This window comes from Candidatus Planktophila sp., from assembly GCF_044348745.1.
Lineage (GTDB): Bacteria > Actinomycetota > Actinomycetes > Nanopelagicales > Nanopelagicaceae > Planktophila.
In genome coordinates this window covers 57,672-99,668 of the sequence record NZ_JBIKSG010000001.1, presented here as the reverse complement: position 1 = coordinate 99,668, position 41,997 = coordinate 57,672, and the positions used below count along the sequence as shown (strand labels likewise).

At 46.1% G+C, this 41,997-nt stretch carries 42 protein-coding genes (1 of these 42 cut by a window edge); 17 read left to right on the top strand and 25 right to left on the bottom strand.

Annotated elements, in window-relative coordinates:
• Positions 1-42 precede the first annotated feature (42 nt).
• A complete protein-coding gene (locus AC9UH7_RS00470) occupies positions 43-1,767 on the top strand; it encodes an RNA polymerase sigma factor (RefSeq protein ID WP_509593616.1) in 1,725 nt (574 codons plus the stop codon).
• Positions 1,768-1,824: 57 nt separating this feature from the next.
• On the opposite strand, the gene AC9UH7_RS00465 is transcribed toward AC9UH7_RS00470, so the two are convergent.
• Positions 1,825-2,037 (bottom strand): DUF7455 domain-containing protein, encoded by a 213-nt coding sequence (locus AC9UH7_RS00465; protein WP_509593614.1) that lies wholly within the window; start codon positions 2,035-2,037, stop codon positions 1,825-1,827.
• A 190-nt stretch (positions 2,038-2,227) separates the two neighbouring features.
• Here AC9UH7_RS00465 and AC9UH7_RS00460 point away from each other — a divergent pair, with 190 nt between their 5' ends.
• Complete coding sequence (locus tag AC9UH7_RS00460) at positions 2,228-4,309, top strand: DNA gyrase/topoisomerase IV subunit B (RefSeq protein ID WP_509593611.1); 2,082 nt, start codon at positions 2,228-2,230, stop codon at positions 4,307-4,309.
• Here the strand turns inward: AC9UH7_RS00460 and AC9UH7_RS00455 are convergent.
• Complete coding sequence (locus AC9UH7_RS00455) at positions 4,306-4,833, bottom strand: hypothetical protein (RefSeq protein WP_509593609.1); 528 nt, start codon at positions 4,831-4,833, stop codon at positions 4,306-4,308. The genes AC9UH7_RS00460 and AC9UH7_RS00455 overlap by 4 nt on opposite strands.
• Before the next feature lie 193 nt (positions 4,834-5,026).
• On the opposite strand from AC9UH7_RS00455, the gene AC9UH7_RS00450 reads away from it, so the two are divergent.
• Positions 5,027-6,883 carry a metallopeptidase domain-containing protein gene (locus AC9UH7_RS00450; RefSeq protein WP_509593606.1) on the top strand — a complete coding sequence of 619 codons (1,857 nt, stop codon included), beginning with the start codon at positions 5,027-5,029 and terminating at the stop codon, positions 6,881-6,883.
• Here the strand turns inward: AC9UH7_RS00450 and AC9UH7_RS00445 are convergent.
• The 4 genes from AC9UH7_RS00445 to AC9UH7_RS00430 are packed head-to-tail and all read right to left on the bottom strand — an operon-like array spanning position 6,880 to position 11,838.
• Positions 6,880-8,478: an ABC-F family ATP-binding cassette domain-containing protein gene (locus AC9UH7_RS00445; RefSeq protein WP_509593602.1), complete on the bottom strand. Its 1,599-nt coding sequence runs from the start codon at positions 8,476-8,478 to the stop codon at positions 6,880-6,882. The genes AC9UH7_RS00450 and AC9UH7_RS00445 overlap by 4 nt on opposite strands.
• A 21-nt stretch (positions 8,479-8,499) precedes the next feature.
• Positions 8,500-10,032, bottom strand: a complete 1,533-nt coding sequence (locus AC9UH7_RS00440; protein WP_509593599.1) for a DNA gyrase/topoisomerase IV subunit A — start codon at positions 10,030-10,032, stop codon at positions 8,500-8,502.
• A 25-nt stretch (positions 10,033-10,057) separates the two neighbouring features.
• Positions 10,058-10,939 (bottom strand): carbohydrate kinase family protein, encoded by an 882-nt coding sequence (locus AC9UH7_RS00435; protein WP_509593596.1) that lies wholly within the window; start codon positions 10,937-10,939, stop codon positions 10,058-10,060.
• Positions 10,936-11,838: a pseudouridine-5'-phosphate glycosidase gene (locus AC9UH7_RS00430; RefSeq protein WP_509593593.1), complete on the bottom strand. Its 903-nt coding sequence runs from the start codon at positions 11,836-11,838 to the stop codon at positions 10,936-10,938. The genes AC9UH7_RS00435 and AC9UH7_RS00430 overlap by 4 nt, the downstream gene beginning before the upstream one ends.
• Positions 11,839-11,876: 38 nt before the next feature.
• Between AC9UH7_RS00430 and AC9UH7_RS00425 the strand changes: the two genes are divergently transcribed.
• Positions 11,877-12,977 (top strand): alkaline phosphatase family protein, encoded by a 1,101-nt coding sequence (locus AC9UH7_RS00425; RefSeq protein ID WP_509593590.1) that lies wholly within the window; start codon positions 11,877-11,879, stop codon positions 12,975-12,977.
• Between the two features lie 11 nt (positions 12,978-12,988).
• On the opposite strand, the gene sepH is transcribed toward AC9UH7_RS00425, so the two are convergent.
• Positions 12,989-13,828, bottom strand: coding sequence for a septation protein SepH (gene sepH / locus AC9UH7_RS00420; RefSeq protein ID WP_509593587.1), 840 nt, complete (start codon positions 13,826-13,828; stop codon positions 12,989-12,991).
• Complete coding sequence (locus tag AC9UH7_RS00415; protein WP_509593584.1) at positions 13,821-15,062, bottom strand: MFS transporter; 1,242 nt, start codon at positions 15,060-15,062, stop codon at positions 13,821-13,823. Before AC9UH7_RS00415 ends, sepH begins: the two co-directional genes overlap by 8 nt.
• A 34-nt stretch (positions 15,063-15,096) precedes the next feature.
• Between AC9UH7_RS00415 and AC9UH7_RS00410 the strand changes: the two genes are divergently transcribed.
• The 6 genes from AC9UH7_RS00410 (at position 15,097) to era (ending at position 19,651) form a co-directional block, all read left to right on the top strand.
• Positions 15,097-15,861, top strand: coding sequence for an inositol monophosphatase family protein (locus AC9UH7_RS00410; protein WP_509593581.1), 765 nt, complete (start codon positions 15,097-15,099; stop codon positions 15,859-15,861).
• Between the two features lie 106 nt (positions 15,862-15,967).
• Entirely contained in the window at positions 15,968-16,510 is a 543-nt protein-coding gene (rplS, locus tag AC9UH7_RS00405) for a 50S ribosomal protein L19 (protein ID WP_509593578.1), read from the top strand.
• A gap of 7 nt (positions 16,511-16,517) precedes the next feature.
• The gene (gene lepB, locus AC9UH7_RS00400) at positions 16,518-17,174 is read left to right on the top strand and encodes a signal peptidase I (protein ID WP_509593575.1); all 657 of its coding nucleotides are present in this window, start codon (positions 16,518-16,520) and stop codon (positions 17,172-17,174) included.
• A 4-nt stretch (positions 17,175-17,178) separates the two neighbouring features.
• Positions 17,179-17,787 (top strand): ribonuclease HII, encoded by a 609-nt coding sequence (gene rnhB / locus AC9UH7_RS00395; protein ID WP_509593572.1) that lies wholly within the window; start codon positions 17,179-17,181, stop codon positions 17,785-17,787.
• A gap of 46 nt (positions 17,788-17,833) precedes the next feature.
• Positions 17,834-18,718: a DNA-processing protein DprA gene (dprA, locus tag AC9UH7_RS00390; RefSeq protein ID WP_509593569.1), complete on the top strand. Its 885-nt coding sequence runs from the start codon at positions 17,834-17,836 to the stop codon at positions 18,716-18,718.
• A gap of 12 nt (positions 18,719-18,730) precedes the next feature.
• Positions 18,731-19,651, top strand: coding sequence for a GTPase Era (gene era / locus AC9UH7_RS00385; RefSeq protein WP_509593567.1), 921 nt, complete (start codon positions 18,731-18,733; stop codon positions 19,649-19,651).
• On the opposite strand, the gene AC9UH7_RS00380 is transcribed toward era, so the two are convergent.
• Together AC9UH7_RS00380 and glgA are read right to left on the bottom strand one after the other, a co-directional pair.
• Entirely contained in the window at positions 19,648-20,505 is an 858-nt protein-coding gene (locus tag AC9UH7_RS00380; protein WP_509593564.1) for a DMT family transporter, read from the bottom strand. The two genes, era and AC9UH7_RS00380, sit on opposite strands and share 4 nt — an antisense overlap.
• Entirely contained in the window at positions 20,506-21,666 is a 1,161-nt protein-coding gene (gene glgA, locus AC9UH7_RS00375) for a glycogen synthase (RefSeq protein ID WP_509593563.1), read from the bottom strand. It abuts the gene before it with no gap.
• 50 nt (positions 21,667-21,716) lie between these two features.
• On the opposite strand from glgA, the gene glgC reads away from it, so the two are divergent.
• The 4 genes from glgC to AC9UH7_RS00355 all read left to right on the top strand — a co-directional run bounded on the left by glgC (position 21,717) and on the right by AC9UH7_RS00355 (position 25,989).
• Positions 21,717-22,940, top strand: coding sequence for a glucose-1-phosphate adenylyltransferase (gene glgC, locus AC9UH7_RS00370; RefSeq protein ID WP_509593561.1), 1,224 nt, complete (start codon positions 21,717-21,719; stop codon positions 22,938-22,940).
• A 152-nt stretch (positions 22,941-23,092) separates the two neighbouring features.
• Positions 23,093-24,118 carry a 6-phosphofructokinase gene (locus AC9UH7_RS00365; protein WP_509593558.1) on the top strand — a complete coding sequence of 342 codons (1,026 nt, stop codon included), beginning with the start codon at positions 23,093-23,095 and terminating at the stop codon, positions 24,116-24,118.
• Positions 24,119-24,159: 41 nt separating this feature from the next.
• Positions 24,160-25,506 (top strand): class II 3-deoxy-7-phosphoheptulonate synthase, encoded by a 1,347-nt coding sequence (locus AC9UH7_RS00360; protein ID WP_509593555.1) that lies wholly within the window; start codon positions 24,160-24,162, stop codon positions 25,504-25,506.
• Between the two features lie 9 nt (positions 25,507-25,515).
• On the top strand, positions 25,516-25,989 hold the full coding sequence (locus AC9UH7_RS00355) for a methylated-DNA--[protein]-cysteine S-methyltransferase (protein WP_509593552.1): 474 nt from the start codon (positions 25,516-25,518) through the stop codon (positions 25,987-25,989).
• Here the strand turns inward: AC9UH7_RS00355 and AC9UH7_RS00350 are convergent.
• The 9 genes from AC9UH7_RS00350 to AC9UH7_RS00310 form a co-directional block, all read right to left on the bottom strand.
• Entirely contained in the window at positions 25,966-27,000 is a 1,035-nt protein-coding gene (locus AC9UH7_RS00350) for a threonine aldolase family protein (protein WP_509593550.1), read from the bottom strand. The genes AC9UH7_RS00355 and AC9UH7_RS00350 overlap by 24 nt on opposite strands.
• Before the next feature lie 9 nt (positions 27,001-27,009).
• The gene (locus tag AC9UH7_RS00345; RefSeq protein ID WP_509593547.1) at positions 27,010-27,873 is read right to left on the bottom strand and encodes a DMT family transporter; all 864 of its coding nucleotides are present in this window, start codon (positions 27,871-27,873) and stop codon (positions 27,010-27,012) included.
• On the bottom strand, positions 27,873-28,736 hold the full coding sequence (locus tag AC9UH7_RS00340; protein WP_509593544.1) for a deoxyribonuclease IV: 864 nt from the start codon (positions 28,734-28,736) through the stop codon (positions 27,873-27,875). The genes AC9UH7_RS00345 and AC9UH7_RS00340 overlap by 1 nt, the downstream gene beginning before the upstream one ends.
• 4 nt (positions 28,737-28,740) lie before the next feature.
• Positions 28,741-30,639: a Stk1 family PASTA domain-containing Ser/Thr kinase gene (gene pknB / locus AC9UH7_RS00335; RefSeq protein ID WP_509593541.1), complete on the bottom strand. Its 1,899-nt coding sequence runs from the start codon at positions 30,637-30,639 to the stop codon at positions 28,741-28,743.
• A gap of 55 nt (positions 30,640-30,694) precedes the next feature.
• On the bottom strand, positions 30,695-31,186 hold the full coding sequence (locus tag AC9UH7_RS00330; protein ID WP_509593538.1) for a uridine kinase family protein: 492 nt from the start codon (positions 31,184-31,186) through the stop codon (positions 30,695-30,697).
• On the bottom strand, positions 31,167-31,742 hold the full coding sequence (gene pnuC / locus AC9UH7_RS00325; protein WP_509593535.1) for a nicotinamide riboside transporter PnuC: 576 nt from the start codon (positions 31,740-31,742) through the stop codon (positions 31,167-31,169). Before pnuC ends, AC9UH7_RS00330 begins: the two co-directional genes overlap by 20 nt.
• 96 nt (positions 31,743-31,838) lie before the next feature.
• Positions 31,839-32,741, bottom strand: coding sequence for a phytoene/squalene synthase family protein (locus AC9UH7_RS00320; protein ID WP_509593532.1), 903 nt, complete (start codon positions 32,739-32,741; stop codon positions 31,839-31,841).
• Entirely contained in the window at positions 32,742-34,226 is a 1,485-nt protein-coding gene (gene crtI, locus AC9UH7_RS00315; protein WP_509593530.1) for a phytoene desaturase family protein, read from the bottom strand.
• Positions 34,226-35,299, bottom strand: a complete 1,074-nt coding sequence (locus AC9UH7_RS00310) for a polyprenyl synthetase family protein (RefSeq protein ID WP_509593527.1) — start codon at positions 35,297-35,299, stop codon at positions 34,226-34,228. Before AC9UH7_RS00310 ends, crtI begins: the two co-directional genes overlap by 1 nt.
• A 22-nt stretch (positions 35,300-35,321) precedes the next feature.
• On the opposite strand from AC9UH7_RS00310, the gene metF reads away from it, so the two are divergent.
• Both metF and AC9UH7_RS00300 read left to right on the top strand, forming a co-directional pair.
• Positions 35,322-36,170, top strand: a complete 849-nt coding sequence (gene metF / locus AC9UH7_RS00305; protein WP_509593524.1) for a methylenetetrahydrofolate reductase [NAD(P)H] — start codon at positions 35,322-35,324, stop codon at positions 36,168-36,170.
• Positions 36,163-36,786: a CDP-alcohol phosphatidyltransferase family protein gene (locus tag AC9UH7_RS00300; protein ID WP_509593521.1), complete on the top strand. Its 624-nt coding sequence runs from the start codon at positions 36,163-36,165 to the stop codon at positions 36,784-36,786. Before metF ends, AC9UH7_RS00300 begins: the two co-directional genes overlap by 8 nt.
• Here the strand turns inward: AC9UH7_RS00300 and AC9UH7_RS00295 are convergent.
• The 6 genes from AC9UH7_RS00295 to AC9UH7_RS00270 are packed head-to-tail and all read right to left on the bottom strand — an operon-like array spanning position 36,746 to position 41,679.
• On the bottom strand, positions 36,746-38,242 hold the full coding sequence (locus AC9UH7_RS00295; protein ID WP_509593518.1) for a phytoene desaturase family protein: 1,497 nt from the start codon (positions 38,240-38,242) through the stop codon (positions 36,746-36,748). The genes AC9UH7_RS00300 and AC9UH7_RS00295 overlap by 41 nt on opposite strands.
• The gene (locus AC9UH7_RS00290; protein WP_509593516.1) at positions 38,239-39,303 is read right to left on the bottom strand and encodes a glycosyltransferase family 2 protein; all 1,065 of its coding nucleotides are present in this window, start codon (positions 39,301-39,303) and stop codon (positions 38,239-38,241) included. The genes AC9UH7_RS00295 and AC9UH7_RS00290 overlap by 4 nt, the downstream gene beginning before the upstream one ends.
• Before the next feature lie 7 nt (positions 39,304-39,310).
• Positions 39,311-40,114, bottom strand: a complete 804-nt coding sequence (locus AC9UH7_RS00285) for a carotenoid biosynthesis protein (RefSeq protein WP_509593514.1) — start codon at positions 40,112-40,114, stop codon at positions 39,311-39,313.
• Positions 40,115-40,142: 28 nt separating this feature from the next.
• On the bottom strand, positions 40,143-40,805 hold the full coding sequence (locus AC9UH7_RS00280) for a spheroidene monooxygenase (protein WP_509593512.1): 663 nt from the start codon (positions 40,803-40,805) through the stop codon (positions 40,143-40,145).
• On the bottom strand, positions 40,802-41,191 hold the full coding sequence (locus AC9UH7_RS00275) for a VOC family protein (protein WP_509593509.1): 390 nt from the start codon (positions 41,189-41,191) through the stop codon (positions 40,802-40,804). Before AC9UH7_RS00275 ends, AC9UH7_RS00280 begins: the two co-directional genes overlap by 4 nt.
• Before the next feature lie 2 nt (positions 41,192-41,193).
• The gene (locus AC9UH7_RS00270) at positions 41,194-41,679 is read right to left on the bottom strand and encodes a YbaK/EbsC family protein (RefSeq protein ID WP_509593507.1); all 486 of its coding nucleotides are present in this window, start codon (positions 41,677-41,679) and stop codon (positions 41,194-41,196) included.
• Positions 41,680-41,720: 41 nt separating this feature from the next.
• On the opposite strand from AC9UH7_RS00270, the gene AC9UH7_RS00265 reads away from it, so the two are divergent.
• On the top strand, positions 41,721-41,997 hold the 5' end (the start) of the coding sequence (locus AC9UH7_RS00265) for an MFS transporter (RefSeq protein WP_509593504.1). It continues 938 nt past the right edge of the window; 277 of the gene's 1,215 nt are visible here — the first part of the coding sequence; its start codon is at positions 41,721-41,723; the stop codon falls past the right edge of the window.

Here is a 41,997-nt window from a genome sequence, read left to right as displayed (position 1 = left end):
CTATCACTTCAGCGGACTCGCTGAAAAAATCAAAGGACAATTGTGGCTGTATTTAGTGCGCTCAAAAACAAGGTGAAGGCAAAAACTTCTGCGAAGAAGGAAGCCGCACCAGCGAAAAAGGCTGTTGCAAAGAAAGCCGTGCCAGCGAAAAAGGCTGTTGTTAAAAAAGCAGTAGCGCCAGTAAAAAAGGCCGCTGCTAAAAAAGCCGCACCTGTTAAGAAAGCGGTAGCCAAGAAGGCCGCACCTGCCAAGAAAGCAGCGCCAGTTAAAAAGGCCGCACCTGTAAAGAAGATTGAACTTAAAAAAGATTTAACGGCAAAAGATGTTCAGCAAATTGTTGATGCAAAGAACGCAGTTCTTCGTCAAAACGAAGTCCTAGCTGAACTTGATGCTCGCGGTGTTACGTCAATTAATAGAATTCCTAAGAAGGTCGATAAAGATTTAGTTGATGAGGCACGCGCGCTCGCAGCAGAAGTTCCAGTGATGATTGAAAAACTTCGCAAGAGCGGACTTGGATCTCCTTCTCGCATTCTAAAGAAGTCTGATTATGAGTTAATCGCACCTAAGCCAGAGCCAGTAAAAGAAGTTGCAGCACCAAAGGTTGATGCAAAGACTGGTAAGTCAGTAATTACTAAGATTGATGGCGAAGAAGTTGAGTTAGAAGAAGTTGAACTAGAAGATGTTGAGACTCTCATTAAGGAAGTTGTCGAAATCATCGACAGCGAAGAAGAAAAGGGTGCCCAACCTCGTGTTGTGGACTTGGCTGATGAAGCAACACAGGGCAAGGAAGAAGATGCCTTTACATTAAAGGCATCTGAAGAAGATGATGCTCCTGCTCAGACTGTTATGACAGCTGGTGCAACAGCAGACCCAGTTAAGGATTATTTAAAGCAGATTGGCCGTGTTGCGTTGCTAAACGCAGAGCTTGAAGTTGAGCTTGCTACACGCGTAGAAGTTGGTCTTTTTGCAGAAGAAAAATTGAAGCATGAGAAGAAGCTTGATAAGAAGTACAAGCGCGAACTGGAATGGCTAGTAGAAGATGGAAAGCGTGCAAAGAACCACTTACTAGAGGCGAACCTACGTCTGGTTGTCTCTCTTGCAAAGCGCTATACCGGCCGTGGAATGCTCTTCTTGGACTTGATCCAGGAAGGTAACTTGGGCCTTATTCGCGCCGTTGAGAAGTTTGACTACACAAAGGGTTACAAGTTCTCAACCTATGCAACATGGTGGATCCGTCAGGCAATTACTCGCGCGATGGCAGATCAGGCTCGCACAATCCGTATTCCTGTTCACATGGTTGAAGTTATTAATAAGTTGGCACGTGTTCAGCGCCAGATGCTTCAAGATCTTGGTCGTGAACCGACTCCAGAAGAGTTAGCAAAAGAACTTGATATGACACCTGAAAAGGTTGTTGAAGTTCAAAAGTACGGTCGCGAACCAATTTCACTTCACACACCACTAGGTGAAGAAGGAGATTCAGAGTTTGGCGATTTAATTGAAGACTCAGAAGCTGTTGTTCCAGCTGATGCTGTCTCATTCACTTTGCTACAAGAGCAGTTGCACTCAGTTCTAGATACATTGTCAGAGCGTGAAGCAGGCGTGGTTGCAATGCGATTTGGTTTAACAGATGGTCAGCCAAAGACACTTGATGAGATCGGTAAAGTTTACGGAGTTACTCGTGAACGTATTCGCCAGATTGAATCAAAGACAATGTCAAAGCTTCGTCACCCATCACGCAGCCAGGTTCTACGCGACTACCTAGATTAAGAGTTAAAACAAAAAAGCCCTTATGCGAGTGTTCGCATAAGGGCTTTTTTAATAAATCTAGTTTTTAGATTCAATCAGCTTTTCTGTTTCATCTTGAATCTTTGCGGTAATTGGCTTTAGCTTTTCAGCGTATTCCTTGCCGTGGTGGGCACAGAACATGAGTTCTCCGCCGTTGAGAAGCACTGCGCGGACATAAGCCTGAGCGCCGCAACGATCGCATCGATCTAGGGCGTTAAGAGGTACTGATTCAAGCAACATCTGTTCTGTCATATCTCTCTCCGTTTCCGTGTACTTCCTATGGAACAGGAAACCACATTTATTTATTCCCCGCTCGTTATATTTATTCTTTTTTCCCTAAAGAACACTGATTTAACGCTGAGAGTCGACAATTTCCACTATCTGAGATGTATACGGCGCGCTTAAGGGTAAAAATGGGGTGAGGAAGATAATCTTTCGCCCCATGGCCGAGAAAGATGTAATTGCGACCCCTTCGCAAGATAGTTATACCGCAAAAGATTTAGCGGTCCTTGAAGGCCTAGATGCAGTTCGCAAGCGCCCAGGAATGTATATCGGTTCTACCGACTCACGTGGCCTCATGCATTGCTTGTGGGAGATTATTGATAACTCTGTTGATGAGGCGCTAGCTGGACATTGCAAGAAAATTGAAATCAATCTTGAGTCTGATGGCTCTGTAGAGGTCCATGATGATGGTCGCGGTATTCCGGTGGATAAGGAACAAAAGACTGGACTCACGGGAGTTGAAGTAGTTCTCACAAAATTGCACGCTGGTGGAAAATTTGGTGGCGGCTCATATGCAGCATCTGGCGGTTTGCACGGTGTTGGTGCATCTGTTGTAAACGCTCTTGCTTCACGCCTTGATGCTGAAGTTGATCGTGATGGCAAAATTTATTGGATGTCATTCCAGCGCGGAACAGCAGGAATTTTTGATGGTGATGGACCAAAGGCTCCTTTTGAACCAAAATCAGGATTACGTGTAATTGGAAAGATTTCTTCTAAGGTAACCGGCACTCGTATTAAGTGGTGGAGTGATCGCCAGATCTTTTTGAAGGAAGCCGAACTTGAACTAGAAGAGATCTATGCACGTGCTCGCCAAACTTCTTACTTAGTGCCTGGACTAACGCTGATTGTTAATGACAATCGCACTAAGACAAAGACAAGTGAAACTTTCTTCCACAAGAGCGGCATCACCGAGTACTGTAATTATCTACAGCCAGATGAAGCTGTTGGCGATGTCATTCGTATCTACGGCACCGGTCACTACCAAGAGACTGTTCCAGTATTGGACGACAAGGGCCATATGGTTTCAACTGAGGTTGAGCGCGATATGGAGGTTGATATCGCGATGAAGTGGGGCAATGGCTTTGAGACTACCCAGCGCTCCTTTGTAAACATCATTGCAACACCTAAAGGTGGAACCCACGTAGTTGGTTTTGAAAAGGCGCTAGTTAAGGTTGTTAATGATGCGCTACGTTCAACCAAGACTCTGTCAAATAAAGAAATTGATGTAATCAAGGACGATGTGCTTGAGGGCTTAACAGCCGTTGTGACAGTTCGTATGTCCGAGCCACAGTTTGAAGGACAGACAAAAGAAGTTCTAGGAACTGCAGCGGCTACAAGAATTGTTTCTGCTGTGGTCGCAGAAAAGATGAAGGAATACTTCAACACAACAAAGCGTATTGATAAGGCAAATGGACGACTTGTTCTTGAAAAGATTGCAGCAGCATCACGTACCCGTATTAGTGCACGTGCCCACAAGGATCTGCAACGTCGCAAGAACGCACTTGAATCTTCATCACTGCCTACCAAGCTTTCAGATTGTCGCTCCGAGGATGTAACGCGCACAGAATTGTTTATCGTGGAAGGTGACTCGGCCCTTGGAACAACAAAGGCTGCTCGCAATAGTGAGTTCCAAGCTATTCTTCCAATTCGAGGAAAGATTCTGAATGTCCAGAAAGCATCATTGTCACAAATGCTCGAAGACAAAGAGTGTGGCTCGATTATTCAGGTAATCGGTGCGGGCTCTGGCAAGTCTTTTGAATTAGATGAAGCACGCTATGGCCGCATTATCTTGATGTCAGATGCTGACGTTGACGGAGCCCACATTCGTTGCTTGCTATTGACTTTGATGTATCGCTACATGCGCCCACTGATTGATTCAGGCCGTGTATTTGCTGCCATCCCACCTCTGCACCGCATCGAAGTTGTGGGCGGAGGAGGCAAGAAGGGTAATTACATCTACACCTACAGTGATGATGAGATGAAGAAAGTTACTGCAGAATTAAAGAAGGAAGGAAAGCGCTGGAAGGAACCAATTCAGCGTTACAAAGGCCTGGGTGAAATGGACGCGGATCAGCTTCGCGAAACCACTATGGATCCAGATGCCCGCACCTTGCGCCGCATTACCGTCTCAGATGCAGCAGCCTCTGAGGCGATGTTTGAACTATTGATGGGTAGCGATGTTGCGCCACGTAAAGAATTTATAGCTAACGCTGAAATCGATCGCGAGCACATCGACGCTTAGTCAGTAACTTCCTTACTTTGTAAGTATGTGTCAAGGCTGCTTTCGCTATATTCACTTGGCCGAATGTCACCAATTCCGCCATAGCCTCCCCAGCCGCCACAGAAAGTCCATGCCTCGCTAACGCGCGCACTGTTCAATGCGCTGCGGCTTGAGTTTGTCCAAAGTTCGCCACTTAGAGGGTCAGGAATTGTCAATACTTTTGAATAACGTAGAAACTCCTCACTACGTTCTACATCTAACTTACTCAGTTCTAAAAATGCTTCTCCTGCTAATGCATACTTAGCTTTATCTTCAGGAATATCAAATGTTGCGGCGATCTGATCGTGCACTGAACTGAAATCAGTTTTTGATTCATAGACTTCGTCAATGTATGAGCATGCAGTGATTGCCAACTTCTTCATAGCTTCCATATCTAGAGCTAACTGCGCCTTTTCTTCCTTACTCTCTCCGGAGCATGCTGATAAAACTAGTCCGAGAGAAACAAGTAAAACTATTCTGGATGCTGCTTTTGATAATCGTCTCATGCTGAAATAATACGATTTTTCGCCAACCCCGTAAATACCAAATTCAAACTTATTGGCAGGCTAAGCCATTAAGTGACTAGTCAATAGCAAGTAAGTCATCAGGCTTCACATCCTTCTAATTCGCCCCAGGCTTTTTAGTCATTGGCCAAGGATTTACCAACCTTTCTCCCGTAAATCTAACTATCATTTGAGCATGCGCCAAAGAGCCTACCTAGCAATTCTTGTCTTAAGCGCAAGCTTTCTTTTTGTTCCAACAAGTAATGCTGCAGCACCTGTTACAGGTAAATCCTGCACCAAGCTTGGGCAACAGCAAACCTATAAATCACAGAAGTTCACTTGTGTTAAATCCGGTAAAAAACTGGTGTGGAGTAAACCCGTTGCTGTTAAACCCAAGGTAACTCCAACTGCTACTCCCACTCCAACGCCAACTCCGACACCGACACCGACTCCAACACCGACACCGACTCCAACACCGACACCAACCCCAACACCGACTGCTACTCCAACTCCAACAGTCAGTGGCGCGATTCCACCTCCGGTTAAAGGTATTACCGTTTACACAGGCGGTCCTGGTGGAAACCCAAAAAATGTTGAACAAAGTTTTGATCTTCCTGTTTCAGTTCAAGCAGCACCAGGTGGAACAAATGTGAAGCTCTGGATTTATAACCCAAGTGATAAGAAAGTTAAAGCTGGATCACCTGGCGTTTGGCTTCAACCCTCTGGCGGGGAGTGGAAGTTCTATCCTGGAAATTCCGATGGCAGTTTTTATGCAAACCTAGTTCCAGGCTCTTATCTCTTTGACATTGTCGAACCAAATACAGCGCAGTATCTTCGAAAGCGCTATTCGGCCGTTATTAATAGTTCTGGAGTACTTTCGATTCCAGGGATGTCAGCAAATGCTGCTGGCTTCTTTACAGTGACAGTAGATTTAATCCAGACGACCCCTGCCAACAAATTTGTACCAACTACTCAATGTCAGGTCTTAGATCAAACCGGTAACCGACAAATGCAGGTGGGATTTCCTAAAGCACCAGGACGCTTGCCGAGTTTTGGCACTATTAAGGCTCTAATCGTCCCTGTTGATTTTGCAGATGTTGTTGGACAGAGGCCACCTGCTGAAGAGTTCACACCGATGACTGATGGCCAGAATGATTTCTACTACAAGATGTCTGGAAACAAAGTTAAATTCGATTATCAAGTTCTTAAAAACTGGGTTCGCATGCCTGTGAGTTCAACCTTCCATAAAATGGGGACATGGAATCAAGGTGACCCTTACTCCTACTGGAAGTTGGCTATTGAGACCGCTGATCCTCTAGTTGATTACTCACAGTTTGATGTTGTTTATGTTTTAAGCCCACGTGAAATTCCTTGGACATCCATCGCCTATGGTCCTGCTGGCCCTCTTAACGCTGCAGGCATCGCCACAGATGATGGACCAGTAACGAATATAACTTTGTCTGGGGCAGATGCGTGGAGCAGCATCGCTCGCGGCACACCGTGGCGTTGGATTTCACATGAAACTGGCCACCTCTTTGGTTTGCATGATTTGTATGTAAATCCAGGTGATGCTGTTTATGGCACATGGGATTTGATGTCAAACAACTGGGCTATTGGTGCAACTGAGTTGAACTCGTGGAACCGTTATTTGCTGGGATGGTTAACTGATTCTCAAATCAATTGTCTAAATGTTGTCGATATAACCTCAACTGGGGTGACACAGCTAATCAATCCCATTGAGAGAATAAATGATCTAACCAAGGCGATAGTTGTAAGACTTTCTAGTTCAAAGATTTTGGTAATTGAGTCACGTCGAAACGAGGGTTTTGATGTTTTGACCCCATCGCAAGAGGGAACCCTTGTTTACACAGTTGATATGACAATTCAATCAATTAAGGGTGGCTGGAAAGTCCAACGTCGTCCTGGTTCAACAGACTCACAATTTACTGATGCCGCACTTCGGGTCGGTGATGTCATCACAGTTGATGGGGTGCGAATTGAAGTTATATCTCGTGATCAAAATGGAGACACAGTAAAAGTAAGTAAGCCTTAGTCAATAGAGACTAAGTCGAAGTACTCCTCTTTCCATAAGTCTTCATCGCCATCTGGCAGCAAGATAACGCGCTCTGGCTTTAGAGCCTGCACCGCACCTTCATCGTGGGAAACCATTATGACTGAACCTTGATATTCAGCTAATGCTCCGAGAATCTCTGCTCGAGAAGCTGGATCTAAGTTGTTTGTTGGTTCATCTAGAAGTAGCACATTTGCTGCAGACACAACTAGTACAGCTAAGGCTAAACGTGTTCGTTCACCACCAGATAACACCTTGACTGGCTTATGAACATCATCGCCAACAAATAAGAATGAACCCAAGGTATTACGGGCTTCTGGTTCACGAATATCTGGGGTTGCAGACATCATGTTTTCTAAGATTGTGCGCTCGAAATCAAGTGATTCATGTTCCTGGGCGTAGTAGCCGATCTTTAAGCCATGGCCGTGTTCAACTTTGCCGGTATCTGATTCCAGTTCACCAGCCAAGATGCGTAGGAGCGTTGTCTTTCCGGCACCGTTAAGTCCAAGGATTACAACACGTGAACCCTTATCGATAACGCATGAAACATCGGTAAAGATTTCAAGGGATCCATAATTCTTTGAAAGCTCTTCACCAGAAAGCGGAGTCTTGCCACATGGGGCAGGGGTAGGGAAGCGAAGTTTTGCAACCTTGTCTGCGACTCGCACATCTTCTAGTCCACTACGAAGTTTTTCAGCACGACGTAACATGCCTTGGGCAGCAGTTGCCTTCGATGCCTTTGCGCGCATCTTCTCACCCTGCTTCTGCAAAATCTCTGCCCGTTTTTCAGCATTTGCGCGTTCCTTCTTACGGCGATGCTCATCTTGCTCACGCTGTAGCAGGTATGCCTTCCAGCCCAAGTTATAGACATCGATGCAGTTACGGTTGGCATCTAAGTAGAACACTTTGTTTACTACTGTTTCGATCAAGTTAACATCGTGGGAGATAATCACTAGCCCACCTGAATACTTTGAAAGAAACTCGCGCAGCCACACAATGGAATCAGCATCTAAGTGGTTAGTGGGCTCATCTAGGAGCAATGTTTCTGCGCCACTAAAGAGAATGCGAGCTAGTTCAATACGGCGACGTTGACCACCAGAAAGAGTTGAAAGTTCATTGCCGAAAACAGCCTCTGACACACCAAGAGATGTTGCAATTGCTTCAGCCTCTGCAGTTGCGGCATAACCACCTGCGGCTGAAAACTCTGATTCAACTCGTCCGTAACGCTCCATAGCCTTTTCGAGTGCTTCATCTTGGGCTGTTGCCATTTCCTCTTCAACAGAGCGCATACGTGCTGCAATCTGATCAAGGTCACGTGCAGAGAGAATTCGATCAATCACCGTGCCAGGTTCATCACCAGTGCGTGGATCTTGGGGGAGGTAACCAATTTTTCCTGTGCGATTTACCGCACCTCCTGCCGGCATAGTTTCACCTGCTAAAACCTTGGCAAGAGTTGATTTACCAGCACCGTTTCGACCCACAAAACCAATGCGGTCGCCGCTATTAATGCGCACAGTTACGCCTTTAACTAAAAGACGTGCACCTGCGCGTAGTTCGAGGGCTTGGGTTGAAATCACACCGAACTCTATCGGTAGAGGTTAAGCAGCACCAATTCGAGTACGTCGAGGAGTAGCAAATGACTTACCAACAGCGGTTAACTCAGCAGAAACTTGAGCTTTGATTGCCTCTTCGCTTTTTAGCAATTTTGTGAGCTCTGCAATAACTGCCTTTAACTCCTTTTGTTCAGTCTCAAGTTCGATTTTGCTCATCTTTGTTAGACGACGAAGCGGCATATCTAAGATGTATGTTGCTTGCTCTTCATTTAACTTGAAGTCCTTGATCAACTTATCTTTTGCTTGACCAGCATCATCGCTACTGCGAATGATCTTGATGACCTTATCGATGTCGATAATTGCTTTCAGTAATCCATCAACTAGACCAAGTCTGCCTTCAGCTTTTGCCTTGCGGTACTCAGAACGTCGACGAACTACCTCGATGCGGTGATCGATAAATACACGGAGTAGCTCTTTCAAACCAAGAGTTTGTGGCTTGCCCTTAACAAGTGCAACTGCGTTGATAGCAAAAGCATCTTCCATTGGGGTCAGCGCATAGAGCTTTTCCAAAACCTCTTCAGGCTCAAATCCGTTCTTGATTTCAATAACCACGTTAGTGCCTGTCTGACCATCAGAAAGATCAATAATGTCGCTGATTCCCTGAATCTTTTTGGCTTTAACAAGGGCGGCAATACGCTCAACAACCTTTTCAGGTCCGATTGTGTATGGCAACTCTTTGATGACAATACCCATCTTGCGAGATGTCACCTTTTCAATTTCAACAGATGCGCGAACTTTGAATGAACCCTTGCCCGTTGCATATGCCTCGCGCACTCCATCTAGACCGACAATTTCTCCGCCAGTTGGAAAATCTGGACCTGGCACAAACTTCATTAACTGCTTAACTGTTGCGGTTGGATTCTCAATTAAAAACTTAGTTGCTGCGATAACTTCGCCCAAGTTATGTGGCGCCATATTTGTGGCCATACCAACCGCGATACCGGAACCACCATTTACTAGGAGGTTTGGATATGCAGCTGGCAAAACAACTGGCTCTGAAAGCTGACCATCATAATTTGGACCAAAATCAACTGTGTCTTCATCTGCTTCTGCAACCATGGACATCGCAGCAGGTGCCAAGCGTGCTTCGGTATAACGCATCGCTGCTGGGCCAGCATCTAGGGAACCAAAGTTTCCGTGACCATCAATCAATGGCAATCCCATTGAAAAACTCTGTGCCATGCGAACAAGTGCGTCATAGATTGCACCATCTCCGTGTGGGTGCAACTTACCCATCACTTCACCAACAACACGCGCGCTCTTTACATGCCCACGTTCTGGACGTAGTCCCATATCTGCCATCTGATGCAAGATGCGACGATGGACAGGTTTCAATCCATCTCGTGCATCAGGAAGTGCGCGTGAGTAAATTACTGAGTACGCATATTCAAGAAAGGAATCAGAAACTTCCTTAGAAACATCGATATCGACGATCTTTCCTGGATATTCACCGGGCTTTGGTCCAGCGGGTTTCTTACCTTTAGCCGCTGATTTCGCGGGAGTCTTTGCAGTTGCCATTGGGGCATTCTGCCAAGAGTCAGCGTTAATTTAGGGGAGGGCGCGCCCCAACAGATGAAACACACTTAGCAGCAAGGGCTGCACCTGCTGTGAGGGCTTGAGTTAAGTCACTAGTTTCTAGCCACTTGGGAATAAAGCCTGCAGCAAATGAATCACCGGCACCTGTTGTGTCGACAACATTAGTAGTAACCGCCTTGACCTTTGCGCTTTCATCTCCATTGACCGCAATAGCTCCCTTAGAGCCAAGTTTGATGACAACTAGCGGCGTGTATTTCTGAAGATTCTTTTCAGCGGTTTCAACATCTGTCGAATCTCCTAGGTAGAGAGCCTCTTCACTGTTGAGCAGAATTCCATCCATTTGTGAGACCCAGGACAAAACTTCTTCTCGGGAAACTATCTTCATTGCACCAGTTGTTGTTGGATCAAAGAAGATTGGTTTTCCCGTGGCTTTAATCTTCTTAATCATCGCAAGAACAGCTTCGCGACTACGGAAATCTAGAAGTGCATAGCCTGAAAGATAAACGCCATCAACATCATCTAATGGTGGAAGATCTGAAACCTCTAAGTCTGCATTTGCCCCATTGTCAGGAAACATTGTTCGTTCGCCATTGGCATCGACCAAGATCACTACAACTCCTGTTGGCCGCCCGCTATGCATCAAATTAAGGTGTTCCACACCGTATTTATCTAGGTCTGAAATTAAAGCAAAACCAACAGGATCATTGCCTGTTCGAGCAACTAAATGAGATTTAGAGTTTGTGCGAGTAATCCACGTTGCTACATTTGCGGCTTGTCCACCAGGGTGGCTAGAGATCTTGCTAGCGGTGTCATTGCCGTAATTAATCGGCTCCTTTAGCTGTGAAATAACATCTAAGGCTAAATCGCCAATGCACAAAATCTTTTTCATTGCAGTGCCACAGCTATCTGCGCGGCCAATAAACAATTGGATTTAATAATTTCAGTGTTGATTGCAAGAGACTCACCTTGTGATGCGGTATGAAAGTGTTCAAGCAAGAAGGGAGTGACTAACTTTCCATCAATACCCTGACTCTTCGCCTTTGCTAATCCACTTTCCAAGATTTCATCATGGCGCTGCTTAGGCATTTCTTTCACAACAGGATTTGCAACAACTAGAGCCTTGAATTGAGTTGAAACTGCTTTTCTAGCCTTAATGATCGCAGCAATTTCGGCTGGAGAATCAACTCGATGTTCTAAGGTGTAACCAGAGTCAGTCAGATAGAAACCGGGAAAGGAGTTGGTCTTATAGCCAACAAGGCCGATAGCAAGTGTTTCTAGTCGTTCTAAAGTCGCATGAACATCAAGAATAGATTTCACTCCTGCGCAGACGATTGTCATATCCAATTGAGATAGAGCGGTTAAGTCTGCCGATTCATCAAATGATTCATTAGCACCACGATGGACGCCGCCTAGGCCGCCGGTAGCGAAAACATTGATACCTGAAATTGCTGCGATGTGAGCAGTTGCTGCAACTGTAGTTGCAGCTGATTTACCTTGGGCAACAATGATTGCTAGATCACGAATAGAGGCCTTGGAAATGTCATCATGATTTGCAATAGCTTCTAGCTCTGAGCGCTCTAGGCCAACCAAGACTTTTCCATCTAGTAACGCGATTGTTGCAGGAACGGCCCCAGCGTCACGGACAATTCGCTCACATTCAAGGGCAACTTCTAGGTTAGAAGGTCGTGGCAAGCCATGGCTGATAATTGTTGATTCAAGAGCAACTATTGGCTTTCCAGCCTTGATTGCATCAGCAACTTCTGTTGAGAATTTAATCGCCTGGTCCATAGCCAAACTGTAGTGCACAGTCGTGGGAAGATATGCCCGTGCATTTGTCCCAGATAACGCCATCGATCTTTTCTTCTCTTGGCCTAGACAGTGCAGTTGATCACTTGTCTGTTGGGCAGTCTCCGATGGGCCGCGAGCTACTGTTTTTAATTGATGGCTTTGGGTATGACGCACTAGCCACCTATGCAGAAGCAATGCCAACCATGTCACGTATGTTTAATCATGGAGTTATCCAAACTTCATTTCCATCCACAACAGCAACATCGCTAGCAACATTAACTACTGGTCAATTACCCGGTGCTCACGGGATGTTGGGATACACAGTCCAAGTTCCGCGAAGTGGTGGACGTTTACTCAATGCACTCAAGTGGGATGAAAGGGTTGATCCTGAGCATTGGCAACCTGTTGAAACATTATTTCAGAGAGCAACTGCTGCTGGCATAAATGTGACTCATGTTGCGGCTAAGCGATATGAAAACTCTGGCTTTACGCGCGCCGTCTTTCGTGGAGCGCAGTACAAAGGTGCAAATGTTATAACAGACTTGATATCTGAAACGAAGAGCGCATTACAAAAGTCACCCTCATTTGTTTACTTGTATGTTAATGATTTGGATACTGCTGGCCATTCTGATGGCGTGGGAAGTGACAAGTGGATTGGCGCATTAACCATGATTGACCAGATGGTTTCACAGTTAATGAAAGAGGTCCCACAAGGAACACGAATCTGGATTACATCAGATCATGGAATGGTAAATGTGGATGAAAAAATTGTGATCGGACAAGACAATCCACTCATGCAAGGCGTCAGTATTGTTGGCGGGGAGCCTCGTGCTCGTCATATTTATCTAAACTCTGATTCACCCGCTGCTCGCACAGAAGCAGCATCTTTATGGCAGGAATACTTGAAAGACAAAGCGATGGTGCTCACTAGAGAACAAGCGATAGCAAGCAATTTATTTGGCTCAGAAGTCAGTGCAGATGCCTTTGATCGAATGGGTGAAATCATTGCCATCGCACGTGGGGGAGTTGTTTTACTAGATGCAGAGCGTGCTGAAAAAGAAGGCGCAATGGTGGGACATCATGGCTCTGACAGTGAAGTTGAGTCACAAGTTGGTTTACTTACAACTACCTTGAGTTAAGCAAGGGAAGCTTAAGGCTGCTTATCCTCAGGCTTAATGCCAAACATAATTTCATCCCAGCTTGGAACTTTGGCACGCGCAGTAATTCCATCGCGTGCTGCTTCATCATCTGGCTCTTCACGAATAACAGCCAAGCGTGGAACTTCTCGGATTGGTTCAAGCTCTTCTTCAATTTCTTCGGTAAGAATTTCTTTGCGGTACTCGCTGTAGACATCGATCACGCGACGCTCAGAGGGGTGAGAGGCTTCAGTCGGAACTAACCCCGGTGTTGGAAGCTGTCGAGGCGTAGGTTCATCACCCATCATCCATCGTGCATTCTCATCCATAGAAATGACTGTGCGTAGGGTTGCATCAAAACTCCACTGAGCAATTCCAACACCCGTGTTATTTGGGTAGTGAAGTTCAATTGTCCAGGTGCCATCTTCCAAGCGCCATGTGTCCCAAGACAGCTCTGATGAATCAATATTGCGTGGTGCTAGTCGAGAAATCACAACACCTAGAAGTGTTACAGCATCGCGTCCGCCTTCTTTGCGAATCACGATCTGCTGTGCTTGATCAATGATGTAAATACGCTCTGAAAGAATTGGTCCAGCGAATCGTTCCACTTTCTCAATTGAAATTTCATGTTCACGAGCGATTTGTTCAGCTGTTTGTCCTGCACGAAGCAGTCGCTGAATTTCCTTAATTGAAACGGATGGTTCAGGGTTTGTAGGAACTGCCATCAATCGTTGCTGATTTACAGTTGCACGCAATGTGTCGCTCACACGGATGGTGAATTCATTCCCGTCATTGTCATGCAATGAAAGATACAGACCGTCTTCGGTCTTCCCATTAAGTCGTAGCTCAGTCACGAGCACGAGGGTAGTCGATGAGGGCCTTATAAGTACTGAAATACGGCAGCGTGGCTACACATGCCGCGATCATGAATCCCAGCGGAACCCAAAAAGCTATATCCGCACCAAAGCGGTCAATAATCTGTCCAGAAAGCGCACTGGAAATAGCACCACCCATAGGCATGCCAGCTACAACCCATGTCAAAGTTTCGGTGATCTGGTCGGCAGGTACAGCACCTTCTGCAACTCCGTATGCATTAATTACTAGGGGCGCAATTGCAAACCCATTGAAAAACAGTGCAACAGCTAGCCATGTCATTGAGTGCGTGAAGAGCATGGGCACTGACAAAAGGGTTAAGGCGAAAAGGAAAATTAGAAATCTGGATGCACTTGAGATTTTCCACTTGATTGCGCCGTTGATGATGGCCGCAATTCCACTGCCAAAGGCCCAGATCGCCAAGAGCAGACCTGATTTACTCTCTTGGCCTCTAGCTTCTGCAAATGCAACGGTGACTATTGCAATTGAGCCAAAGAATCCACCCAATAAAGTTGTGGCAAGCACAACGGCTTGGACACGCTTATTGCGAATCACGGCAGGATGTGGATCCACAATGCGCTTAGGCGCAGCTGGCGGCTCAGTAGATTTTTGCAGAACAAAGAGTGGAACACCGATGAGAACAAAGACAATTCCAGAGATTATTCCGGCAGCAGGTGCAATTGTTGTGGCACATGCGGTGACAATGATGGGCCCAAGAATAAAAACGATTTCATCCATAATCGCTTCGAATGAGTATGCAGTATTAACTAAGTGACGATCTTGCTCATCTTCGGCGGTACTTGTTTTATCTGGGCTGAGAATATGTAGCCATCTGCGGCGAACTAATCCACCTGTGTTAACGGACATGGACTCGGCCAAAATGATTGTTAGAAACCAACTCCAAACTGGTGCTCGATTTAAGACTAAAATAGTAAAGAGAGACAACCCAATAACTTTTATCGGAATAACACGTATCAGCATTGCGCTTTGGCCTATTCGATCTGCAACCCGCGACCAATGCGGTGTTGCAAAAGCCATTACTACCGAGGCTGTTGCGCTGAGCGCGCCAGCAAGTGCATATGAATCACTGACTGCTACCACAATAAAGATCAGTGCAAGTGAATCCATAGAGATGGGCATACGTGCGATTACGCCAGGAATGGAAAATCTCAGGGCCCCAGGTGTGCTAATTAAGGTTTTATATCCTGAGAACATAGGAAAGAGTCTATCTCGCAGTTAGACTGCAGACATGACTGATACGCAGCAATTGCTTGACTTGGCACTAAAGATTGCACAGCAGGCTGGTGATTTGCTGATCAATAGACCTGCATCGTGGGACTTAACTGTTAAATCAACAGCTATTGATATCGCAACTCAAATGGATCTTGCATCAGAAAAGTTGATTGTCGAAAGTATTCTGGCTGCTCGCCCTGATGATGGAATTATTGGCGAAGAAGGGGCAGCGCGTGAAAGTAAAAGCGGTGTTACCTGGGTTATTGATCCTGTTGATGGGACGGTAAATTATTTTTATGGCTTGCCAGGTTGGGCAATCAGTATTGCTGCAAAGGATGAGAGCGGAACGCTAGTTGGAGTTGTCCACTCACCAACAGTTAATGCCACCTGGCATGCATCAAAGGGTGGGGGAGCATTCCTGAACAATGTGGAGATTGCCTGCAATGACCCCATCGAACTCAATCGCGCACTCATCTCCTCCGGATTTGCATACGATGTTAATAATCGGATCGAGCAGTTAAAGATTGTTAATGCACTCTTGCCAAAAATCCGCGATCTTCGCCGTATTGGTTCGGCAGCGGCAGATATTTGTCATGTCGCCACGGGAATGGTCGATGGTTACTTTGAAACCGGGCTCTATGAATGGGATCTTGCCGCCGCAGAGCTCATTGCCCGAGAGGCTGGAGCAACGGTGAGTACCCGCCCCTGGCATGGCCTCAACCTCACCGTGGCAGCTGGGCCGCACCTTTTTGCCGCACTTAACGCTCAAATCCCCGAGTGAGGCACCCCCTTTTCACCGATTTACGCTCAGGCCATCCTCTGTGGCACAATACGCAGTCTGCACCGCCAAAGCGTGTGCTTAATAGAAATGACAAAAGGATCCGAATATGAACATTCTTGACGCCGTAGATGCAGTATCCCTGCGCAAAGACATCCCACAGTTCCGTGCTGGTGATGAGCTCAAGGTCCATGTTCGTGTTATCGAAGGTAGCAAGAGCCGTCTTCAGGTTTTCCAAGGAGTAGTTATTCGTCGTCAAGGAGATGGCGTTCGCGAAACATTCACAATTCGTAAGGTTTCTTACGGTGTTGGTGTGGAACGTACCTTCCCAGTACACACTCCAGTTATTGAAAAGATTGAGTTAGTAAAGAAGGGCGAAGTACGTCGCGCCAAGCTGTACTACCTACGTGATCTTCGCGGTAAGGCTGCAAAGATTCGCGAAAAGCGCGATGGCGTTGAAGGTTACGGCGATGGAATTCTTTCTACACCAGAACCAGTTGTAATCCCAGAACCTGTGGTTGAGGCTGTTGTTGAAGCACCAGTTGTTGCAGATGTTGCCGTGGAAGAGGTTTCAGTTGAAGCTCCAACTACAGAAGTTGTAGTTGAAGCAGTTGCTGAGCAAGCAACTGAAGATGCTCCAAAATCTGAATAACTTCTCAATGCCCAAAAAGGGATCGCTCCTCAAAGAGCTCCCGTTCCTGGTAGTTGTCGCACTCATTACCTCCTTATTAATAAAGACTTTTCTAGTCCAGTTTTTCTATATTCCAAGTGGTTCTATGGAAAACACTTTGCAGGTGCAAGATCGCGTAGCGGTCAACAAAATCCCATTTGTTTCACGATCAATTGACCGCGGCGATGTGGTAGTTTTTAGAGATCCTGATAATTGGTTGCCAGAAATAGTTGAATACGGAACCAATCAATACATAACAACTGCCAAAAGTGCTCTTGTGGCTATCGGAGTACTTCCAAACCCTGCCAAGCAATACCTCGTTAAGCGGGTTGTAGGCGTGGCTGGTGATCGAATCATTTGTTGCACCAAAGATGACAAGCTAAGCGTCAATGGAGTTGAGATAGATGAGCCATACATTTTTGCAGGCAATAAGCCATCAGAAATGACATTTGATGTGACTGTGCCAGAGGGAAAAATCTGGGTAATGGGCGATCATCGTGGCGCTAGTGCAGATTCTCGCTATCACCAAGAAGATATCAATAAGGGATTTGTGCCAGTTTCAAAGGTAACGGGCCGAGTTGTTGCAGTTATCTGGCCATTTAAAAACATCACGTATGTGCCAAAAGTTGATGTATTAAATAAGTAACCTCATGAAGGTTATAGAGCAGTTGTTAACCAGTGCAGGAATCTCACCTATTGCTGGAGTTGATGAAGCAGGGCGCGGGGCATGTGCTGGCCCATTAGTAATCGCAGCAGTTGTTTTACATAATCCATTCGCTCCTGAATTAGCAGTTGTGCGTGATTCAAAAGAGATTCCTGAAAGCAAGCGAGATGCGGTCTTCGAATTAATTCAAAGTATTGCAGCATCTGTCAGTGTCGTGATTGTTCCGGCAGCCCAGGTTGATGCTCGTGGTGTGCATGCAGCAAATCTAGATGGAATGCGTAGAGCAGTTCAGGGCTTAAATGTTGAACCTGCCTATGTGTTGACAGATGGTTATGCAATCGAAGGTTTAGGTGTCCCAAACCTTGCAGTGTGGAAGGGCGATCAAGTTGTTGTGTCCATCAGTGCTGCATCTGTTATTGCAAAAGTGACCAGAGACCGAATCATGCGCGAACTGGATGAAGATTTTCCACTCTATGGATTTGCAGGACATAAGGGATATATCACCGCCGCTCACACAAAAGCATTAAATGAACATGGGCCATGCCTGGAACATCGCAGCTCTTTTGCCAATGTTGCAGCGCTCATCCACAAGTAATCTGTTCCAAAGAGTTTGAGATGGGGGATCTGTATTAATTAGGTCCATGTATATAGAAAACAAAGAATTAGTAGATGAGTATGAAGCGCGCCTGATTCTCTTTTCAGCAATTGAGCCTGGTCATACAGGCTGGAGTCAAGAGATACAACGCGTTGGCGCAGTGAACGTTCTGCAGGGATTGCTGGGAGGTCAATACAACTCTAAATCTTGTTCGACCCTACTTGGCAAAATTGAACAGACAAACATAGAGATGCTGCAAACAGCGTTGGCGGTAAGTGATTCTGAGTTCATATATCCAGGTCATGTGGATTGGCCGAGGCAGGTGGATCAACTAGCAAATCCTCCGATCGGATTAATTGTTAAAGGAGATCTCTCGCAATTGAGCCAGAAATCTATTGCGATTGTTGGCACAAGAGAGCCAACTCAGTATGGAAAAGAGATGGCAGCTGATTTTGCAACAGCTTTTGTGAGCCAAGGCTGGAATGTTGTTAGTGGGGGAGCACTTGGCATTGATACCTGCGCACATGTCGCTGCTCTTAAGGCATCAGGAAAAACTATTGCTGTAATTGCATCTGGAGTCTTGGTTGATTATCCAGCCTCGAACTCCAAACTCTTTAGGGCAATAAGTACTCAGGGCGCGATGGTCAGTGAAGTGATGCCTTATGTTCATGCTGCGCAAAATCGATTCCTAACCCGCAATCGATTAATCGCAGCACTATCGTGTGCAACCCTTGTTGTTGAAGCCGCCTATAGAAGTGGCTCATTGCGTACCGCACGCGATGCCACCGATCTCATGCGACCAGTAATGGCCATCCCAGGTCAACTCAATTCTCCATCTAGCCAGGGTTGTCATCGATTAATCGCAGAACGTGCTGCAGAGATTGTTACTTCTGTGCAAGATGCGGTGGAGTTTGTTGGCGTCAATCAGTGAGAGAATAAGCCCATGAGTGATTTCCGTTCGGGTTTCGTGGCCATTGTTGGCCGCCCAAACGTTGGTAAATCAACTCTGATTAACGCTCTGGTAGGAAGCAAGATTGCAATTACCTCACACCATCCCAACACCACTCGCACAGCAATTCGCGGAATTGTTCATGGCGATAACTTCCAGGCCGTCCTTGTTGACACACCTGGTGTTCACAAACCAAAGACTTTGTTGGGGCAGCGCCTTAATCAAGTAGTAGATCAAAGTATGGATTCAGTCGATATTGTCATTATGTGTATTCCGGCTGATGAAACATCTGGGGCCGGCGATACCTTTATTGCACAAGAGATTGCAAAGCACCCAGGTGCTAAAAAGTTTGCAGTAATTACCAAGACAGATCTCATCGCAAAGGAAAAGCTTGCTATGAGATTGCTCGGCATTATGAAGATTGCTGAAGGGTTTGTTTGGGATGAGATTATTCCAGTCTCAGCTGCGATCCATGATCAAGTTGATTTACTCAACGAATTAATTGGTAAGAATCTTCCTGCAGGTCCTGAGTACTACCCAGCAGGAACCACAAGTGATCAAGCAATTGATCAAATTATCTGCGAATACATTCGTGAAGCAGCTCTGCAAGATGTGCGTGAGGAGTTACCACACAGCATTGTTGTGACAATTGACGAATTTGGCGAGCGTGAAGAAAAGGGATCACGCCCTTTTTATGATGTTCATGCAACTATTCACGTTGAGCGAGACACGCAACGCGCGATTTTATTGGGACATCAAGGCGCTCGACTAAAAGAAATTGGTATTCGGGCAAGAGCAGATATTGAGCGAGTCTTAGGTGCCAAGATATTTCTTGGGCTTCACATTAAGGTTTCAAAGGAATGGCAAAAAGATCCAAAGCTGCTTGCAAAGTTAGGTTTTGGCGAAAAGTCTTAAGCGGTTTTGCGACTTGCTAGATAAGAACCAATAAGCACCAATGGCAGTCCGAGGATAATTCCAACGGTTATTGGTTCGCGCAAGATAATCACACCTAATACAACTGCAATTGCTGTGTTTAGATAGGTAACGAGAGAACTACGTGCAGGGCCTATCTCGGCAATTACCTTAAAGAACAAGATGAAGGCAATAGCTGTACTGAATATGCCTAATGCGATCAGCGAAAGTGCCGAATTCATCGAAATGCTAGAAGGCCATTGAGCAATCGCCACGGGTGCCCAAAAGACAGTAGTAATAGCCATTGCTAATCCGTTGATCGCAATTCCATCGACGAGCGGCAAGTTAGTAGTCACCATGATGACGGCGTAGGCATATCCCATCGATGCCACAATCACCATAGCAATAGATAGGGGATCACTATTGCCTGACAAACTTTCAATTCCAACTACCAAGATCAATCCAACAAATCCCACGACGATTCCAAAGATTCTCTTGAATTGCCAAACAGAGTGATCTCCGCGCAGTGAGGTAATGATTGTCGCAAAGATTGGAACCGTTGAAACAAGTAATCCTGCGAGCCCTGAATCAATCTTTTGCTCAGCTGTAGTTATTAGGATCCAAGGTCCGATCATTTCCATCAGTGCATAAAATGCAACGTACTTGAATCCCAATACCGCACCGCCAAACTTCTTGCGGTAGATAGCGATGGGAATCAAGATGGAAGCACCGATTAAAGTTCGACCCGCGACAACAGCAGCAGGCGGGAAGTCTTCAACTGCAACCTTCATGAGCAGATAGGGAATTCCCCAAAGCACGCTAACTAAAGCGAAGTGGATCCAGGATTTACGGGTCATCTAAGCAATCACGCGTCGGTATAGATCTACAGTTAATGCAGCTACAGCATCCCATCCAAATAGTTTTTGTGCGCGGATTCTTCCTTCTACACCATATTTTTTGAGTAAGTCAGGCTGTGCCATTAAGCGAGTGATTGACTCACTCAAAGATTTCTCAAATGGTGCAGCATCACCGTTGTATTCAACTAGTTCTCCAGTTTCACCGTCGGCAACAACTTCAGGAATTCCGCCAACGCGAGAACCTAATACAGCTGTTTCACACCCCATGGCTTCTAAATTAACGATTCCGAGAGGCTCATAGATGGAGGGACAAATAAATAGATCTGCACCCGTTAGCATCGCTGTTAGCTGATCATGCGGAAGCATCTCTTTAATCCACCACACATTGCTACGAGTGCGCTGTAACTCTGCGATTAATGCGGCTACTTCGTTGCCAATGCCCTCTTCATCAGGACTGCCAGCAGCAAGAACTAGGCCATATTCAGCTGGGACATCTTTCCAAGCACGCAATAAGTGGGCTAATCCTTTTTGTCTGGTGATTCTCCCAACGAAGATTGCATAAGGTCCAGTGATGTTAAAACTCTCAGCAACAGATGAATCATAGTTTGGTGCAAACTTATTGGTGTCTACACCATTTCGAATCGTTACAACTTTTGCAGGATTTACAGAAGGGTATGCCGCTAAGACATCAGCACGCATTCCATCGCTGACGGCGATAATTGCAGCAGCTGCTTCGAAAGCTGTTTTTTCTGCCCACGATGAAATCCGGTATCCGCCGCCTAATTGATCAGCTTTCCATGGACGTAATGGTTCAAGTGAATGGGCGCTAGCAATGTGGGGGATGCCATGTTGGAGAGAGGCGATATGACCAGCCATATTTGCATACCAAGTGTGTGAATGAACGATATCAACATGACCTAAGTGCGTGGCCATCTCTAGGTTGATAGCTAGCGCTTGCACCGCAGGATTAGCATCTGCAAAACCTGCAGGCAATGAATACCCAAAAGCATCTTCTCTTTTTCCACCAAAACAGTGGACATCAACATGAACATCATTGATTGTGCGAAGGGCTTGCGTTAACTGAAGAACATGAACCCCAGCTCCACCATAAATAGCAGGCGGCCACTCCTTGGTAACAATGCCTACATTAAGCGCGCTCATTTGGTGTTAATCCTCTTCCTTCGTCAAGGTTCAAAGGCTATCGTTAAGCCATGGCTAAACTGCAACTTCCACTCAGCATCGTGCTTGCTGGTGGCGAGGGCAAGCGTCTTATGCCTCTTACTGCAGATCGAGCAAAACCTGCCGTCCCATTTGGTGGCTCATATCGTTTAGTGGACTTTGTATTATCAAATCTTGCCAATGCAAATATGCTCAAGATTGCAGTTCTTACGCAGTATAAATCTCACTCACTTGACCGCCACATAACAACTACCTGGCGCATGTCATCACTTCTTGGTAACTACATCACTCCAGTTCCAGCACAACAGCGCCTTGGCCCACGTTGGTATACAGGTAGCGCTGATGCAATTTTGCAAAACTTTAATTTGATTCAAGATGAAGACCCTAAGCATGTCTTGGTTTTTGGTGCAGATCACGTCTATCGCATGGATCCTATGCAGATGTTTGAACAACATGTTGATTCAGGAGCAGGTGTAACAGTTGCCGCTATTCGCATGCCGCGCTCTGAAGCACATGAATTTGGAGTTATTGAATTAGCAGATGATGGAATAACAATAAAAGCGTTCCATGAAAAGCCAAGTAACCCACCAGCTATGCCTGGCCATCCAGATTTGTGTTTGGTTTCGATGGGTAATTACATTTTTAAGCGCGATGTCATGGAAGAAGCGCTAATCATTGATTCTGAGGATTTGGAATCTCGTCATGATCTTGGTGGCAACATCATTCCTTACTTAACAAACATGGGCGTTGCCAAGGTTTATGACTTTGCACATAATGTTGTGCCAGGAGAAACAGAGCGCGATAAAGGTTATTGGCGAGATGTCGGTTCTATTGATGCCTACTACGACGCACACATGGACTTAGTCTCAGTTCATCCAATCTTTAATTTATACAATCGTCAGTGGCCACTGCTTACTAATCCGCCATCATTACCACCAGCTAAATTCAGCGAAGGTGGATCTGCACATGATTCAATCGTGGGTGCAGGTTCGATTGTGGCAGGTGGCATCCTTCATGGATCAGTGGTTTCTTATGATGTTTCTGTTGGGCAAGCATCAATTGTTGAAGGCTCTGTTTTAATGCCTTCAGTAAAAATTGGGGATCGCGCAGTTATTCGCAAAGCCATCTTGGATAAGAGCGTTGTAGTAGACCCTGGCGCACAGATTGGCGTGGACCTAGAACGTGATCGTGAACGCTTTACCGTAAGCGCTGGTGGCATAGTAATTGTCGGTAAAGGTGTCCGCGTAACCGTCTGACCCCTTTGGGTAAAAACACCTCTGGAATGCATGAGGCCAATAGTTGTGAATTAGGGATATGGGATGGCTAGACTGTGCCAGTCAGCGTTGACCATTAGTGGCAGGAAAATTCAAGGCCACTTCACTAAACAATAAAATTGTTGGAGTTAATCATGCGTATTGGTGTTCTCACTGGCGGCGGAGACTGCCCTGGATTAAATGCAGTTATTCGTGCAGTGGTTCGTAAGGGTGTTAAAGAGTACGGTCACGAGTTTGTTGGTTTCCGTGATGGATGGAAGGGACCTCTAGAGGGTCTAACCATGCCTCTTACAATCGAAACTACTCGCGGAATCTTGCCTCGCGGCGGAACCATCCTTGGTTCATCACGCACAAATCCATTCAAGATCGATGGTGGCGTTGAGAAGATTAAGGAAAATCTAGAAAAAGCTGGCATTGATGCGTTAATTGCAATTGGCGGCGAAGATACTTTGGGTGTTGCAACAAAGCTTGACGCACTTGGCGTGAAAGTCATTGGCGTTCCAAAGACAATCGATAATGACCTAAACAACACTGATTACACCTTTGGTTTTGATACATCGGTAAACATCGCTGTCGAGGCTATTGATCGTCTTCACACAACTGCTGAGTCACATCATCGTGCGCTCATCGTTGAGGTTATGGGACGTCACGCAGGTTGGATCGCACTACATTCAGGTCTTGCAGGTGGTGCCACCTGTATTTTGATCCCAGAGCAGAAGTTCTCTGTGGAGAAGGTTTGCGAATGGGTTGAGTCTCGCTTTAAGTCTCACTACGCGCCCATAATTGTGATCGCTGAAGGAGCAATCCCTCAGGATGGTGACATGGTTGTGAAGGATCAGACCCTTGATTCATTTGGCCATGTGAAGCTCTCAGGAATTGGTGATTGGCTAGCAAAGCAGATTGAGGAAAGAACAGGCAAGGAAGCCCGTACCTCAGTTTTGGGTCACATCCAACGTGGTGGAACTCCAACGGCGTTTGACCGTGTTCTTGCTACCCGCTTCGGCTTGCACGCAATTACAGCTGCTCATGAAGGTGACTGGGGCAAGATGGTTGCACTTCACGGCACAAACATCGCTCGCGTGCCATTGGCATCTGCAACAGAGAAGTTAAAGACAGTTCCACTAGAGCTATACAAGGAGTCAGAGATCTTCTTCGGATAATTGCCTCGCGCGATTACTTTCGAACTCTCTACACTTCTCCGATGACCTCACAATTAGACTCTCTGTTTACACCTGGCCTTGTTGCTGCCCAGCAACCAACATGGCCAGGTGGACCAGAGGGGGAGCAGGTCAAAGCTGCTGTGGCCCAACTTAAGGCTTTGCCACCACTTGTTTTTGCTGGTGAGTGCGATGACTTAAAAGCTCGCATTGCGCTCGCAGCAGAAGGTAAGGCATTTTGGTTGCAAGGCGGAGATTGCGCAGAAACATTTGCTGCAGCTACTGCTGATTCAATCCGCAATCGCATCAAAACAATTCTACAAATGGCAGCAGTCCTTCAGTACTACTCAAGCCTGCCGGTGATCAAAGTTGGCCGTATGGCTGGCCAGTTTGCAAAGCCCCGTTCAAATGATTTTGAAACTCGCGGAGATGTGACCCTTCCTGCATATCGCGGAGATGCGGTCAACGACATTGAGTTCACAGAAAGTGCACGAACTCCTGATCCACAACGACTAGTTCGCGTATATAACACATCTGCTGCCACTCTTAACTTGGTCCGTGCATTTACCCAAGGTGGCTTTGCAGATCTTCGCCAAGTTCATGAATGGAATAAAGGATTCATTCGTGATTCTAAAGTAGGCGAGCGTTATGAAAAGATGGCAAGTGAAATTGGTCGTGCTCTAGCCTTTATGCAATCTGCCGGCGTTGATCCAGCGAGTTTCAAATCTGTAGATTTCTTTTCAAGCCATGAAGCGTTAATCATGGAGTATGAAAAGGCCCTAACACGTATTGATTCACGTACCGGGGATGCATACGATGTTTCAGGTCACTTTGTTTGGATAGGTGAGCGCACCCGCCAATTAGATGGTGCTCATGTTGATTTTGCTTCAAAGGTTCGCAATCCAATCGGAATCAAACTTGGGCCAAAGTCCACCGTTGCTGATGCACTTGCTTTGATCGAAAAGTTAGATCCAAATCGCGAACCAGGTCGCATTACTTTTATTACACGAATGGGCGCAAAGAACATTCGTGAAATTCTGCCCGCTCTAGTTGATGGCGTGACTAAGTCAGGGGCAAAGGTGTTGTGGGTCAGCGATCCGATGCACGGAAACACCTATGAAGCACCTAGTGGCTACAAGACCCGCAGCTTTGATGATGTGATGGATGAAGTTAAGGGATTCTTTGAAGTTCATAAGGCACTAGGAACTCATCCTGGTGGAGTTCATATTGAGCTAACTGGCGACGATGTCACAGAGTGCGTTGGCGGCGGCGAAGAGATTTCACATGAGGATTTGGCTTCTCGCTATGAATCAGCCTGCGATCCACGCCTAAATCACGCGCAATCATTGGAACTCGCATTTTTAGTTGCCGAAATGTTGCGCGATCGCTAATTTTGCTCTGTGCCACTCTTAATCGCATCACACAAAACCCCAGTTGGCACACTCAACCTTTTAGCAGATGATCAAATTCTGATCGGAGCAAACCTTTCTTCCGTTTCAGCCTTTAAGGCAGGTTCAGATGTGAAGGTAGTTAAATCAATTCCGGTGATTTCAGATTTAATCCATGATTACTTTGATGGTGATTTAACTGCTCTCAATGGAATTCAAGTTCGCCAACCTGGAGCAGCTTTCTCACAAGCAGCTTGGAAGGCTATGCGAAAGATCGCACCTGGAAAAACTTGGTCTTATGCCGACCTTGCTGGAAAAGCAGGATCACCAGCAGCGGTCAGAGCTGCTGGAAGTGCCTGTGCAAATAATGCAATCATGCTTGTTGTTCCCTGCCACCGAGTTGTAAAAACTGGGGGAGCATTGGGAAATTATGCTTACGGTGTTGAAAAGAAGCAGTGGCTGTTAAGCCACGAGGGCTTTCTTTAAGATTTCAATTGCTTGAGCACATTGTGCATCATCAAAATCTAAATGCGTGACTAACCGCGCATACTTAGGGCCAAGTGCGCTAATCCATAAACCTGCATCACGACAACGTTGGGCAAGCTCAGCGGCAGAAATTGGCAGGACTGCAAGATCTAAGCCAACAATGTTTGTCTGAACAGTTGATGGATCAATCAGTGAAGAATCGATGGCAGCAATTGCAACAGCTATTTCCTTGGCACGACGATGGTCTTCCGCCAATCGATCAATGTTGTTATCTAATGCGTAATGAGCTCCAGCAGCTAGCAAACCGATTTGACGCATGCCCGCGCCATAGCGCTTTCGCCACACGCGAGCTTTTCCAACGTGTTCTTTCGTGGAAAGCATCATTGAACCAACTGGCGCACCTAACCCTTTAGAAAAGCAGACTGAAATCGTTTCGAAGTACTTTCCATATTCTGCAAATGAAACACCAGATGCAACATGGGCATTCCAGATGCGTGCGCCATCTAAGTGCAAAGCCAATCCAAGTTCATCGGCGCTTTTGCGAAGGGCGGCAATCTCTGAGATTGGTTGCACAGTTCCACCACCAAAATTATGTGTGTTTTCAACGGCAATTGCAGTAGTTGAAACAAGGTATGGCCCGCTATTGGGGCGAGCAATTTCCAATGCATCTGATGCTTTTAAGAGACCATTCTTGGCTGGAAAAGTTCTGGTTGTAATTCCACTAAACACAGCAGCTGCGCCAAGTTCAGCCCGAACAATGTGACTGTTTGTTTCGGCGATTAGTTCTTCACCGGGTGCCACCAACATGCGAATGGCTAGTTGATTGGCAAGAGATCCAGTTGGCGTGAATACGCCAGCTTCTTTGCCAAACAAGGCGGCAACTCGTTCTTCAAGAGAATTAACGGTTGGATCATCGCTATAAACATCATCGCCAACAGGTGCGCTAGCAATTGCCTCACGCATTGCTGGAGATGGTCTGGTAACGGTGTCGCTTCGAAGATCTATCGCCATATCAGCAGCCTACTTCTGTTCCTTGAGCACAATCAAATACATAGCAACAATGACTAGAACTCCACCGATTGCACTTTGAAGTGTGAGTACTTCACCTCCAAATAGGATTGCAAAGAGGGCAGCAAAGACAACTTCCATCGTCAGGATTACAGCAACCTTTGTTGCGCTCATATGTGCCTGGGACCAGGTTTGCACAATAAATGCGATTGCAGTTGCAAACACTGCGGTGAATACCACTACCGCCCACACCCCAGAATCTGGAGGAAGTGAGTAACCTCCTGGAATTGAGGCAATTCCTGACAAAACTGCACACATGGTTAACTGAACAACCGTCATTGCATAAACATCACGACCCGATGCCCATTTGCTCAGAGCAATAATGTGAGCGGCAAAGAGAAAAGCACTAGCTAAGACAAACATTTCTCCGATACCAACTGAGAAACCTCGAATCGAGAGCAATGCCAAACCAACCGTTGCGACCATAATGCACAACCAGGTAAAGCGAGTGATCTTTTCCTTCAATACAAGCCAGGCCAGGAGGGGAGTCAGAACGATATATAGACCAGTAATGAAACCGGTAATTGCAGCACCGGTGCGCTCAAGGCCAAGTGTTTGAGCGATATAGCCAAGACCTAAAAAGACTCCAGCTAATGAGCCACGTTGCAGTAAATCTTTATTGAAATATTCAACTGTTTGAGGGCGGATCAAGAGCATGACGGCAACAGCCAAGGTAAAACGAGTGAAAAGAAAGTTGTTAACGCTCTGTTTTTCGATCGCATCCTTCATGACAACGAAGGCAAATCCCCAAGCAGCAGAGACTGAGAGCAGTGCCCATGGAGCAAGTTTTAACTGTAATTGATGGCGAGCAGACATTAGCCGCGCAATTTCTTCAGTAACGCAACTTCCTTACCGTGTTCTGGTTCCATGCCTGGAGTCTCAAGAATCAAAGGAGCATTTGCAACAGCGGGATGAGAAAGCAGTTCCTTAAATGGATCTACCCCAATATGACCCTCACCAATATTTTGGTGGCGGTCCTTGAGTGCTCCGCAGACATCCATTGAATCATTTGCATGCACTAACTGAAATCTTTCTATTCCTGCGACTTCAACTAGCAAATCTATTGTTGCGCTCATTCCGCCTTTAATGGAAATGTCATGTCCTGCGGCAAAGACATGGCAGGTATCAAGACAGATTCCAACCTTTGGGTGGTATTCCAGTGCCTTCAAATACATAGCAAGGTCATCTAATTTCTTTACCAGTGATTGACCTTGACCAGCTGTTGGTTCTAACAACAAGTACGGTGCGTCATCACCGAGTGCGTTTAGTATCGGCATCATGCCTTCATGAATCTGCTTCCACGCTTTTTCAACATGGTTTATATCAACAGCTGAACCTGTGTGGATGACCACTCCAAGTGCGCCAATGTCTGCACCACGTTGGAGTGAATACTTTGTAGATGCTAAAGAGTTTAAATAGGTTGCCTCGGTTGGTGAGCCCAAGTTAATCAAGAATGGGGCGTGCACATAGGTTTCAATATCTAACTCTGCTGCTTTGATTTTGAAGGCATCATCTAGCTCTGGCTTGGCCTCTGGCATTGCCCATGTTCGTGGACTTGAGGCAAAAACCTGAATCGCTTCAGCACCAATTTCTTGTGCGTAAGCGATGGATCTCTTCGCCATTCCGCCAGTAGTAGGGGTGTGGGCACCGATACGCGGTTTCTTTACTGGCGATGACATTGGCTCACCCTACGGTAATCGTCACCAAACTTCCACGTAACACCTTGGTGTTTACCGCTGGAGAAACACTCTTAACAACCTTCTTTTTCGCTTTTCCAATAGTGACAACCTTGACCTTCAAGCCTAGGGATTCAAGCATCTCTTTACCGGCCTGTGCTTCCATAGTGATGATCGTTTTTGGAATGTAGGTATAACGAGGGCCTTTAGAAATAAGGATTTTTACCGTCCCGCCCTTATTGACACTAACGCCACCAGCTGGAGATTGTGAAATAACAGCAAGTTCTGGTGTCGTCTCGTTAAATGCGTATCCAGACTCAACATTAAATCCAGCCTCTGTTAACTCATTGAGCGCTTGCTCGCCACTTTTGCCAACATAGGAAGCAAGTGCAATTTGTTCTATACCTTTTGAAACTAGCAAATTAACTTTTGTGTCTCGCTTTACAGTTGTACCTGATGTTGGCGTTGCTGAGATTACAAAGCCCTTTGGAATATCTGAGTTGAATACCTCAGTTATGGTCCCGATACTTAATGGAAACTTAGTGACGGCACCTTGTGCTGCTTCAGGTGTTAAGCCAGCTACTGATGGAATCGTGTAGCGCTCTGGACCTTTAGAAATAATCAACTTAACACTGCCACCGGCTTCTACTTTTCCTCCACCAGGTGGCGCGGACTCGATAATTCTTCCCTTAGCAATTTCCTCATCAAATCTTTTTTCTAAGATAACGGCGGTTAACCCTAAAGGAGTAAATGTTGCAACTGCTTCGTCATAGCTGCCGCCAACTGTGGAAGGCACAACAACACGTGAACCAGGGCCCACAAGTGTCCACCATCCACCAACACCTAGAGCAATTGCAAGTATCAGTGCAACCTTTCGGTTCCTCCGAACTCTGGCACTGGCACGCTTTTTCTTTTCTTCTCGGCGCTTTATCTCGCGAGTAGTTTCCTTAACCTCAACTGTTGCTTCCTTGACGGGCAATACCTTTTCTTTTTTCCGTGCTTTCTCGCGAATAGGCTCAACTGGTAAGTCCAAACCAAGATCCATCTGGTTCTTCTTAGGGTCAAGCTCAACTTGAATGGTGTGTAAACGGGCTAGGAATTCACCGGCTGTGCGAGGACGATCATCTGGGTTTTTTGAGGTAGCACTTGCAATCAAGTCATCTAGTGCTTGGGGGATCTCCTTGCGCTTGCTGCGCAGTCGGGGGATAGCCTCGTTCACATGCATATAGGCAATCTGAATCGGGGAGTCCCCATTAAATGGTTTTTCCCCTGTAAACATTTCATAGGCAACTATTCCTGCTGCATAGACATCACTTCGAGAATCTGCAATACCGCGTTGAACCTGCTCAGGAGATAGGTAGGAAACACTTCCTAGGATCACACTGGACTCTGCCGTCATCGTTGTACCGATTAATTCACCTCGGGCTAAACCAAAATCTGCGATCTTAATTCTTCCATCTTTTGAGATCAGGATATTTTCAGGCTTGATATCCCGATGCACAATTCCTAGGTCATGTGCTGCAGAAAGTGCGGACAAAATAGGAGTTAAATAATTGATTGCATCCTTTATTTCAAAACGACCACGCTCATTTAAATACTCTCGGAGTGTGTGACCTTCGATTAACTCCATAACCAAAAACACAGCGGGGACTCCGCTTTGATTCCATCCCTGATCCTGCACCGCAACAATATTTGGATGTGTCAGTGCAGCTGCAGCTTTAGCTTCACGGATAAATCGAGACACAAACGCTTCATCTTGCGCCAAATGTGCGTGCATGATTTTGACTGCAACTTTGCGGTCAAGACGTGTATCTAGTGCTTCATAGATCGTTGCCATCCCACCGTTAGCAACTTGACGCAGTAATTGATAACGCCCATCAATGAGCTCACCGGTCAGATCAGACATATGCAGATTTTAAGGAGTGGGCCCACAACAGAGGTTCAGGGCGCGCCCAAAAGGGTTATGAAGTGAGTTTAAACTCGCAATTTTCACGGGTTTCATCCCGCTCAAAGTGTTTATCTTGATCTATTTGCCATTGACGCATTTGCGCCTCGATGTGCGCTCCATCTCGATTCAAGACACGTTGCAAACCGATCTCCGGCTCGATATCAAACCAATAGGTAGTTGCTCCAGACTCACGAACAATCTGCTGCGCTGCACCCACTCCTTCAATAATCAAATAATCAGTCGGTGGGACTGTTTCTTCCTTATCAAATTGCATGGTGTGCCAGTTAAATTTCTTAATGACAAACTCTCTTCCAGCAAGGTGGGCGGTGGTGATTCGATCTAAGATTTCTGAAAGAGCATTGCTTAAGGCATTTTCCCAACCGTTATAGAGATCATCCATGTGAATAACCTTTACGGTGCCCTTTAAGGACAGTTCAGCCTCCAGCTTTGCAGCAAAAGTAGTTTTACCAGCACCAGCTGGACCATCAATGGCTAAGAGAGTCATGCCAACGCTTCAAGCCGATTACAGCAACAATAGTGAACACGGCATATAAGACAGATGTGAACCAATATTCGAGTATGGAGAATTGGATCGTTGCAGTTACATTCACAATAATCCAAATTATCCAAGCCTCAAACTTTTCATAAATCATCAGCACCTGTGCAGTTAAACTTGCCACAAGTATGAATGCATCAGTCCAGGTTGCTGCTGCTCCGATATTTGATAAAAGCGGAGAAAGAACAGAAACGCTGATGATTGTTCCTATCGCAATGTATTGACGATTTCGAACGGACAGAGTTCCTGGAACCGCACCTGTTGGAGCCCAGCCAAACCAACCAAATGCTGCGGCCACAACGAATGCGATCTGTAGTAATGAACTGGCAAAGAATTCTGCTTGGTAATAGAAGATTCCATAAAGAGCGCTGCTTAAAGCCCACCAAGGCCAGGTTATGCGTTTTCCAGTTGTTCCTAACCACACACCCACAAATGAAACGATTGCTGCAACAAATTCCAAGATGGAGACGTCATAGCCCCAAGCGGTAAATAAAATGGTTGACACGATGTATTCCTTTCCACGTCCGCATTATCGGACGGGTCAATCGGTCGGTCTGAATTTCAGACCCTCTCAGCCTTGACGGCTCCCGTGGTTGATACTCTAGCGTGAAATGAACTGGCGCTTAATGAAAGCCTTGCCGGCAACACGAATACGGCGAGCCTTTGAAGTCTTTGCTCGCTGATTGAAAATGTCGTAACCAATCTTTTCGACTTCATCCACAATGCCGCAATACAAAGTGCTGGCCGCTTCTATGCATGGACGACTTGTTGCCTCCAACATAACTATGCCAGGTGCGGCCTCTGCCTGTAATTGTCGGACTCGTGCAATCTGAAACTTAAGAGCCTCAATAATCTCTGGTGTTAGCACTCGTTCTTCCAGCATTTCGCGGGTAACGCCAAACTGAGCCAGCTCTTTTATTGGTAGGTAGACACGTCCACGATCTAAATCTTCATCGACATCTCTAATGAAGTTTGCTAGTTGAAATGCAATCCCTAGTTTTTCAGCAGCCGCAAATGCATCATTGTGTAATGGTCCAAGGATTGGCACCATCTGCAGTCCAATAACCGCTGCTGATCCATAGACATACTCCAGCAAGTCCTCGTAACTCTCATACTCTTGAACGGTTAGATCCATGGTCATCGAATGCAGGAATGCTTCAAAGTGTTCATGTGGAATATCAAAGCGGTTTACTGTGTCTATGAGCGCACGCCCAACATGATCTTGGCTGGTTCCCTTTTTTAAATCAGCTAAAACGGTATTGCCCCAAGTACTTAATGCTTCTGCTTTCTCTGCAACGCTTAATTCAGAGGCCAAATCATCAACGATCTCATCTGCATATCTAGCAAATCCATAAAGAGCATGAACAAATGGACGCTTTGCTTTTGGTAGTAAAAGCGTGGCTAGAAAGTAGGTCTTGCCATGTAGGGCGTTTAACCGCTTGCACTCTTCATAGGAGGCACGAAGTTCAGGATCGGTAATTCCTGCAGCGGTTAGTTCATCCATTTACTTAACCGGGCCCACAATTCGCTCTGCGGCAAGGCGACCTGAAATCAAAACCATTGGAACTCCAACACCTGGTTGTGTGCCAGATCCTGCAAAGACAACATTTTCAATTCCAGCCGCCATATTGCGTGGTCTAAATGGACCGGTTTGGAAGAAGGTGTGTGCGCTAGCAAATGGTGCACCTTGCTCCATTCCTTGATTTTTCCAATCAAGTGGAGTGGTCACAACTTCGGTTTCAATTGCATCTCCAAAACCTGTGTACCCACGTTGTTCCAGAGTTTCCACCATGTGATCTCGATATGGCTTGGTTTGCTTAGTCCAATCAATATCTGCGGTGAGGTTAGGGGTAGGAAAGAGGACGTAGTAAGAAGTCTTTCCAGCAGGGGCTAGCGAAGGGTCATCTAATGAAGGAATTGTTACCAAAACACTTGGATCACTCATTAACTGCTTCTTCTTAATGAGCTCATCAAAGACCCCATCCCATGACTCACCAAAGTGAATGTTGTGGTGGGCAGCAAAGTCATACTTCTTAGAAGATCCCACCAACATTGTCACGCATGAAGGGGAGTAGTTCAAGCGCTTAACGTTTAATGGAGTCTTTCCGAGTAGATCGCGCCAAGCAACAGGTAGATCTGGGTTCAGAATGATTGCGTCGCACTCAATTCTCTGTCCATCTTCTGTGATGACAGCTTTTGCTCGCCCGTTTTGCACATCAACCTTTGAGACAGTGGTGCTGTATTTGAATTCAACACCATGCTTTTGTGCCGCTGCCGCCATCGCGCGTGGAACTGCGTGCATTCCGCCCTTCGGGAAGAAAACACCATTGACTGAATCCATATATGCAATAACTGCATAGATAGCTAGCGCCTGCTGCGGGCTAACGCCGGCATACATAGCCTGGAATGAATACACCTTCTGCAGACGGGGATCCTTCATAAACTGATTTACCTTTGGAGACAATCGGCGGAAACCGCCAAGTGCAATCAAACGCGCAAGGTTTGGTGTTAAAAGATTAAATGGCGAGTCAATGTTGCGATCAATGAAATCATTCATCTCATACTTGTAAAGCTTTGTAACAAAATCTACATACTTGGCATAACCAGCCGCTTCTTCAGGGCTGATCTTCTCTGCAATCTCTGCTTCCATCTGGGCTGTATTTGCATGCACATCTAATTGAGATCCATCTGCATAGAAAGCACGATACAAAGGAGAGACAGGCATGAGTTCAACCCAGTCCTTCATGTCTTCACCGACACAGCTAAATGCATCTTGAATCAAAGATGGCATTGTTAAGACAGAAGGACCTGTATCAAATGAGTAGCCATCTTTTTGAAGTAGCCCGCTTCGACCACCAGGCACAGACTCTCGTTCAATGACTGTTACTTTGCGACCAGCACCTGCAAGACGAAGGGCAGCGCTTAAGCCGGCATAGCCTGCTCCAACAACGACGACATGATCGGTTGGACCTTTAACACGTGCGGGCATTACGAACTCCTCTTGGTTGCGATATTTGCTAGCTCGACGAGCATTGCATTTCCATCCTCTGTAAAAACTGCAGCTTGCGCTGCGGTTAATGCTTGATCTGTTAAACGCTCAATAGTTGCTTCAAGTTCTGCTCGTGCACCAGTGGATTCGATGATTTCTCGAAGTAGGGCAACTCCGTCAGCATCTAAATCTGGCTTGCCAAAGTATGTGCGCGCCAATTCCCGCTGGGCTTCAGATTGTCGATCATTTGTCATCGCGATTAAAGCAGTGCGCTTTCCTTCACGGAGATCATCACCTGCAGGTTTTCCCGTGACAGAAGGATCTCCAAACACACCGAGGAGATCATCACGGAGTTGGAAAGCTTCACCCAATGGAAGTCCATATGCAGATAGGGCGGTAAAGATCTCTGCTGGCGCAGATGCCATGGCTGCCCCTAAATGCAATGGACGCTCGATGGTGTATTTACCAGATTTGTAGCGAGCAATCTTCATGGAGCGATCAACGCTTGTGCTCTTTTGTGTTTGTTCATGAATATCTAAGAACTGTCCTGCCATTAACTCAACACGCATTTCGTTGTAATAAGGAAGCAATTGCGCGAGTTGTTCTGTAGTTAATCCTGCGCTGTTTAACATTTGATCAGACCAGACTAAAGCCAGGTCCCCTAACAAAACAGCTGCTGATAATCCATAGTGTGGGGCAAAGCCATCTAAATCATCTTGAGCATGCTTTGATTCAAAATGGCGATGAATCGATGGCTTTCCACGACGGGTATCTGAACCATCCATCAGGTCATCATGAATGAGTGCACATGCTTGCAAGAGTTCAAGTGATGCCATCGCGCGGATAACTGGTTTATCCAGTGCTCCACCGGAGGCTAGAAAGCCCGCGTACGCAAAGAGTGGTCGAAGTCGCTTTCCACTATCTAGTAAAAATGATGTTAAAGAATCTGACACAGGAGATAGCTCTGTTGAAATCGAATTCAGGTATGCCGCTTCTCGGTTGAGGAAGATGCCTAACTCTTCTTCAACGGCGCTGCGAACGCTCAATAACGTTGCTTTAGGCTCTGAACTCACTCGGTAACGGTACCCTCACTCAGTGGTACTCCGCACTTCGTATTCATTCGAGTTCTTCCCTCCAAAGGATGTTGAGGGTGAAGAACGCTTGTGGGTTGCCATCGATAGCCTTAAATCGATAAACCCAGACTTTGTGTCTGTGACCTATGGCGCCGGCGGCACCACCCGTGATCGTTCTATTCGGATTGCGCAAGAAATTACCAAGCGCACGGGAATATCAACTGTTGCTCACTTAACCTGCGTTGGCTCAACTAGAGACGAGTTGATCTCAATTTTGCATAGCTATAAAGAGGCAGGCATCAGAAGTATTTTGGCGCTGCGTGGAGATCCAACTGGGGGACCAAGTGCGCCCTGGACGCCCACACCCGGTGGTCTTAACTATGCAGATGAGTTAGTTCAATTAGCCGATGAGTTTGGTGGATTCACAATTGGTGTTGCAGCATTTCCTGATGGCCACCCTGCCTCATCTGGTGATTTTGAAAAAGACATTGATGTGCTCATACGTAAAGAAGAGCTAGGCGCTACATTTGCAACTACACAATTTTTCTTTGAAGCAGCTCGCTACACACAGTTAGTTGAGCGTCTTGCAGAACGTGGCTCTCAGTTAGTCATCATTCCCGGCATCTTGCCTGTGACAAACGTAAAGTTGCTGCACCGAATGGCTGAACTTGGCGGTACTGCGATTCCTGCACATATTGCCGAAGCTTTTGCACAGGTTGAAAATGATGCAACTGCAGTGCGCGCGTTAGGTGTGGAGATAGCAACATCACTCTGCAGAGAGCTATTAGCAGCAGGGGCACCTGGATTACACTTTTACACAATGAATAGCTCTACTGCTACTCAAGAAATTTATAGGAACCTCAATGCTTAGCAAAGATGAATTCAAGGCAAAGTGGAGTTCTTTGCATAGCGATGCCGAAACAACAGGAATCGTTGGTGCTTGGTTACATATTTCTTATCGTTTCGGTTTGATCTGCACCTTGCTTCGAATATCACCCAACGTCCTCACATTGTTTGGCTTGTTAGGAGCGGTTGCTACCGCCTTAACTGCCCAATCTGCCTGGGCAATTCTTTTCTTAGTGTTCTCGCTGTTTTGCGATGGTATTGATGGCAGCGTTGCTATCTTCCAGCACCGCGAAAGCAAGTTCGGGGCAACCTTAGATTCAGTAGTCGATCGCATCAGTGAAGCACTGTGGTTCTATGCCCTCTATGCCATAGGTGTCCCGGCCTGGATCCCAATTACTTTGTGGTCAGTTGCAGCTTTTCAGGAATATGCCAGAGCAAAGCTGTTTTCACTAGGTGTGAGCGATATCGGCGTTGTTACCCCTGCAGAGCGCCCAGTGCGGGCAAGTTTCTTGTTTATTGTTTTGATTCTTAATCAGTTGGCACTACCTGGTGCAACAGAGCTTTCAATTGCATTCTTGGTATTACAAATTTATAGTTTTGTTAGTGTCGTGCGTTTTTCTCGTAGCCGATTGCTTCCGTAACTAAATCTCCACTTAATCCAACTAATGGCAAGCCACCACCAGGGTGGGCTGAACCGCCAACTAAGTACAACCCTTTAATCGGTGAACGATTCTTTGCTCTCATAAATGCGGCACGAGCACCATTGCTAGATGTTCCATAGATGGCACCGCCCGGAGCGCGAACAGCTGCTTCTAAATCTGCAGGAGTTCTAATAGTTAAAGATTCCAAGCGATCTCGCACAGAAATTCCACGCGCTTCTATTTGATCGATAATGCTGTTTGCATACTTGCTAGCAAACTCTGAATTATTCCAATCAAACTGTCCATGCGTTGGAGCATTAACAAGCACGAACCAGCCCTCAAGAGTTTCATCTTTGCTCATTGATTCATCGTGCGGAGCGCAAATATAGATCGTTGGCTTTTCTACCGGCTTACCCTCATTAAAGATCGCATCAAATTCAGCATCATAATCTTCAGGAAACAGGATTGTGTGGTGGTTAAGAACTTGCTCTGGATCCTTGCGCATGCCGAGCAAAAGTGAAAACCCAGCAACTGAGACATCCGCGTTAACAATGTTTTTCCGAGCTTTTTTCAATACTCGCTTGTGACCTGTAATCAGCTTGTTATAGACAAGTGAGGCATCAGCATTTGCAATAACTGCATCTGCTGTAACGGTTGTGCCATCAGATAAAACAACACCTGTTGCTTTATTGCCAGTGGTTTGAATGCTGGCAACGGGGGAGTTCAGGTGAAAGGTGACACCGACATCTACTGCTCGCTGATGAACCGTGGTTGTTAGATTTCCGAGCCCACCCTTCACATGCCAAGCACCAAAGCTTTCTTCGACAAAGGCGATTGTCGAAAGCACAGCAGGTGCTTTGCGGGGATCAGAGCCGCTATAGGTGGCATAGCGGTCCATGATGAAGCGAAGACGTTGATCTTTCAGGATTTCATCATCGTGCTGGCGCAGGGTCTTCCACGGCGCAATAATTTTCATGTCACGCAGAAAGGTGATTCGCTTCATCAATGAAATTGGGGACTTGAGTTCGGATTCAACAAAAGGAACACGACTTACATCCCACATACGTTCTGCGCGCTTCATGATGCGATCCCATTGAGCGGCACTGTCCGCACCGAAGCTAGCTGTGATTGCATCTAATGTTTCTTTGCGTGAAAGATTGGCAAACTTTACGTTGCTGCCATCTGCGAAGTGATAATCAAAGGATGGATTAACAGATTCAATAGGACAGACAAGTCCCATAGGTTTTCCAGTGCGCTGGAAAAAGTCTTTGTATACAGCGGGCAACGTTAGTAAGGAGGGCCCGGTATCAAAGGCAACTTTTCCAATCCATTCAGTGCGACATTTTCCACCGACTTGGTCTGATGCTTCATACACAATAACTTCATGTCCACCGCGTGATAAACGAGCAGCAGCGGTCATGCCACCCATGCCTGCGCCAATCACAACGATTTTCATACTGTGCGACCTTTCCATTGAATGCTTCCGTGCATCAAGTATGAGTAGATAGTCAGATAAACAAGTGCAACTATCGATATTGGGTGCAACACACTATCTAGCACTTGGCCACGACTTTTTAGAGCGCTGAGCACACGAGTACCAATAATGGCGGCAAATCCCATCCAGCCGTACACATTTCCAGAAAGAGCCAGAATTACTGGGGTCACACACGTTGCCAATAGAAATGCCATCACAAAGATTGCACCAAAGATCGAACCAAATGCCTTACTTAAGGATTTTCCATACCCTGCTTCTATCTCATTCCAGGATCCATACATGCGAGTTTCTGCGATCTCAGAACCATTAATCACAGTTCCATGAGAACCATTTTTGATGAGCTCACGTGCTAAGAAAACATCATCGATGACTGCATGTTTAACCCTTTGGTATCCACCAATAGATTCCATGGCTGAGCGTTGCACCACAAAGAATTGGCCGTTGGCAACAGCCATTGATTTTTGTCCAGAACTTTCTGCATAACGAAGCGGAACAGTTGTAAGCCAAGACCATTGAAGTAATGGTTGAATCAAACGTTCACCAAAAGTTTTTGCGATTTGACGAGGGTATGGTGAAACAAAATCTAATCCGGCATCTTGCATGGCTGTTACCGCTTTATTAATGGCATCGTTGCTTAAGCGCACATCAGCATCAATTGAGACCAAAACCTTCTCTTGTGAAACTTCATACATCTGCTGAAGAGCCCAAGTTTTACCAATCCATTTTTCATTAAGTGCAGCACCTTTAATGACCCTAAAGCGCGAATCAGCTTTGGTAAATCTTTGCAGTAGTTCAAATGTTTGATCTTCTGAGTTGTCATCTAATAAATAGAAGCGGAATGGGCCAGCTTGGGCTGCCAAAGTAGCAATCAAGCCCTCAACATTTTCTGCTTCATTACGCAGCGGAACCATCACGCCAACCTCTTCAGTTAAATCTGATGTGCGGTTGGGTGTGCGGATTTGGACAAAGTTAACAGCTGCGATGGTGAGCAGAATGAGTGGGAGTAAGAAAAAGAGAATCATCTAAAGGTTACGGTCTTCCGACCCATCGGTTAAAGAAGTAAGGGGCGAGCAAGAGACCCAGAATCAAACCTGAAAATCCAGCAATACCGGGGCGACCGAAGAAGAAGAGATTTCCAACAACTCCTGAAAACCAAGTCCAGAACAACAAGATATCTGCAGCAATGAGTGAACCGCCCACCTTGCGTCGCTCCCGTGGGGTTGAAAAGTGCAGGATTGTCATTAAAAGCATTCCTGAAAGCAGCCAACCAAAGGTGTTAGACAGTGGAATTTCAGGTTGGAAAGGAACATGTGATCCTTTAACAACCCAAGTCCATCGACCTGCTGTAACCATCAGGGGATCAAGAAACAAATCCCACGCCATCATTAACAGTGCGCCATATAGAAAGACCCATGACTTACCAATACGTCGGGCTGCTACTAAACATGGATGAGCAATCATGACCCAAGCAAAAGGAACAACTAGTGGCACAGAAAAAATCTTTGGTCCTAAAGTATCTGAATAGGTGTATTCACCAAATGGCCAACTTGTAGAAACTCCAAGTTGTTCGATGAAGTAACCAAAGGTCAAAGTGATTCCCAACAAGGTCCAGCCATAGCGCGCACCAAAGGCGGCGATGCCATGGAGAAACATGGCAAGTGCTGCCGTGTAGACAGATGCAATTGTTATGACGCCAAGTAAGCCGCCATCTACGAGAGGATAAAGAATCTGCATCAACACCGTTGCACCGAGTGCAACACCCATAGCCTTGATCAGCACAGGAGATGCAGCACCGCGTGTTCTGCGTCTCGGGGTGTAATGGCGGATGGACATAGGCGTAAGTCTGCCTTATTCCATTTATTTAAGACAGTTGTTGCAATGTTCCGCGTACTTCACGCACAGCAAAGCGCGCAAATAGCTCTTCTGAGTACCAGTTATAGGTTGCAGTATCTGCAATAGCCTTTTGATGAGCGGCACCTTTGTATGCAAAGTTCTTAATGGCAGCAGATGACTCCCACAATGAAAAAGTACCTTGCAGCCCAATAGGGGCTTCACCTATGCCAATTGCAGCCAATAATCCTGGCGCTGACTTCAGAGAGATTGTTACGGGAGGCACTGATCTCCAGAATCTAAAGTTTTGGTGCCATTTAATCCGAGCACGGGTGATTGCTACAACCTGACCATCCCAATCTTTGGCCGTTGCAACAAATGGTTCTTTGCCCGCCCACTTACCATGAGATGAAATTGGTTCAAGAACTGCGCGAAACTCATCAACACTTCTTTTGCGCCAGCGCTCCACAACTAATGATTGATCGAACGCTTCTAGATCCTTAACTTGCACAATCAAACCCCAACGTAAGGAATTGGCATCGGCGGGTGTGAATGTCTCACCTTTGCCAGTTCCTAAGGATTTAAAGAAACCCACATTGGGTGAGCGCCACAATGAAAAACGGTCAAGTGCCATTGCAAACAATACAAATGGGATAGCTCTGGATTTAATAGTCCAAAAATAGGCAACGATCATTTACTTGCACTCTCAATGAGATCCCACTTATTTCCATACTTATCTTTGAAGACAACGACCTGACCGTATGCCTCCTGGCGCGGTTGCTCAATAAATTCAATACCTCGAGCTTTGTAGCTTTCGTAGGTTTCATCAAAGTTAGTTGTATACAAAAAGAATCCAACCCGACCACCAGTTGAGTTACCGATTGCAGCTCTCTGCTGATCTGTTGCAGCTTTTGCTAGCAGGATCCTGGCACCATCATTGCTAGGAGCCACTACAACCCAGCGCTTTTCAGGGGACATTATTGTGTCTTCGATCAAAGTAAATCCAAGATCAGTAACGTAGTGTGAAATTGCTGAGTCGTATTCATCAACAACAAGTGCGATCATCCCCAATGTATTCATGGTTATTCACCAACAATCATTGGTTTTGCATCGGTGCAAGCAATCAATTCTGCATACGTCGTCGGATAAACAGCGTGTGGGTGTCCGGCAGCAGCCCACACAACCTTGTAATCATTCAGGGCTTGATCAATGAGAATAGTTGCGGGGGACACCCAGCCAATAGGAGCAACCCCACCAATTGAAAACCCAGACTTCCCTTTTACATAATCTGCATCAACTCGGCCGAGGCCTTCAATTCCTAGGTTCTTCGCAACTAAATCTGTATCAACGCGATGGCGCCCGCTAGTTATGATCAATAGAGGCGAGTCATCTGGAAGTTTAAAGATGAGTGATGAAGCAATCTGTCCGACCTCAATGCCAAGGGCAGTTGCCGCTTCTTGCGCAGTTCGGGCGCTATCTGAAAGCACGTGGACTTCACCTTCAAGGCCGTGCTCAAGCAAGGCGGCAAGTACTCGCCTTACAGCAGCTTTTTCTTTTACGCCTTCCATCTTCCTAGATTATCGAACTATTGAAGTAGTCTTAGCATGAAATGGCAACTGATTTATATGCGCTGGGTATGAGAGCGCGAAATGCAGTGTGGGCCTGCTTTTTCTTTTTGGGGTTTTTGGGACTTGCTTGGATTCCGCGTATTCCAGAGATCAAGACAGCGCTGAATTTAAGTGATGGTCAGTTCGGCCTTGTCCTACTTGCAAGCACAGTGGGATCAATTCCGGGTGCACAACTTGCAGGACGTATGGTCCACATGTATTCCTCTAAATTAATTGTTCGAATTTCAGGTGTCTTGTTGCCAGTGGGTGTCTTTGTGA

Coding starts and splice junctions, on each gene's coding strand:
- AC9UH7_RS00410 (WP_509593581.1), top strand. CDS start 15,097: ATGACTGATACGCAGCAATTGCTTGACTTGGCACTAAAGATTGCACAG.
- AC9UH7_RS00320 (WP_509593532.1), bottom strand. CDS start 32,741: ATGGATGAACTAACCGCTGCAGGAATTACCGATCCTGAACTTCGTGCC.
- rplS (WP_509593578.1), top strand. CDS start 15,968: ATGAACATTCTTGACGCCGTAGATGCAGTATCCCTGCGCAAAGACATC.
- AC9UH7_RS00280 (WP_509593512.1), bottom strand. CDS start 40,805: ATGATCGTTGCCTATTTTTGGACTATTAAATCCAGAGCTATCCCATTT.
- AC9UH7_RS00300 (WP_509593521.1), top strand. CDS start 36,163: ATGCTTAGCAAAGATGAATTCAAGGCAAAGTGGAGTTCTTTGCATAGC.
- AC9UH7_RS00440 (WP_509593599.1), bottom strand. CDS start 10,032: ATGGCAACTGCAAAGACTCCCGCGAAATCAGCGGCTAAAGGTAAGAAA.
- AC9UH7_RS00275 (WP_509593509.1), bottom strand. CDS start 41,191: ATGAATACATTGGGGATGATCGCACTTGTTGTTGATGAATACGACTCA.
- AC9UH7_RS00415 (WP_509593584.1), bottom strand. CDS start 15,062: ATGTTCTCAGGATATAAAACCTTAATTAGCACACCTGGGGCCCTGAGA.
- AC9UH7_RS00465 (WP_509593614.1), bottom strand. CDS start 2,037: ATGACAGAACAGATGTTGCTTGAATCAGTACCTCTTAACGCCCTAGAT.
- AC9UH7_RS00270 (WP_509593507.1), bottom strand. CDS start 41,679: ATGGAAGGCGTAAAAGAAAAAGCTGCTGTAAGGCGAGTACTTGCCGCC.
- pknB (WP_509593541.1), bottom strand. CDS start 30,639: ATGTCTGATCTGACCGGTGAGCTCATTGATGGGCGTTATCAATTACTG.
- AC9UH7_RS00455 (WP_509593609.1), bottom strand. CDS start 4,833: ATGAGACGATTATCAAAAGCAGCATCCAGAATAGTTTTACTTGTTTCT.
- AC9UH7_RS00380 (WP_509593564.1), bottom strand. CDS start 20,505: ATGACCCGTAAATCCTGGATCCACTTCGCTTTAGTTAGCGTGCTTTGG.
- glgA (WP_509593563.1), bottom strand. CDS start 21,666: ATGAGCGCGCTTAATGTAGGCATTGTTACCAAGGAGTGGCCGCCTGCT.
- lepB (WP_509593575.1), top strand. CDS start 16,518: ATGCCCAAAAAGGGATCGCTCCTCAAAGAGCTCCCGTTCCTGGTAGTT.
- AC9UH7_RS00330 (WP_509593538.1), bottom strand. CDS start 31,186: ATGACTCTCTTAGCCATTGATGGTCCAGCTGGTGCTGGTAAAACTACT.
- rnhB (WP_509593572.1), top strand. CDS start 17,179: ATGAAGGTTATAGAGCAGTTGTTAACCAGTGCAGGAATCTCACCTATT.
- era (WP_509593567.1), top strand. CDS start 18,731: ATGAGTGATTTCCGTTCGGGTTTCGTGGCCATTGTTGGCCGCCCAAAC.
- glgC (WP_509593561.1), top strand. CDS start 21,717: ATGGCTAAACTGCAACTTCCACTCAGCATCGTGCTTGCTGGTGGCGAG.
- AC9UH7_RS00430 (WP_509593593.1), bottom strand. CDS start 11,838: ATGGACCAGGCGATTAAATTCTCAACAGAAGTTGCTGATGCAATCAAG.
- AC9UH7_RS00295 (WP_509593518.1), bottom strand. CDS start 38,242: ATGAAAATCGTTGTGATTGGCGCAGGCATGGGTGGCATGACCGCTGCT.
- AC9UH7_RS00340 (WP_509593544.1), bottom strand. CDS start 28,736: ATGTCATCGCCAGTAAAGAAACCGCGTATCGGTGCCCACACCCCTACT.
- AC9UH7_RS00365 (WP_509593558.1), top strand. CDS start 23,093: ATGCGTATTGGTGTTCTCACTGGCGGCGGAGACTGCCCTGGATTAAAT.
- AC9UH7_RS00450 (WP_509593606.1), top strand. CDS start 5,027: ATGCGCCAAAGAGCCTACCTAGCAATTCTTGTCTTAAGCGCAAGCTTT.
- dprA (WP_509593569.1), top strand. CDS start 17,834: ATGTATATAGAAAACAAAGAATTAGTAGATGAGTATGAAGCGCGCCTG.
- AC9UH7_RS00285 (WP_509593514.1), bottom strand. CDS start 40,114: ATGTCCATCCGCCATTACACCCCGAGACGCAGAACACGCGGTGCTGCA.
- AC9UH7_RS00345 (WP_509593547.1), bottom strand. CDS start 27,873: ATGTCTGCTCGCCATCAATTACAGTTAAAACTTGCTCCATGGGCACTG.
- crtI (WP_509593530.1), bottom strand. CDS start 34,226: ATGCCCGCACGTGTTAAAGGTCCAACCGATCATGTCGTCGTTGTTGGA.
- AC9UH7_RS00435 (WP_509593596.1), bottom strand. CDS start 10,939: ATGAAAAAGATTTTGTGCATTGGCGATTTAGCCTTAGATGTTATTTCA.
- AC9UH7_RS00290 (WP_509593516.1), bottom strand. CDS start 39,303: ATGATTCTCTTTTTCTTACTCCCACTCATTCTGCTCACCATCGCAGCT.
- AC9UH7_RS00350 (WP_509593550.1), bottom strand. CDS start 27,000: ATGGCGATAGATCTTCGAAGCGACACCGTTACCAGACCATCTCCAGCA.
- AC9UH7_RS00360 (WP_509593555.1), top strand. CDS start 24,160: ATGACCTCACAATTAGACTCTCTGTTTACACCTGGCCTTGTTGCTGCC.
- AC9UH7_RS00460 (WP_509593611.1), top strand. CDS start 2,228: ATGGCCGAGAAAGATGTAATTGCGACCCCTTCGCAAGATAGTTATACC.